This is a genomic window from Proteiniclasticum sp. (assembly GCF_003514505.1).
Taxonomy (GTDB): Bacteria; Bacillota; Clostridia; order Clostridiales; family Clostridiaceae; genus Proteiniclasticum.
The window spans coordinates 1-53,293 of the sequence record NZ_DOPX01000004.1 but is presented as its reverse complement, the minus strand read 5'-3'; the positions used below and the strand labels follow the sequence as shown (position 1 = coordinate 53,293).

Genomic DNA, 53,293 nt, shown 5'->3' with positions numbered 1-53,293 from the left:
GGCAAGGCGGATGAACCGCTCCAGGGTGTCGTTGTCATAATGGCGGTAGCCTACGAGGTTCTGACCACGCAGCAGCATGGACAGCTTGGTGTTCTTGGCTGCCTTTCGGATTTCCCTTAGGATCTCCCAGGGGTTTTCAGAAAGAAAGCGCAGAGATGCGTCAAAAGTGGCGCCACCCCACACTTCCATGGCATTGTATCCCACTTTGTCCAGGGCTTCCACCAGGGCGATGATGTCTTCTTTGGCCATTCTCGTGGCCAGAAGGCTCTGATTTCCATCCCGGACTGTTAAGTCATTCAATAAGACTTTCGTCATGTATAATTCCTCCTACAAGATTTAGATGATAGGATTTCTGCCTGTAAAAATGTTTTTCATAGGCAGACAAAATAACTGTAATCAATACAAGTATAAACGATTACCAGGTGCCTCACAATAAAAGATAAGCGAAAAAACACCGAAAAAACATAGAGAAAACGAGAGTTGAAAATAATAACAAAAGGAATAATAAAGGTGCACGACTGTCTTCTTGTCGTGCACCTTTTCAGAGAATCGGGTGTTAAATGAATGGTTTAATTACTTAACTGTTACATCAGGAAGGAGAAAGCAAAGCTTCCAAGAATCAGAATGATGGCTCCACCAAGACGGCTGGAAAGCTGAGCGTATGCCATGAGCTCCATTCTGTCTGCAGCACCAAGTACTGCGATGCCTCCTGAACCACCTCTGTTGGCCATACAAAGACCAGCGGTGATGGCAGCATCGATTGGATAGAATCCAACAAAATATCCCACAATTGCTGAACCAAGGATGGCGCCGATGACGATCAGAAGTGCGATAACTGCGTTCTGAAGGGTTAATGCTGCTACAAATTCACCAAGATCCATATCAGCACCCACACCAACCATAACAACGATGGTCAATGCTGTGGTGATGAAGGACTGAAGCTTCTTTGCGCCAAGTCTGATACTCTTTGGTACTACACCTGTAGCAGCAAGAATCACCACGAAGATGATCATGTAGGCCAGCTGATGGATGGGAGCACCGAAAATGGTTGGCAGAATCTTTGAGGACATTACTCGCCCGAAGGTGAAGGCTGATACTCCAAGGAAGAGTCCTGCACCGATATCATTCATACTTACCTTTTCGTTGGAATCATCTTTTACTACGAAATTAGAATTTCTAAGAAGGGTCTTCTTGTCTCCAGTCCATTCCGGCTTCTTTTCACCAAGGCTGTTCAGCATAGCTGCAGTCATGATGGCGAAAATATTAGCGATGGTCAAAATAACAATGGCAAAAGCATAGTAGGAGTCACTGCTTCCGCCGGTAACATCGGCGTAGATCTGGGATAATGGAATGGCACCAGCACCATTACCTCCACCCATGACTGGAAGCACATACTGAAGAAGAATCAAGATTGGGTTTACTCCAAATAGAAGACCACCAAGGATTCCTAGGAGTGCTGCGCCGACCACACCACCAAGAATTGCAGGCACATAACCGGCAAAGCTCTTGAGAAGAATGTCTCTGTCAAGGGAAAGCACAGAACCTGTGATCAGTACAATGATGAAGAAAGTCAGGAAGTTTGTGTCATCCATGAAAATGGCAATGGATTCAGTGTACTTCGCTGGGATTACATTATATTGCACAAGTGCCGCTGTGCCAAAGAAAGTAAGGACAAGTCCACCACCGACATATTTGTTCCAGATTGGAATCCTCTTTCCGATTTCATAAAGCGGAACTGCGATGGCCAGCATCAGGGCAAGTGTTCCTGCCATATCGGTAGAGAGCACTTCAAGGTATGCAGCAAGATATACAACTAAAATGGCTGCAGTGGCAAACCACCATGGCATGCCGTAAAGCTTCAGTGCTTTCTTGGCGTTTGTTGAGTTTGTCATGTTGTTCATTCCTCCAATAATAAATTAATAATAATAATGATGAATATATTATTTCAGACAGGATCCATCCTACGGGGAGTTATGAAGTCTGAATCCTGACATAAAATCAAATGGATGATAGGGTCACAGGTTTTGGTTTTCTTATGACATCGATGAGCGTTCCATCTCTATATTCTACAAGAGCCACCACCTGATCAAGAAACTCGATCTCTTCGGGTTTACCTACAAGGGCGTAGGCTTCATCCCGGAGCTCTTCTATGGTCATGAGCGGAAGTCCTGAGTCTTTGAGAGCATCCAGAAGATCCTGACGCATCGGATTGATGGCCACACCTACTTCGGTAACCACAATATCGACACTCTCACCTGGAGTTGTCACAGTGATGACAGAGTCTTTGATGGTTGGAATTCTACTTCTGACAAGCGGAGCCACAATGATGGAGCACTTGGCTCCGGCTGCGGTATCCACGTGACCTCCAGGAGCACCTCTTACTACGCCGTCTGAGCCTGTGATGACGTTGACGTTGAAATCTGTGTCCACCTCTAAAGCGCCCAGTATGACAAAATCCAGTTGATTGACAAAGGCACCCTTGTTCATGGGGTTTGCATATTGGGAAGTGGAGATCTCAAAATGCCTTGGATGATCATGGACAGAAGCGATGGATGTAAGGTCAAAGTCCTGAGCATCCACGATGGTCTTGATGAGACCCTCTTCCAGAAGGTCGATCATGGGTTTTGTGATTCCCCCAATGGCAAAGCCCATTTTGATGTTTTTCTCCAGCATGTAAGGCTTCAGAAATCTTGTGACTGCCAGGGATGGTCCGCCACCGCCTGTCTGGAAGGAGAAATTGTCTTTGAAATAAGGGGTGCTTACCAGCGCCTTTGTGGCATATTCTGCAATGAGCAGTTCTCTAGGGTCTGTTGTGAACCGAAGAAGAGCATTGGCGATTTTTTTAGGGTTTCCGATTTCCGGAACCACAACCACATGATCCACATCAATGTGTTCAATGCTTGGTGGATAATTGGGGAAGGGCACCAAGGTATCGGTGATGACAACCACTTTATCAGCATACTTTGCATCCACCATGGAATAGGAGAGAACACCACAATCGGATTTTCCGCCTTTTCCTCGAGCATTTCCGAAAGCATCTGAGGTTGGAGCACCGATGAATGCCACATCGATATGGATATCTCCGGTTTCGATGGCTCTGACACGGCCGCCATGACTTCTGATGAAGGCTGGATTTTTCAGCTTGCCGCTGGAGATGGCATCTCCAATCTCGCCTCGGACTCCACTGGAGGAAATCCCGGTGATGGTGCCGTCTTCAATATACTTTACAATAGGTGCGTGGGCAGTACCGAGAGAACTGGCACATATGGTGATATCCCGGATTCCCAGCTGATGAATGGCATCCATGACCATGTTGACAACATAGTCCCCATCTCTGAAGTGGTGGTGGAAAGATACAGTCATTCCGTCCTTAAGACCAGACTGTTTGATGGCTTCTTCCAAGGAAGAAGCCAGTTTGCCTTCACTAGGCTTCATGTAAGACCTTACCGTCGGACTTGCTTTCTTATAGGTATATCCATCTCGGTAGTGCTGCCCCTGAAAAACCTCTTTCCCATCCTTCAGAAACTGTTCTGGAATATCACGGCCTACTAAATTCTTCATACCAAATCCCCCCTGTAGACTCCCGATGCTTTTGCCAGATGAAGAACTCTACGTGCACCTTCCACCATGGCGATGTCAATCATTTGACCGTCCACAATGAAGACGCCTACGCCTTCTTTGGCCAGTTCCTCTACACCGAGAATTGTTTTTTCTGCCATTTCGATTTCACTTTGTGTGGGTGTGAAAACCTCATGGATGATGGAGATCTGCTTTGGACTGATGACGGATTTTCCGTCGAAGCCCATATTCTTGATGAGCTCTGTATCTCTTCGGAGTCCATCCAAGTCTTCCACATCTGTATGCACGGTATCAAAACACATGACATCAGCGGCTCTTGCTGCCAGAATCAGATGACTTCTTGCTGCAAGCATTTCAAAGCCTTCAGCAGTCCGTTTGGCGTGCATGGTTCTCATGAAATCTCCAGCACCAATGGATATGCCGAGAATCCGGTCTGAACTCGCAGCCAGTTCATAGGCATTCAGAACACCCAGCGGGGTTTCGATGGCTGCCATGAGCAGGGTGGAGCCAAGTTCCTTGTGAAACTCCAGTTCGGCTTTTCTTACTTCTTCTTCTACACGGAGTACATCCTCTTTCTTTTCGCATTTTGGAATTCGGATGCCATCGCATCCTCCAGCTACGGAAGCACGGACGTCTTCTTTCCAGTGCTTCGAATCAAATCCATTGATTCGAACAAGTCTCTCAACACCTTTATAATCTGCATACTTCAGAGTGTTGTAGAGCTGGATTCTTGCAGAGTCTTTCTGATTTTCCGACACCGCATCCTCCAGATCAAAGATGATGGAATCTGGTTTGTAGACATAAGGATCTTTCACAAGGCTTGCCCGATGGGCATTAAGAAACATCATGGTTCTGCGGAGCCGTTTCTTTTTATCAAAACTCACATCATCACCTCCCAAGGTAAATCCTCAAACTGATCTATGGCCCTAAATACTGCGGTTTGAACTCTTGAGCGGATGGTAAGGTCCAAAGCACCTTTATCGATGGCGATGATTTTGGCATCAGCCACCTGAAGTGACTTCAGTGTATCGAGTATGGTTTTTCTGATCTGATTGCCGTACTGTCCAAGGACACTGCTTTCGAGAACCAGTTCTATGCCTGGTTCCTCTTTTGGAGAAATCATAATCTGAATATCACTGGATTCTACAGTACCCGCCATGGCGGAATGGTTCAGTTTCAAACATATCACCCCTTCAATCTGATGAAAAATATCTTAACGTTTTCACTCAGTATAATTTAAAGTTATTGTCTTAACAATACGTTTATAATTAAAGAACAGTAAAAAAACAGCACCTTAATGCGACTATTACAATGAAGAAGTACTGTTATTACGAATGTGTTAATGTGGAAATTTGCGTTGCGTGAGCGGATGTGGAGGGAATAGTCAAAGGAGATCGTGAAACAAAGAACAGAGAAAAAACACATGATTTGAAAATCTTATCGTATAATGAACATGTAATCGATACGATAAGATAGTCAGAAAACATGATGCGCAGAATGTTTGGGAGAGGTGGCCATGAACTACACAGTACAAAGAATGTGGATTAAACGAAGCCCCACTGCAAGAGAAGCATGGGAGAAGATGCTGAAAGATGCAGGGATTCGAGGAGAAGAGCAGGTAGAATATACCGTTGGTGTATACGATGGAGATAAACTCGTTGCCACGGGATCCCGGTTCAAAAATGTCTTGAAGTGTATTGCGGTCTGCAAAAAATACACAGGTGGTGAAGTGGTGAGCTTATTGATCTCCCATCTCATGAGTGAGGTCTTTGATGCCGGATTCACCTCCTGCTATGTGTACACAAAGCCTGAATCCGTTCAGTCCTTCGGCTATTTAGGCTTCAAGGAGATTGAACGGGTTGGAGAGGATCTGGTCTTTCTTGAAAAGGCAGTCTTCGGATTTGACGACTTTTTGAAGAAGCTGGAGAAGACAAAGGTTCCAGGCGAGAGGATTTCAGGAATCGTCATGAATGCCAATCCATTCACAAAGGGGCACCTCTACCTCATAGAGACAGCAGCAAAAGAAAGCGATGTCCTTCATGTTTTCGTCCTCACAGAAGACTTGTCCGCATTTCCTTCGGCTGTCAGAATGGACCTTGTGAAAAAAGGAACAGCGCATCTGTCTAATGTCATCGTGCATGAAACAGGAGATTATATGGTGTCTGCAAAGACATTTCCATCGTATTTCCTGAAAGAAGACCGGGATGTGACTGAGATTCAGGCCAGTCTGGATGCGAAGATCTTTAAGAACCACATTGCGAAGACGCTGGGGATTACCACCAGATTTGTAGGGGAAGAGCCATTGTCTTTTGCCACCAACATATACAATGGTGCACTGCAGAAAGTCTTTGGTGATGATTTGAGCCTTGTGGTGATCAGAAGAAAAGAGTCAGAGGGAGAAGTCATCAGTGCATCCAGAGTCAGAAAATACATGAAAGAGGACCGTATGGAGGAACTGAAGAATCTGGTTCCCGATACAACCTATGCATTTCTTCAGTCGGAGGAAGGCAAGATTATCCAAAAGAAACTTAAGGAAGAGGAGATGTAGAAGTCCATGGGGAATTTTAAGATTGAGAAACAGGCCATAGCTGGTACGCTGGAATCATCAGATCTTCAGATCATCATTGATGAAAATGAAGGAAGAGGAATTGAAATCGAGCTTAAGAGCAGCGTCGCCAATCAGTATGGCAGAAGAATCCGGGAAGTACTAACAGAAACACTGAAAAATATGGGCATAAAGGATGCCAAGCTTCTCGTAACAGATAAAGGAGCTTTAGATTGCACCATCATCGCTAGAACCATTGCTGTGGTGCATAGAGCTTCTGGAAAGACCGAAGAAATAGATTGGGAGGAGCTGGAAACATGGAACGTTTAAGAAGAACCATGATGTTTGTTCCTGCAAGCAACGCAGGAATGTTGAGAGATGCATATATTTATGGAGCGGACTCCATCATGTTTGATCTGGAAGATTCCATATCACTGAAGGAGAAGGATACGGCCCGTTTTCTTGTGTATCAGGCAGTGAAGACCATAGATTATGGAAACGTAGAGACCGTAGTGCGTATCAACAGTCTGGACCAGGGAGGAAGAAATGATATCCATGCCATGGTCCGCGCAGGGATTGATGTGATCCGTCTGCCTAAAACAGAGACAGCAGAAGATGTGCTGGATGTGGAAGAAGTGATTCTTGAGGCAGAAAGACAGTGTGGAAGGGAAGAAGGATCCACCCGTATGATGGCAGCCATTGAAGGACCTGTAGGTGTTCTCAATGCCCTCAGTATCGCAAAGTCCAGCAAACGTCTCATCGGTATCGCTTTGGGCGCTGAGGACTATGTGACCTCCATGAAGACCAGAAGATACGCTGAAAGAGACAGTGAGGAAATATTCTTCGCCAGATCTATGATTGTACATGCTGCGAGAGCGGTTGGTATTGCTGCACTGGACACTGTTTTCTCCAATGTGGATGATGTGGATACCCTGAGAAAAGAGACGGAGTTCATCAAGCAGCTTGGTTTTGACGGAAAGTCCGTGATTAATCCAAGGCAGATTCCTGTGGTAAACAGTGTGTTCACGCCTACAGAAAAAGAGATACAGAATGCCATTGCGGTAATGAATGCCATCGAAGAGGCTGAGTCAAAAGGGTCAGGTGTTATTGCGCTCAATGGTAAAATGATCGATAAGCCGATTGTGGAGAGGGCAGAAAGAGTACTTCTGCTTGCTGAAGCTGCAGGTATATACAGGAAAGGGGAATAAAGATGGCAAAGAATCAACTAGGAAGAGAGATTCCTGAAACCTATCTGAACTCCTTTGGGCTTTTTGAAGGCCAATGGGCAGTTCATCATGAATATAAAAGATCCAGCGGTCTGGTAAGTTCCGTAAAGCCTGGTGAGTCCAAGCTTTTGGGTTCAATTCGTGAAGCCATTGAAAAGACAGGATTGAAAGACGGAATGACTGTATCTTTTCACCATCACTTCAGAGAAGGAGATAAGGTCCTTAACATGGTCATGGACGAGATTGCGGCCATGGGCATCAAAAATCTTACCTTAGCTTCCAGCTCCATTGCAAACGTTCATGAACCACTTATAGAGCACATTAAGAATGGGGTTGTTACCAGTATTACCTCATCAGGTCTCCGGGATAAGCTTGGTGCAGCAATCTCCAAGGGACTTATGGAAAATCCTGTAATCATCCGTACCCATGGTGGAAGAGCCAGAGCCATTGAAAAAGATGAGATTCATATCGATGTGGCATTTTTAGGGGCTCCCAGCGCAGACTGCTATGGAAACGCCAACGGCTCCCATGGGAAAGCCAATTGCGGTTCTTTAGGATATGCCAAGGTGGATGCAGAGTTTGCAGACAAGGTGGTCATCATCACAGATAATCTTGTGCCTTATCCCAATACCCCCATCAGTATTCCACAGAATCATGTAGACTATGTGGTGGAAGTGGAATCCATTGGAGATCCCAATGGCATCGCCAAGGGTGCAACAAGAATCACCACAAATCCGAAAGAATTGCTGATCGCTGAAAATGCAAATAAGGTGATCACATCTTCACCTTATTATAAAGATGGTTTTTCTTTCCAGTCGGGAACCGGCGGTTCCACACTTGCTGTTGCAAGATTCCTGCAGGAATCCATGCGTAAGGACAACATCAAGGCATCCTTCGCACTGGGCGGTCTTACTGGACATCTGTGCAGCATGCTGGAAGAGGGGCTCATCGAAAAAATCATTGATACACAATGCTTCGACCGTGGAGCCATAGAGTCCATGAAGAAGAATGAGAACCATTATGAAATCAGTGCTTCTTTCTATGCAAATCCAGCCAATAAAGGTGCAGCGGTGAACCAGCTGGATGTGGTGGTTCTGTCTGCACTTGAAATTGATACAAACTTCAATGTCAACGTCATGACCGGATCCGATGGAATCATCAGAGGTGCATCAGGCGGACACAGCGACGCTTCTGCTGGAGCGAAGATGAGTATGGTGCTGACACCGCTCATCCGCGGAAGAATTCCAACCATCGTGGAAGAAGTGAACACCATCATTACTCCTGGCGAGAGCATTGACGTGGTGGTGACAGAAATCGGAATCGCCGTCAATCCAAGAAGACAGGATCTTATGGAAGCCTTCAAAGATGTGAAGATTCCAAAGTTCACCTTGGAAGAGCTGAAGGAAAAAGCCTATCAGATTGTTGGAAGACCTGATCCTATTGAGTACGAGGATAGGGTGGTTGCTCTCATTGAATACAGAGATGGCAGCATCATTGATGTAGTAAGAAAAGTAAAAGAATAGGAGGAGATGCTATGGCCAAAACACGCTTTTCAGAAGGAGAGAGACCGACTCTGGAAGAAGTGCTTCACACCAGGGAGATGCGGGCAAACTATCAGTATAAGCTTGCATCAGCCCATGGTGGCCATGGCATTCTTTCCTTTAAGCTGAATATTCCGGGTCCAGTGAAAAACAATGAACATATTGAGGAAATCTTCACCATCGGTGTAGAGGCGATAAAAAGTGTCCTGGAACATACAGTTCGGACCGTGATCTTTGAAAAAGAGATTCATTTGTCTACAGGTCCAGAGCTGTTTCTGGTGATAAGAGGTCCAGTGGAGGAGCTGAAAAAAGCAGCCATAAGGATCGAAGAGGAAAACCCTCTAGGCAGAATGTTTGATATAGACATTCTGTTGTTTCAGGATGGAACCATAAGAACATTGCAGAGAGAGGAATTTGGGTATCCAGAAAGAAGATGCCTCCTTTGTGGAAACTCTTCCAAAGCCTGTGGACGGAACAGGACACATCCAGTGGAAGAGCTGTTGGATAAAATGGAAGAAATGACTGCAGCCTATTCTCCATTCAAAGAGGATCAGAAATATCGTATCATGAGCACTGAATGCCTGTAAAAATGACAACCAGGATTCTCTATGGTAAAATTGAATCAGTTCAAATAAATGAAAACCTGGGAGGATTGATTTTAATGAAATGGGTAACCATGGATTTTGAGTATGGATTTAAAGGGACACTGAAGGCCAAGAGAGGCACAGTGCCAATTGGAATCGAGGAAGGCACCATAGAGCCTTATGATATGGTGTTCGGCGCCTTGGGCTCCTGCCTTTACTCCACATTCCTGGATATCGCCGTGAAGAAAAAGATCGTTTATGAAGGCGTGTCCATGAAGGTGTCTGGAGAGAAGAGAACGGAAGTGCCAACGACCCTGAAGACTGTACATGTGGATGTGGTTGTAAAGAATCCTGAAAAAGAAAAGGGGCTGGATCAGGCCATGAGACTGGCTACAGAGTACTGCTCTGTGTATCAGACACTATCTAATGTGGCAGAAATGAGCTACACTCTTTCTTTTGAATATACAGACAAAGAATAAATCTTTAAACGAAAAACCTCATGCTGATATGTCAGTATGGGGTTTTTTCGATCTCTTCTCCAAATATATTGCGCAAAACCTAATTATCCGGTATAATAAATTTTATAAAATCTAATTTGACAAAAACATGGAGAGGATAAGATGAAAGAGACATGTCATGGAACCTTTCGGGAAGATGTACTTCATAAAAAGGGACTGGTTCTTGTGGATTTCTGGGCTCCATGGTGTGCCCCATGCCGTATGATTACACCGGTGCTGGAGGAAGTGGCTTCTGATTTTTCCGGGAAACTGGATGTTCTGAAGCTGAATGTGGATGAAAGCCCGGAACTTGCGAAGTTTTATAAGATTCAAAGTATACCGGCCCTGATTCTGTTTAAGGATGGAATTCCACAAGAAGGAGCCATTGGTCTTCGAGACCGCAGCTATTTTGAAGGACTGCTTGAAAAATACTTATAAAAAATGAGTCTGACATGAATTCCAATGTCAGGCTCATTTTTATTGCTATAATCCTGTGCTTCCATAACCGCCGCCCCGGTTCGTTCCTTTTGTTGTCACATCCTCGATCTCTTCAAATTCCCCTTTGATGACCTCGTTGAAGACCACTTGAGCGATTTTCATCCCTTTCTCGATGTAGATGGTGCCATAGGGATGATGGTTCTCATCTAAAATGAGGAAGGGAGATAAGTTCAGAAGTTGTGGCGTTTCATAATGTTCTCCTTTGTAGGCTGTGAAAACTGCTTCTTTATCCACGGGGAACAGAATCTCATACTCTTCTTTTATCGTATTCATTAGACTTGGATCTCTGAGCATTTCATAAGGAAGTGCAGAAAGATTATAGGAGTTCTCCAGAATAATACCTACTTCATCCCGGTAGCCTGCATCCACGGTGCCCGGGCTGTTAGGAATCCTCAGAGAAGTTTTCAGGGATAGACCGCTTCTGGGGCGAACTTGCATTTCTAAGTGGTCTGGCAGAGCCACTTTGATTTTAAGAGGCAGCACTTTTGTTTCACCTGGACAAAGCACGAAATCCTCCGAAGCAAAGACATCGGCTCCAGCATCATTATGATTGGCATAAACAGGTACTTTTCCGTGATTCATCAGTTCCAGGAAGATTGTTTCTTTTTTCATGGGAGTCTCCTTTTCTTGTGCGTTTCCATCGAACCTGTCGTATACTGTTCTTAGAGGAAAAGCAGAACTATCTTTCTTCATTATAAAGTAGTTTCCTGATTTATTGAAGTGAGGTGTCAGTGTGGAAAGAGAAGAACTTCTAAAATTGCCGGAGTTTGAGCGGGCTTTAGCACTTGCTGCGATCCATCACAGCGGTGTACTGGATAAAGGGGGAGAACCCTATATTCTTCATGTGCTCCGAGTGATGCTCCACATGAAAACAGAGGAGGAAAGAATCACTGCGCTTCTCCACGATCTTCTGGAAGACACGGCACTCACAGCGGAAGACCTTCTGGAGAGTGGTTTTTCATCTGCTATTGTGGACAGCGTCCTGCTTTTGACAAGAAGCGAAGAAGAAAACTATGAGGAGTATATCAGAAGGGTGGCAGAAGACCCCCTTTCCCGGAGGGTCAAACTCTCTGATTTGAAGGACAATCAAAATAGGGAGAGACTAGCTGAGCCTATCAGAGCGGAAGATCGAAGAAGACTGGAGAAATACAGGGCAGCAGAGGTGTATCTGAAGGCCTATGAGCATGAGGAGGAGACGAAAAATGAAAGATAAGATTGTATTCGGTATGATTGGGTGTGGAGATGTAACTGAAAGAAAAAGCGGGCCAGCGTTCAGGAAACTGCCCCAGACCGAGATGAAGTGGGTCATGAGGCGGGATGAGAAGAAACTGGAAGACTACGCCAAAAGACATGAAATCCCGTATTTTTCTACAGAGGTCCTGGACATGCTTCGCGACCCGGATGTGGATGCGGTTTATATTGCTACGCCGCCCCATATGCATAAGTATTACACAGTGCTTGCGGCAGAGCATAAAAAAGATGTCTATGTGGAAAAGCCCATGGCGCTGAACAGTGATGAGTGCAGAGAAATGAGAAAAGCATGTGAAGAGCATGGAGTGAAGCTTTATGTAGCGTACTACAGAAGAGCGCAGAAAAAGTTTCTTCAGATCAAAAGTCTGATGGAGAAAGGTGCCATCGGAGAAGTCCGCTCCTTCACGTATCAGTACCTGTGTCCGGTACCACAATTTGATCCAAACAGGCCGTGGCTGTTCCAGGAGGATACTTCAGGTGGTGGGATTCTTTATGATGTGGGCTCTCACATGATTGATTTTTTTCTGTTTCTTTTTGGTGAACCATCTATGGTTTCGGGAAAATCAGGAAATCTTTCTCAGGCATTGTCTGTAGAGGATGTAACCACAGGATTCTTCTTATTTGAGAACGGCATTCAAGGAACCATGAACATCACTGCAAGCTGCGGGATACGAGAAGATCTTCTAACCATAGCTGGAAGTAAAGGAGCCTTACGGTTTTCCATCATGGACCAGGCACCAGTATCATTAATCACAGATCACGGCACTGAAATCTTCGAATTTGAAGAGCCGGAACATTCCCAGATGGAGATGATTTCAATGATTTCTGATGCAATGCTTGGAAAAACAAATGTTGAGGACAGCGGATGGAACGGTCTGGAAACCCAGGAGATTCTGGAAGCATTCAAGTTTGGAAAAGAAGTGTTTTTTAGAAACAAGGATTAATAGGGCAAAAATAAAGACTTCTGCAATGAAATTGCAGAAGTCATGTCCATTCTTTAAAGCAATTTGAGGTTACCCTCGGGATTCCTTTTGTCCGTGTATTGGTTATCAAAAGCTCAGTGAGAATCATACTGAACTTCCTATGAATAGTATAACAAAGTTTTTTATCCTAGAACAGTAGGGTTTAAAAATTATTTTCCCTGATAAATCCACAGATCACTGTGGATTTTGTTTTCGTGGGTGAGAAAATAATTCTTTGAGGAGGTATAGCTTAAGTGTGTGAACACAAGGTTCTCAATGACCTGGGATTTCTTCTGGTTCTGATCCATAAAGTAGCGGCTTGCATGATAGTGTTCGCCATCGTATTCTACGGTGAGTACATACTGGTTCTGAATAAGATCATAGATGACAATGGTAATCTGATCTTCCCGTTTTAAGTCCACGTTCTTCAGGAACATGTCAAAACGCTCATGATTATGGCTGTTGGTGCCTTCCAGGACAATATAGCCTCTTTTCAGCGCATCTTCCCGATGAATATACCCTTCTTTATGTCCGCAGGCAGTCATGAAATTGAGAAAGAACAGTAAGCATACGAGCAAATACGGTCTTTTCATGGGAATCTCCTAATCCTTATTCTTTATAACAGTTCCTCAATATCCTTTTCAATGGCCAGAGGACTGGTGGTAGGTGGGTATCTTCTGAGGACCTTTCCGTTTCTGTCCACCAGAAATTTAGTGAAGTTCCATTTGACAGAGTCGCCTAAAAGTCCTTTGGTTTCTTTCCTTAAATGGACAAAAAGTGGATGAGCGGATTTTCCGTTCACATCAATCTTTGAAAACATGGGAAAAGTGACCCCGTAATTCAGCTCACAAAAATTCTTGATGCCCTCTTCACTTCCAGGGTCCTGCTGATTGAACTGATTGCAGGGAAAGCCCAGGACGGAGAACTTCTGGTCTTTGTGTTTTTCATAGATGGTTTCCAGATCTTTGAACTGCGGTGTAAAGCCACATTTGCTGGCAGTGTTTACAATAAGAAGCACTTCTCCTTCGAAGTTCTTCAGTGGAGTCTCCACACCGTCAATGTCTTTTGCGGTAAAGTCATAGATATTCATGATACACCTCATACTGTGTTAGTTATTATTCTTAGAATAAGCGAAAAATTCAGCCTTGTCAAATATTATTGCATACAAGACAATGGAGAAAAGAGCCTGTTTCCAGGCTCTTTTCTAAGAGAGCTGATCCGTATTACAAAAGCTTTCGTATATCTTTTTCAATATCCAGAGGATCCACCTGTGGAGCATACCGCTTGAGGACTGTTCCGTTTCTGTCCACCAGGAATTTTGTGAAATTCCACTTCACAGCATCACCCAGGAGACCTTTGGTCTCTTTTCTCAAGTGTTTGAATAATGGATGGGCAGCCTCTCCGTTCACATCGATTTTATCAAACATGGTGAAAGAAACACCGTAGTTCAGTTCACAGAAGTTCTTGATGCCTTCTGCACTTTCAAGTTCCTGATCATTGAACTGTCCGCATGGAAATCCAAGGACCTCAAATCCTTCACCATTCATCCTCTCATAAAGGGTTTCAAGACCTTGAAACTGTGGAGTGAAGCCACACTTGCTGGCGGTGTTGACAACGAGCAGCACCTTACCTTCAAACTCTTTTAGTTCTCTTTCCTGACCGTCGATATCCCTAGCGTTAAAATCATAAATGCTCATTTTTTACACTCCTTGGTTATATATTTAACTAGTTATATAGTAATGGCAAAATTTAATTTTGTCAAATTAAATAGGTAAAAATGAAAAACAGCATAAAAAAAGAGAACCCCGAAGGATTCTCCTGTGAACATATGTAGGAGTTACTTGCCGAGGAACTGTCTTGTCACATCCACAAGTCTCTTTGCCTGATGCCGTACAGCACCTTCCACATCGTTCTTGATTTCTCCATCGATGATGGAAGCCGATACACCGTATGGATTTCCACCTGCTGCATAAATGCTTGGATCTGTGTATCCAGGTGCGACAATGATTGCACCAAAATGCATTGCAGAGGTGTAAATGGAGCGGATGGTTTCTTCTACGCCGCCGTTGGCATTCATCGCGGAGGACATGGCAGTGATGGTCTTGTTCACAAGTAGACCCTGGGACCAAACACCGCCGAGGGTATCCAGATACTGCTTGAACTGAGAGGCGACATTTCCATACCTGGTTGGTGTGGAGAAGATGATGGCATCTGCATCTACCATATCCTGAGGTGTTGCTACAGGAATGAGATCCTTGGTTTCATCGTAATGCTTTTTCCAAAGAGGGTTGGAGGCGATGGCGGATTCTGGAGCCAGCTCCTGTACTCTCAGCACCTTCACTTCGGCACCTGCTTTTTCAGCTGCATCCTTTGCCCACTGGACCATCTGGTAATTTCCTCCTGTAGCGCTGTAATAAATAATGGCTACTTTAACTTTACTCATGTTTCAAACTTCCTTTCTTTTCACTGTAATGTGTCGATGCCTTAGTTATATCATTAGCTTGTGTACAATTAATTAAGAAAGTGTGTACCGGAGGTTAATATTGTACTAGTTAGTAGTATTTACGAATTATTCATAAAATCAATGACATCTTTCAGGTGCAAAGCCTGGGAAAAGTGGTTGACTTGAACACCTGTGAGTGATATTATTGAAAGGTCATAACGAATGTGGCCCCTTGGTCAAGCGGTCAAGACGCTAGCCTCTCACGCTGGAATCAGGGGTTCGATTCCCCTAGGGGTCACCATTACAAGTACATCCTTGAAATCTACGGATAGTTCTCTGAAAGAGCTTCCCAACTGGATTTCAACGGATGTATTTTTTTATGGAGTTTTCCAGAAGGTTATAGACAGAGCTTTCTGAGAAACGGTTGAGTCCGGAGCCTTAAGGGCAGAAAATAAAACGACTGGGGCATTAAAAAAGCTCCAGTCGTTTTATGATGGAATCTCAAGACCGATCCTTGATCATTTCCTCCATTCTTTTGAAAAGATTTTCGTAGACCTCTTTTTTATTGGTTTCATTGAGCATTTCATGACGTCCGCCCTCGTAGAGCGTAAGGGTAACCTCTTTCACTTTAGCTTCCAGGAGCCGCTCATAGGTTTCCTGAACGCCTTTACCATAAGCACCTACAGGATCCTCCTTTCCGCTGAAAAGGTGGTAGGGGACATCCTTGGGAACGGTGTCTGCCCAGTTTTCATGGGTGACATCCTTCATAATAGTCAGAAATCCCTTGAAGGCATTTAAGGTAAAAACAAAATTGCATTTGGGATCTTTTCTGTAGGCATCGCGTATTTTCTTGTCTCTGGAGAGCCAAGAGAACTCATCATTCTCCTCTTTAAAGTTCTTGTTGAATCCTTGAAAGAAAATGGAGTTATACAGGCTGCTTCTATGGGTGTCTCCTTTGATAGCAGCAATGGACTTTGCCAAGGTGATTCCGGGTCCGATTCCTTTGTTTGTACCACCAGTACCACTGATAAAGATTCCGCTGAGGCTTCTTCCATATTTCATGAGATATTTGCGCAGCATAAAGGAGCCCATGCTGTGGCCAAGAATAAAGTGCGGAAGGTGGCTGTATCTTTCCGCAAGAAGATCAGAGACATTTTTCAGATCTTTTACCAAAGTAAGATCATACGGATCCTTTGAGAAATAACCAAGATCCTCCATGGTACGGATGCTGTTTCCATGACCGGCATGGTCGTGGCCTGCCACAAGAACCCCTTTACTGGTCATGTAGCGGATGAAGGGCTCGTAGCGCTCCAGATACTCGCACATGCCGTGGGTGATCTGAAGCATATAACGAGGTTTGGTTTTTGGCGTGTAGATATAAATGTGGACATTGTAAAGATGATTGGTGCTGGGGATGGTCTCAACTGTTTTTTGGTAACTCATACAATCACACTCCACCTGTTTATTACATCTATTATATGAACTGTACCAGGCAGAAAGCAAATGATTTTGAAAATTCGTTCTTCTAAGTCGAGGTGCTGTGATAGAATGAGAATAGAATGATTTCAGAACGGGGGCACTCATATGAAAAAAACAGTGATTATTTTATGTATTTTAACTCTTTCCTTGGGGCTATTCGCCTGCAAGAAAGAAGAGGCACCGGAAGTTCCGGCGGAAACGCCTGTGGAAACTCCAGCTGAAGAAGAACCTGTGGAGGAGCCTGTGGAAACTCCAATAGAAGAGCCAGCGGGGACACTTTCCCATCATTACGAAGAAGTAGTGCCTGGGCTTTCCCCTTTAACTGGACTTCCCTATGAGGGGGACGGAAAAGTCATCATGGTGCAGATGGAAAACACCAAAGCGGCACGGCCCCACAGCGGACTGTCTGAAGCTGGCATCATTTACGAAATGGAAGTGGAAAGCACCATCACAAGGCTGACGGCATTTTTTCATGGAACGTATCCTGAAAAGGCGGGTCCAGTGAGAAGTGCACGGAAACAGCATATGTTCCTTTGGAGCGAGTGGAACTATCTCTACATTTATTACGGTGGTTCCAAGAATCTGGAAGGCCAGGATATAGACACCTGGAGACAGGATCTGGGCATCACAGCCAAGAGGCTGGATGGAACCATCACGTCCGTGGGATTCTCCAGATCCACCGACAGGGTTGCACCGCACAATGCTTATACCAATCTGGAACTGGTCATGGCAGAAGCCTATGACTTTGAGCCCAAGGACAGGACCCTTGCCTACCTTGACAAGGAGGTGGAAGGAGGTCAGCCGGCTTCAAAAATATCTCTCTCCTATCGGGCAGACAATAAGATCACCTATGAGCTTCGAGAAGAGGAAGGGGTATATGACCGCTTCATCAATGGAGAACCTATGATGGACAAAGAAAACAATACTCAGATCTCCGTGAAGAATATCATTGTACAGCATGTGGAACACTACCATGTGAAGGATACAGTGTATACCAATATGGAAATGATCGGAACGGGAGCTGCAGAGTATTTCATTGGCGGCACCATGAAAAAAGGAACATGGGTCCGGGAGAATGAATCGTCCATGACAAAGTATTATGATGAAGAGGGAAATGAGATGGCATTCCAGCCAGGGAAGACCTTTATTCAGATTATGCGTCCGGAGTCAGAAGTGAATGTTGAAGGATAAGTTATAAATCAGCAGAAAGAACCCCCGGAGCATCCATGAAGGATCTCTCCGAGGGTTCTTTCTGGCAATATAGAAGGATTTTTATAAGTCGTTTGTGTTGAAGGTGTCGCCATGCTCCAAATCTCCGTACTGGAAACCCAGCCTGAACCACTTCATGCGCTGTGCGGAGGTGCCATGGGTAAAGCTGTCAGGTACCACATAACCTTGGGCTTTTTTCTGCAGCGTGTCATCTCCGATGGCATTGGCGGCATTGATGGCCTCTTCAATATCGCCTTCCTCCAGATACCCTCTGCCGTGGACATAGTTTGCAAAGACGCCAGCAAGATAATCCGCCTGAAGCTCCAGTCTTACTAGATTCTCATTATACTCAGCTTCACTGACCCGGCCACGCAGCTGCTGTACCTGCTGGGAGATGCCAAGGAGTGTCTGGACATGATGCCCCACTTCGTGGGCTACCACATAGGCCATGGCGAAGTCTCCCGGAGCGCCGAAGCGCTGGCTGAGTTCTTTATAAAAACTCAAGTCGATATAAATCTTCTTGTCTGCTGGACAGTAGAAAGGGCCTGTGGAAGAACCAGCTACGCCGCAGGCAGACTCCACCCGGTCGTTAAAGAGAACAAGAGTGGGTTTTTCGTATTCCCTGTTATACTCTCTGAAAAGGCTTGTCCAGACATCCTCTGTGTCTGCCAGAACCACGGATACAAAATCAGCCAGGTCTTCTTCCTCCTGGGAAGCTTCATAGGGGATATTCTCGGGAGAGGTGATCTGTGGGGAAAGCATGGAACCAAGATCTCCACCGAGCAGGGCAAAGACAAGAAGAAGGATGAGCCCGATGCCGCCGCCCATAATACTTTTACCGCCTAATCCCCCCATGGGGGCGCTTCTTCCGCGGCGGTCCTCAATATTGGAACTTTGTCGCCTGTTTCTCCATTTCATAAAAAACACTCCTCGTAAAACCTGTGAAAGGTTGTAATTTCTTCCTTCTATTATATCATCTGTGGGGTTCCTTACGGTTTTAAGGAATCATATGCAAAGTAAATTTACTATGAATGGGACTGGCCATCCCTTTACAATTTGAAGGAAATCATTCAGGATGGAGTAGAAATCCAAAGTTTCTGTTAAGAATCATGGAGTAGGATGAAGAGGAGAACCTTATGTCTAAGTGGTCTGAAATATCAAAAAGATTAAGGAATTGATAAATCATCAGGAAGACTTGACAAAAGAAAAAAGAAACACCTGTACTTATCCACAGAGATTGTGGAAAAATAACAATTATTGTGGATAACATCCAAGTTGATTCTGAATGTTTCCCGGTTGCTTTACACATTATCCACAGGAATGTGGATAAAAGCCTACACAATTTGTGGATACTTTTCTTGGGTGGGAAAGCATATCCACAAGAAGATTTCAAGGAGAATACATTATGAAATTCATAAAACAAACTGTTCCAGCTGTTTTTGTGAAACGGCCAAACCGCTTCCAGGGATATGTGGAATATGAAGGAGAAACCATCATGGTGCATGTGCCAAACACAGGACGGGTGAAGGAAATCCTCATTCCAGGCACAAGAGTGATCCTTCGGAAAGAAGACAATCCAAACCGAAAAACTGCCTATAGTCTCATTGCAGCCTATAAAGGAGAAGCTCTCATCAACATTGATTCCCAGATACCCAATAAGGTCGTGGAAGAAGCACTTCTTGCTGGAAAGATTCCTGAACTGACAGAGTACACTGATGTGAAGCGTGAGAAATTCTACGGTAAGAGCAGATTTGATTTCCTCCTGGAAAGCCCTGAGGGGAAAAAGTACTATCTGGAGGTGAAGGGCGTCACATTAGAGACGGAAGCTGTGGCGAGTTTTCCGGATGCGCCTACGGAAAGAGGGACCCGTCATGTGGAGGAGCTGATTTCTGTCAAAAAGGAAGGGCACGGGGCTGGGGTTCTCTTTGTGCTTCAAATGGATGGCATGAAGGGATTCACACCAGCGTATGAACAGGATCCTTTATTTTCAGCCATGCTTTACCGGGCTAAAATGGAAGGCGTGGATCTTTTTGCCTATGACTGCAAAATTACAGAAAGCTCCTTGGAGCTGTCAAAATCTGTCCCTGTTGTGTTCAGGGAAGAAGCCGATCTGTTCTAAAAATGTTAAGAACTGAGAAGATCATTCCGATGATATAATGATGAAAATATCTTAAAGCAAAAAGGAGGCCGTACAATGGATAAAAGAACTGCCCCGGTGATTACCACAAACCTTCGGGGTCATATGATAGAAGTACCGGAAGTGATTAGAAAGGCTACGGGTATTGTGATTCTTGGAAAGAGAATCAAGTCTCTTATTTTTTCCACCGATGTTGCCGTCATTAAGAACACCAATGCAGATGCAGTGATGAGTGTTTACCCCTTTACTCCGCAGCCCATCATCACCCAAAGCCTTATCAATGCTTCTGATGTGCCGGTGTTCTGTGGTGTTGGAGGTGGGACAACTACTGGAAAGAGAGTGATCAATCTTGCTCTGGATGCGGAGTTCAAAGGAGCCATCGGTGTGGTTCTGAACAGCCCGACGAAAAATGAGATTCTCAGCGGAGTCCGGGATGTCATCGATATTCCCATTGTCATCACGGTGATCTCAGAAGAAGATGACATTGATGCGAGAATTGCAGCTGGTGCCACCATTCTCAATGTTTCTGGTGCAAAAAACACTGCAAGGATTGTGCGGAAGATCCGGGAGAAGTATCCGGAATTCCCCATCATAGCCACGGGAGGGCCTACGGAGGAGAGCATCCTGGAGACCATTGAGGCAGGAGCCAATGCCATCACCTATACACCACCCTCCAACACGGAAATCATGAAGAAACTGATGGACAAATATCGGGGAGAGAATATTCTATGAGAGAAAATTTAGCAGAAAACTGCAAACACTGTCCGGAGTACGCGGAAAGCTGTGATGGGAATGATCCCTCCTGTCTATGCTACAGGTGCCCGAGAAATCTGGGGCAATGCATAACAGTTAAGTACTGCAGGGAAACAGAATCTGTGCTGGAACTGGCGCCACCGATGGACAGAGAGCGTGAACTTATGATAGAAAGATACTATAAGCTAAAAAATATGGAATAGAATGGAGGACAAAGGATTGGAAAACTACAAAGAATCATTCAAAAGGTTTCTGGAAATCCAGGAAGAAATGAAAAACATCGGAGATGCTCAAGGGGTTCTTTACTGGGACATGGCAACCATTATGCCTTCCAAAGGCGTGGAAAGACGCTCTGAGGTTGTGGGATACTTAAGCCAGCTCATGTACAAGCTGGAGACCGGAAAAGAGTATCAGGATCTGGTATTTGGTCTTTATGAGCATCTGGAAGAAATGAACGACAAAGAAAAAGCCATGGTGAAGGCGGCCAAGAAGTCACTGGATTTCATGAAGAAAATTCCAGAAGAAGAATATCTTGAATACAGCAAGCTTGTGGCTTCAGGAGAAACCTACTGGGCAGAAGCTAGAGAGAAAAATGATTATGAGTCCTTCAAGCCTATTCTGGAGAGGATTGTTTATTTCAACAAGAAAATCGCAGGATACATCGGTTATGAGAAAACTCCTTATGATGCTCTCTTGGATATGTATGAGCCTGGTGCAACAGTGGAAGAAATAGATGGGGTATTCAAGGAGCTTCGGGATGGTCTCCTGGTTCTCTTGAAGAAGATCGGAGAAAGTGCGGTGGAAATTGACAGCAGTATCCTGAAGGGCGAATATGCCATAGAGCCGCAGAAGAAATATAATACAGAGCTTGCGAAGAGACTGGGTTATGATTTTGAAAGAGGTGCCATTGCAGAAAGCGCACATCCATTTTCCACAAACTTCGGCAACAAGGATGTACGAATCACAACAGCTTACAGCAAAGAAGACCCTGTGACAGCCATGTACTCCACCATCCATGAAACAGGGCATGCCATCTATGAGCAGAACATTCCGGATGACATCACCAAAACCAACATCGGTGGCGGTGTGTCCATGGGAATCCATGAATCCCAATCCAGATACTACGAGAACATTCTAGGCAGAGGAAAAGAGTTCATTGAGACAGAATATCCCAATATGGTGTCAGCCTTCGAAGGACTGAAAAATTACAGCCCAGAGGATGTCTATAAAGCCATCAATAAGGTAGAGCCATCTCTCATCAGAATCGATGCGGACGAACTTACCTACAGTCTCCATATCATCATCCGTTACGAGATTGAAAAAATGCTGATCAATGGAGAGGTGAATTTCGATGAGCTTCCCCAAATCTGGGCAGATAAGTATACAGAGTATCTAGGGGTAACACCAGAATCCTATGCCAAGGGAGTTCTTCAGGATGTTCACTGGTCTGGCGGAATGATTGGGTATTTCCCAAGTTATGCCCTCGGAAATCTTTACGGTGCACAGATGCTCTACAAAGGCATGCTGAGAGATCTGCCTAACTACTATGAGCTCATCCGTGAAGGCAAGGTTTCTGAAATCACGAAATGGCTGGCAGATCATGTCCATAGCCACGGTGGAACCTACGAACCCAAGGTGCTTATTGAGAAAATCACGGGAGAGCCCCTGACCGCCAAGTATTTCCTCCAGTATCTGGAAGAGAAGTACAGCAAGATCTACGGATTCTAAGGATCCTTTTGTGAAATATGAAAATCCCAGGAAAGCAGTTCTGTGAAGAACTGTGCCTGGGATTTTTTCAGTTATAGATTTTTAAGAACATAGGTGAGGATCGATACGGTGTTTTCCACGGCCAGGTCTTTGAACTTCTCATAATCCATGCTTGCACCGGTATTGGCGTTGTCTGAAATGGCCCGGATGACAGTGAACGGAATGTGATTCAGATCAGCTGCCTGGGCGATGGCAGCGCCTTCCATCTCGCAGGCGGCAGCGTCAAAGGTTTCCAGAAGATCTTCGATCTTTTCCTTGCTGGAGATGAACTGATCCCCACTGACGATGATGCCTTCATGGGTGGTATAGTCTTCATTTTTTCTGGAGCCTTCCAGTGCCAGTGCGGTAAGCTTCTCATCAGACTGGAAGAGTGAACTTTCAAACCTCGGAATTTCGCCACGCTTCAGGCCGAATGCGGTGACATCCATATCATGCTGAAGTAGAGCTTTTGCCACCACCACATCCATGGGCTGGATATTCTCCTTGACGCCTCCGGCTACGCCTACATTGATGAGGTGGGTCACCTGGTAGTCATCCGCGAGGATTTGGGCACAAACCGCTGCGTTGACTTTACCGATGCCTGAAATCACCATGACAACGTCTTTCTCTTCCAAAGTGCCTTCGATGAACTCCATTCTTGCTTTGGTCCTGGTTTCCTTGATGGACATGATTTTTTTAAGAGGAGCCAGTTCTTCCTCCATGGCACAAATAATCCCTATTTTCATCTAGATATAATCTCCTTGTACTCTATTTGCATCTAATTATAAGAGATTAGGGGAAGAGATGTAAAGGAAGTGTTTTTGGAAAAGACTTGAAATAGGGAGAGATTTCCGATATATTTACATGTGTTTTATGAAAGGAATGGATGAAGATGCAGCATGAGTTAAGAAGAACAGAGATGCTCCTGGGAGCAGAAAATATGGAAAAACTACACAGGTCCAAGGTGGTGCTTCTAGGACTTGGTGGCGTAGGAGGAACCTGCTTTGAAGCCTTGGTAAGGGGTGGAGTGGGAAAGATTGTGGTGGTGGATGATGATGTGTTCACTCTTTCCAATCTGAACCGGCAGCTTTTGTCCACGTACGATCACATCGGGAAGCATAAGGTGGATGCTGCCTTGGAAAGAGCAGAAAGCATCAACCGGCAGTGTGAAGTGATTGGGGTGAAAGCTTTCATAGGCAGTGAGAATCTTTCGGAGATCATCACAGAGGACACGGATTATGTCATTGACGCCATAGATACAGTAACCAGCAAGCTTCAGGTCATTGCCTACTGTAAGGAAAAGAACATAAAAATCATCAGTTCCATGGGAACGGGCAATAAGCTGGATCCTTCCAAACTATTCGTGACGGACATCAAGAAGACCACCATGTGCCCTTTGGCCAAAGTGATGCGAAGAGAGCTGAAAAACCGTGGGATTCTTCACCTGAAAGTGGTGGCATCCACGGAGAAACCGCTGGTGCCCATGGCCATAGAAGGAGAAGCCGTGGAAGGGGCTGTAAGCAGCCTTAAAAAAAGAAGCACTCCGGGGAGTACTTCCTTTGTTCCGCCTGCGGCGGGGATTCTTCTTGCTTCTGAAGTCATGAGAGAGCTTATGGGGCTTCTCGATTAAGGCATACGGAACTGGTTGATTTCTCCAATATAGTCGTAGCCGAATTCTCCAAGTCTGTTCATCAGAGCGCTCTGATCCAGATGATAATGGTCGCAGAAGGCTGCGAGAGAATCGAAGTCGTTGCGAAGCTTTGTGTTGATGGTGCTGAGCAGAATAAAGGGGTCCATCTCCATGATGTTTTCCTGGGTGAAAGCCGTTTCCATACTCATGTTTCTTCCTCCTCATATTAGGCACGTAGTATATGTTACTCATATTATAAGAGAAAACCATGAGAAAATGTAAGTTATTAACAAAGGTTTGATGAATATTATAAGTTTGTTAATTAATTGCCGATATTATCTATGGATTAACAACAAAATGCAACATCTGTACGAGTCCACGGGATGAGGGTACCACCTTCTTTCTGTGGACTTTATACGTGGTAGAAGGTAGAATTGATGGTAGATACGTTTACATATTGGACAAGGGATATGTTTGAGTAGATTTTGAGGCATAAAGGAGTTGAGGGTGCTGTTTTTTGCAGCCGAGCGATGAAGACATTTAGTTCGTACAAGATCAAAGATCTGGTCCTGAAAAATAGAGTGGTGATGCCGCCCATGTGTATGAATATGGCAGAAGACGGACATCCAACTGACTTTCATTATATTCACTACGGCAATGCGGCGCTGGGAGAGATTGGACTCATCATCGTGGAAGCTACAGGAGTCACGCCTGAGGGCAGGATTCTAGAGAGGGATCTGGGCATCTGGAAGGATGATCAGATTCCAGGACATAGAAAAATTGTGGAGCTCTCTAAAAAATACGGGTCCCACATTGGTGTTCAGCTGGGCCATGCAGGAAGAAAATGTGGTATTTCTTCACTCACCACCTTGGCACCATCCGCCATTGCGTTCAATGAAGACTATAAGCTGCCAAAGGAGATGGATCTGGAAGACATCAAAAGAATCGTGGAAGCCTTTAAAGCGGCTGCTGTGAGAAGTCTTGAAGCGGGGTATGAACTCATTGAGCTTCATGGAGCTCATGGGTATCTTATCCATGAGTTTCTGAGCCCGCTTTCCAATCATAGAACCGATGCTTATGGCGGATCTACGGAAAGCCGTGTCCGATTTCTGAAGGAAGTGACAAAAGCAGTGAAATCTGTACTTCCGGAGAATTTTCCGCTGATTCTTCGAGTGTCTGCTGCAGACTATGTGGAAGGTGGTATAGACATTGAAGAGATGGTGAGAATCATTCATCTCGTGAAAGAGGATTTTGATATGATCCACGTAAGTTCTGGGGGGCTTCATGTGGACCAGAAAATTAATGTTTATCCTGGCTACCAGGTGAAGTTCTCTGAGATTCTGAAAAAAGAATGTGGAGTTCAGACCATAACCGTAGGGATGATCACAGAAGTGGATCAGGTAGAGGAGATTCTTCAGAATGATCGGGCAGACCTTGTGGCTCTTGGCCGGGTGCTTTTGCGGGATCCTTTTGTGCTGATCAAAGAAGGAAGAGGTCACGTGACACCGCTCTTTGCCTATAAAAGAGGGTTTCATGTGGATTGGGCTCACCGTAAATAGAGACAGAAATTAAGAAAGAACCTGATCGTTTTGGATGATCAGGTTCTTTCTTATGGTGCTGTTAGGGTGTCATAGGGAAAAAGTCCTTCACACTTCCCAAAGTGAGTTGCTGTGCTTCCACTGCTTTTTTCACTTCCGGGTTCACAAGTATGGAAAGCTCCTTCACCCGATGAATCTGGTAACTGCTGTTTTCAAGAATCACGTCATCTAGATAGGCCGGATGACACATGATTTCGAGAACCTCAGATTCAAGTTCTATATGGTTTTCCCGAAATCTTCGGAAATACTCTTCTGAAACGGTCTCTTTATAGAAATCCGTCAGCCCATAAAATGTCTGAATCCTCTCTTTATGGATAAAATCCAGATCCTCTCCCGAAACATAGGATGGGACCAGCCGTATGGGGAGGTTATACTCTTTTGCCAAGACGGTGGTAACCTTCAGCACATCCGGATGGAGATGCATATGATGATGTCCGTCCAAATGAGTGGGCTCAATTCCGTAAGATCTGATTTTTTCAATTTGAGCTGTCCACTCCAGATACACCTCTTCCGCCTTGACAGGAAGAGGGCGGTCCATGGGAAACCTTATGAACTTGCCATGTTCATCCACAAGACTTGGGATCCGGTCCAAAGGGGAGAGTGGTCGCAGTGCATCTAAAGTAAGATGCACGCCGATGCTGAGATCGGGGCACTCTTTCGCAAGAGCCATGCCGTGGGAAAGAGCAGGTCCTCCAGCCATGGCGGTGGTGGAGGTGAGAATGCCCTCTTTGTGAGCTTTTATGATACCAAGGTTCTGTCCTTCAGAGAAACCGAAATCATCTCCGTTGATGATAATTCTCATGGCCTTTTCCTCAAGGCTTCAATGGTTTCTTTAAAAGCAGGAAGATGCTTCTCATGGGCCAGAAGAAGATCATCCAGGACCTTTCTGCCAAGATGCTCGCTTTGAACCAGAGGGTTTGTAACCATGGCCACATAGGCATCCTCGTATTTTCCGCTTAAGGCTGCTTTAACAGTGAGCCTTTCGAAGGATTTCAGCTGCTGCACAATTCCTTCCGCTGCTGCTGGCAGGAGTCCTGTTGCAAGAGGCACTGGACCATCCTTTGTAATGATAGAAGATACTTCCACGGCGGCATCAAAGGGCAGTGAAGCGATGGCGCCTTTATTTCTGGTGTTGACCACCTGAATGTCCCGTTTGTCATTGGCGATGGAAGAGATGAGGTTCACCGCTGCATCGCTGTAGAATGCACCACCTCTTAACTCCAGTTCTTTTGGTTTATCGGCAAGATCTTCATCCTGATATTTTCTGAAAAGATCCTCTTCCACAGCCATCACTTGGGATGCACGGGTTTCGCCTGTCTTAAAGTCCTCCAGCATATGGCTCAGCATCTGATCTTTCTGGAAATAATATCTGTGGTAAGCGCAGGGAATGGCATCAAGTCCCCTCAAAAATTCTGGAGACCAGGGAAGATCCATGATATTTTTCATGTTGAGAGATTCCGATTCTGTTGCCATTTTTTCCAGAACATCTCTTTTTACGGAGACACCATCCAGAAACACATCTAAACCAAAGACCATGTGGTTGAGACCTGCCATATGAACGCGGACTCTGGATTTTTCTGCCTCCAGGATCTTGGATACGCCAACTTCCATGCCATACGGCAGATTACATACTCCAATGAATCGTTCCCAGGAGGTATGGTTTAGGACAGCTTCGGTCACAAGTCCCGCAGGATTTGTGAAGTTCACGACAAATGCGTTGGGGCAGAGCTCTTCACAGTCCTTCAGGATCTCAAAGATCACGGGGATGGTTCTCAGTGCTTTGAACATACCGCCTGCACCGTTGGTTTCCTGCCCGATGAGCCCGTGGGATAGGGGAATGGATTCGTCAAGGGATCTGGCATGCAGGCCTCCCACACGGAACTGTGTGGTGACAAAATCTGCATCTTTCAACGCTTCGCGTCTGTTCAGGGTACTGTGGATCTCCATGGGGATGCCAGCTTTTTTCACCATTCTCTCAGCCAGCTTTGTGATGATATTCAGTTTCTCTTTACCCTCTTCAATGTCCACAAGCCAGAGTTCTCTTACGGGAAGCTCTGCATAACGCTTGATGAATCCTTCGATGAGCTCTGGTGTATAGCTGGATCCGCCACCAATGGTGACTATTTTATAGGTTTTCATATTCTACCTCCATTTCGATTTTTTTCTTTACTCAGATTATACTAAATTATTGGTACAAATTATAGTGGTTCCCACAAGTATTTTTCATGGGAAATCTTGATGGTTTTTCCGAATGTTCAAATAAGCGCTATGAAACCATAAAGAAACGGTCAAAAATAAAGTGATTTTTATGTTGAAAATGAATCATATAGGGAGAAATGAGATAAAAAAGATAATAGAAATCAAAAATTTCTATTTACATTGCTAAAGTACTTCGTTATAATCATATCATAAAGTTGTACCAATGAATTTATTGGTGCTGATTTTTTTAAGAAGGTTGTAATCGTTTATAGCCAAAAAAAGGGGGATCTTATGAAAATACTTCTCGTATGTTCTGCAGGAATGTCCACCAGTCTGCTGGTGACAAAAATGGAAAAAGCAGCGAAAGAAAAAGGGATCGATGTTGAAATCTTTGCGCTTTCTGCTGGTGAAGGTAAAAAAATACTCAAAGATGTGGATCTTGTCCTTCTGGGACCTCAGGTCCGCTTTATGAAAAATGAATTTGTGAAACTTGCCACTGTTCCGGTAGACGTGATTGATATGCTGGCCTACGGAAGAATGGAAGGCGAGAAAGTTCTTAATAATGCCCTGGCGCTCTTAGCGCAGAAATAATGGTCTTAAACCCCAAACATAAGTCGACAATGGGCGGGGAAAAGATATTAAGTCAGTAGTTCAAAGGAGGTCAAAATGAATCGTTTTATTAATTTCCTTGAAGAAAAATTTGTCCCCGTGGCTGCAAAAATTGGCGGACAGAAACATCTGGTTGCCATCAGAGACTCATTCGCAGCGCTGATGCCTCTTATTCTTGTAGGTGCATTCGCGGTACTTCTAAACAATGTATTCTTTGTGCCTTGGTCTCTTCTCGCCAACTATATTGGTGCTGAAAGCGCATTTATCGTATGGGCCAATGAAAATCTGGCTCCACTGTTCTCTCTCATGGAAAGTGGAACTTTCGGAATCATCGCGTTAGGTCTTACCTTCTCCATGGGGTATAACCGTGCAGTCAATGAAGAGAAAGACTCACTATCCACCGGACTTATTTCTGTTGCATCGTTCGTTCTTTTAGGGGCACTTTCAAGAAACAATGAAGCAGTTGCATCCTGGGTTACAAACTTCCTGGGCGCACAGGGAATCTTCATTGCACTGATTGTAGGTCTTATCACTCCAGAAATATACTTTGCCATCGTGAGAAAGAACTGGGTCATCAAAATGCCTGATACCGTTCCTCCAGCTGTAGCAAAAGGATTTTCTGCAGTTATTCCAGGATTTATCGCAGTATTTTTCTGGGCACTTGTGGCGTACTTCTTTAATGTAGCTTCAGGACTCAACATCTTTGCATGGTTTGAAGTGAATATCGCAGCAGGTCTTTCTGTGCTAGGACAGAACATCTTCTCGATTCTTATCATCTCCACGCTGATTCCACTGCTCTGGTTCTTTGGTCTTCATGGCGCAAATATGCTGGAAGCCATCATGAGTCCTGTGTATGGAACTCTAGGTCTTGAAAACATCGACAAGTTCTCCAATGGTATCCGTGCCATCGGAACTGGTGCAGATGAACTTGCAGTATGGGTAAGAGGTTCCTGGGATGCTTATGTGTTCATGGGCGGTTCTGGAGCAACTCTTCCACTGATCGTCGCAATCCTCATCTTCTCCAAAGTAAAGCAGCAGAAAGAAGTGGCTAAACTTGGATTCCCACCTGGAGTCTTTATGATCAATGAGCCTGTGCTCTTTGGTATGCCAATCGTTCTGAATCCAGTGTACTTCATCCCATTTGTCATTGTACAGCCAATTCTGACCTTAGTCGCGTTCTATGCCACAAAGATTGGTTTCGCAGGTCCGATTGTAAACTCAGTACCATGGACAACACCACCAATCCTGAACGCATTCCTTGCGACCAACGGATCCTTTGGAGCAGTTGTTGTCTCCGTTGTGAACCTTGTCATCGCTTTCCTTGTGTACATGCCATTTGTTATGATTGCAAACCGTTATGAAGCACAAAGAGAAGAACTGGAAAAAACCGCATAAGTAGAACTGAAACTGATGGAATAGTCCCAAGGAGCTTGTCCTGGGACTATTCTTCCTAAATTGAGGGTGAAACAGATGGAACAGGGAATTTTAATCTATAAAAACATACATGAAGTTTACAGCGTGGTAGAAGACAATTTGAGAAAAGCGCTGAAACTGAAAGGACCGCTCCTTCATCAGGAGTCGATCTATCATATGCCGTCTCTGAAAGGGGAACGTAAAGTGCGCCAGGTCATTACAGAGGTGGAAGAGAACAGGCTGCTTTCCTTTGTGTCGTTTCTTGGGCAAGACCAGGTGAAGACCACTTACAGTTTCCGCGATGAGGGGGATGGATTCACCTATGTCCAGCTGAAAGAGGAAGCCACCAGTGACAGTCTGCTGAGAAAGTACAACTATCTGCTGTTCAGTCTGCCTGTGCTAAGCAGTGGTGCAAAAAAGAAACTGCAGAGGAAACTTCAATCATTAAAACAGATGTTGGAAGGTGAGAAAAAATGATTATTGTGAATATGCCCCTGAAAAGGGATTTTGTGAAAGACCTGCTCCATGAGAAAACCATAGACGGGATTACCTATGAATATGTGAAAACAGAACAGATGAAAATGTATTTCAACACCAGTGAGGAGTCAGAAAGAGCCGCTTCTGTCGCCAAAGCTGCCATTAAAAAATCAGAGCTGGGACCAGCGCTGTTCTTTATGGTAGAATATGTCAAATAGATTCCCAGAGAATTTTCTCTTTGGCAGCGCCTCCGCGGCATATCAGGTAGAAGGTGCTTACCAGGAAGATGGGAAAGGACTCTCCATTTGGGATGAGTGGGTGAAACTGCCTGGAAAAACCTTCCAGGGAACCAATGGAGATGTGGCTACAGATCACTATCACAGAGTAGAAGAAGATATTGCGCTTATGAAGGAAATGGGGTTGAAAGCATACCGCTTTTCCATCTCCTGGACAAGAATCCTTCCGGAAGGGCGTGGAAGAATTGAAAGAAAAGGACTGGAGTTTTACCATAAGCTCATTGATGGGCTGTTGGAAAATGGTATTGAGCCAGTTGTTACCATATATCATTGGGATCTTCCCTTGGCTTTACAGAAAGAGTATGGCGGATGGGAAGACCGGAAGATTGTGGAGGACTTTAAAGCCTTTGCAAAGATTCTGTTTGATGAGTTCCATAAGAAAGTGAAGTACTGGATTGTGCTCAATGAACCTAATATTTTCACGCAGCTGGGCTACGTTATGGCACTTCATCCACCGGGAATGAAAGACATGGGGATGTATCTGAAAACTTATCACCATACAGCCCTGGTTCATGCCTATGTGGTGAAGCTCTTTAAAGAAAAGGGTTATGAAGGAAAGATCGGCTCTTCCATAGCGTATACTCCGGGGTATGCAAAAACAAATGATGAAAAAGATGTGGAAGCTCAACGAAGATATTATGAGACCGTGAACCACTACATCATGGACATCTATTTTAAAGGAAAGTACCCTTCCTGGGGATATGCCTATTTTAAAGAAAAAGGTCTAGCGCCAGAAATCCTTCCTGAGGATGAGAAAGTGCTTGTGGAAAGTGCGAAGATGACGGACTTCATCGGAATCAACTATTATCAGAGTGCTACTTTGGCTTATAATGGAGAAGACGGTATTGGTCTGTCTGACTTTAATGTTTCCGGAGAAAAAGGAAACTTCCGGGAATCTGGCATTCCTGGTCTCTATCGACAGGTTTACAATGAAAAGCTCAAATACACCGATTGGGACTGGGCCATTGATCCTGATGGACTCAGATATGCTCTGGTGGAGATTTCAGAGCGCTTCGGGAAACCCATCCTCATTTCTGAGAATGGTATGGGTGCCTTTGATGAGGTTTCAGAAGGAAAAGTTCAGGACGGGTATCGCATTGATTATATCAGGGAACACATCAAAGCCTGCTATGATGCCATAGAAGAAGGGGTGGACCTTATGGGATACTGCACCTGGTCCTTCACGGATCTACTCAGCTGGCTCAACGGATACCAGAAGAGGTACGGGTTTGTGTTTGTGGACTTTGAAAAGGAAGATCTTCCAAGAATCAGGAAAGACTCTTTCTATTTCTATCAGGAAGTCATAAAAACAAATGGAGAAAACTGTTTAAAAAAATAAGGAGTTAGAATATGGAAGGTATAGAACTGGTCTGTTTTGAAATGATTGCTGCCAATGGGTCTGCCAGATCCTATTTTATGGAAGCCATCGAGGCGGCGAAAGAAGGGGATTTTGAGGAAGCGGAAAAGCTCATGGAAGAAGGAGAGAAGATGCTGGCTGAGGGGCACCATGCCCATGGAGGTCTGCTTACACAGGAAGCTTCCGGTGATAAAGTAAAAGTGGATCTTCTTCTGGTCCATGCTGAAGATCAGATGATGTCAGCGGAGACTTTCAGAATCATGGCGAAGGAAATCATTGACATTCATAAGAAGCTGAGATAGTAAGAAGTGGAAATACATTGTCACCGGAATGCGTGATGGATATAATGAAGGTAGAGGAAACGGAAGCGGATGGGAGGATTACACTTGGATGTGAAGTATAAGGTGATCTGTGAGGAGATTGCGAAAAATATCAGGGAAGGACTATATCAGGATACAAAAAAGCTGCCTACGGAGGAAGAACTCATTGAGCAGTTTGAGGTATCCAGAAATACCATCCGAAAAGCCATAGATCTTCTTACCAGAAAAGGTCTTGTGATTCCTATCCAAGGGAGCGGCGTCTTCTTACGAAGTGTGTCCATGGATGGAGCCATCAATCTGGAAGACTTCCATGGCCTTACACAAGGATTTGGGGAAAATCATGTCACCACAAAAGTGAACAGCTTTAAGCTCATTGAAGCGGATGAGAAGCTCGCTCAGGTGATGCAGTGCGAAAAAGGAACACCGGTGTATTTCATTGAAAGACTGAGAAGCGTGGCTGGAGTGCCTTATGTTGTGGAGTATTCCTACTATAACCGGGAACTTATTCCTTACCTCAGCGAGGAAATCGTGAAAGGCTCCATCTACAAGTATATCCGGGAAGAACTGAAAAAATCCATTGGGTTTGTAGACCGGGTCATCACGGCAGGGATTCTCAATGAGCATGATGCCAGGGAACTGGGACTGACACCTGGTGAGCCATCTCTCATCTCCACCAACCGGGCATTTTTAAAAAGTGGCGTGATTTTTGATTACTCCATAGATATTCATAACTATAAAGAAACTAAATTCTTAAAGCTGTCCAATTATCTATAAAACCTAAAATACCAGAGTCTGTTCATGAAACAGCCCCTGGTATTTTTTTTGATCGATTCTGTAACCATAACCAATTACTACATACGAAGATCCCGTTTCTGAAAGAAGTGAAAAGCGGCAAAAAGGAGTGCTCCAAGAAGAAGGAAAAGGAGCAGGATATAGAGAAGCGGTAAAGAAGTCTCCTCCAGAAGCTCCTTCACCGGGAAATAGCGAAAAGGTGTCCATGGCCGGAGAAAGGCTGGGGAGTCCCATAGGTCATAAAAGAGGCCTAAGGTAAAGGTGCTTAAGGTGATGCCCATGGAGAGTCCAGTGGATTTCTTCTCTTCTTTGAGACTTGCCGCAAAAAAGAATCCAAGGGCAAAATAAAGAAGCATCAGAAGCCACAGAGTAAAGCTCTCTTTGAGGAGCACCAGATGGGAAATTTCCTCATTGGCATAGATAGTGAAACTGAGAAGGGTTGTTCCATGAAGAAGCAGGACAAAAAGGCTCAGAAGAAAGATTCCCGCAAGTGCTTTATACAGCAGAATGGAGCTTCTCTTCAGGGGCTTCACCAGAAGAAACTCTCCAGTTTTTAACAGTTCTTCCTTTGATGCCAGCCTGTTTCCTAAGGTTACAGCATAGAGGATTCCACCGAGCACCACATAGAAATAGATGATGCCATGAAACTCCAAGGCATTTGAAATACTGAGTCCGTTCATACCGAAGAGCACAAGAAGAATTTTTGGCATAGCTTCGAGAAATACGGTGAAATCCTGTCCTGTGTCTTTCATGATGGGATAAGCCATCATGGACAGAAACACAGTCAAAGCGAGGCCTGCAGTCCAGTAGAAGAAGGAAAGACGTTCAAATTTCAGCTCTTTTTTTAATAGATTCATCAGTCGTACCCCCCCTATCCTGCGGAAAGCGCTTTGCGCTTCAGAGCGGCGAAAGAAAGCAGCAGAAGAAGAGATGTCAGACCCAAAGAGAGAAGGAGAAACTCAGTGTTATAGGATGAACTTCTCATGATCTCGGAGACATCAAAATATCGAAAGGGCGCAAAAAAACGGAGATAATCTTTTTGAAGCACCTGGCTGATCATGGAGAGAATGTAGAAGGAAGAGACAACACCAATGGCGCTGGAACTGAAAAAGCGCACTTTTCGTTTCATGATACCTATTAAAAGACCCAGGCTGTAGAACAGCAGCTGCAGGAAAAACGCAGAGAACAAGATGAGAGAGGTGATGCCGGGCTCTTTATTCTCTGCATAGAGATACTCCATGAAAAGGGCTGCTAAAAGGAGAGAAAGCGTCAGGAAAAGCATCAGAAGGAATGCAGCAAGACTTTTCTCCAGGAGAACACGGGATCTTTTCACGGGTTTTGTAAAAAGAAATTCCGACGTGTTTCTTGAAATCTCCTTGCCGATGGCGGTAAGGCCAAGACGCATGCTGTAGATTCCAAGGGCGAGCAGGATGTATCCGTAGACATAGCCAAGATAGCCGTGGAAACTGAGAAGCGTATCCAGTTCTATGGCAAAAGCCTCCAAAATTTCTTTGGGATAGACAGCCAGTATTTTTTCATAGGCTTCTTTTTCTCTCAGAATAGAAGGGTACATAAAGAGAAAAAGCAGGAGGGTTACGGTGAGGGAAACGGCCCACAGGAGAAAGGCTTTCTTCTCTGTTTTTAGAGTCCAACGAAATAGAGGCACTTACATCTCCTCCTTTTCATAGTAGTGAAGAAAAATCTCTTCCAGACTGGGTTCTTCAATGAGAAGGTTCTGAAGATCAAGAGCCTGCAGCTGAGCTAAAATCTCCTTCAGGTTTCCTTTATACATGAACTTCAGCTCCTGCTCTTTCTCTGTAAGATCTTTCACTCCAGGAAGATGCATGAAAAGCTCTCTTACCGAATCCTTGGTTTCCACTGTGATCTTCTTGTAGTTTTCTTCCCGAAGGGATTTCATGGTGCTTACTTTCAGGATCTTCCCTTCTTTGATGATGGCCACCCGGTGGCAGAGCCTCTGCACCTCACTGAGAATATGGGAAGAGAAGAAGATGGTTTTCCCTTTTCTGTTTTCTTCCTGAAGCAGCGAAAAGAACTTCTGCTGAATGAGAGGGTCCAGTCCTCCTGTGGGCTCATCAAGAATGATCAGCTCCGGATCATGGAGCAGTCCTTGGACAATGCCCACTTTTTTTCGGTTTCCATAGGAAAGATCCTCGATTCTCTTTGAAAGATCCAGCTCAAGCAGCGAGGACAGGTCCGTTATTTTTTTGCTGCAGTCTTTCTTATAGAAGGAAGCTGAGTAGTATAAGAGCTCCTTTACTGTCATGCCTTCATAATAGGCAACCTCGGATGGAAGATACCCCACCTTCTCAGCGATCTTCTCGGCATTTTTTTGGATGTCCATCCCAAAGAGGCTGATTTCACCTGCTGTGGGGTAGATGAGGCTCAGCATCGTTCGGATGGTGGTGGATTTTCCAGTGCCATTGGGTCCGATAAATCCGAAAATTTCCCCTTGATTTACCGTTAGGGAGACATCTTCCACCCCTCTTTGCTTCCCGTAGTATTTTTTCAGTCCTGTGATTTTGATGATTTCCATGACCGTCGCTCCTTTGCTTGAAATAGATAGAGGCTGTAAAATGGACAAAAGCAAAGAACCTGCATCGCTTCATAAGGTGCAAGACTTTGCTTCTTTTGTTTATTCAGGTATATAGGGTCCGCTTTGACTATAGGAGTCTTTCAGCTCAAAGAGAATGGCATGCAGTGATTTTTTGTTTTTGTATCTCATGACAAGATTCATGATGGTATCGTTCCCCAGCTTCGTCTGTCCATAGATATAGAGCTTTTCCACCAGCTGGGCAAGATACTCATAGTCTCTTTTTCCATTGGCGCTGCTGGCGGAGTCTTCGATGAACTCAGACAGGATCCGGGAGGCTTCCAGATTATATTCAGGACTGAGAAAATCATAATGCTCCGGTATGAACTCTTTGTTTTCTTCAATATAAGCCAGCAGTCTTCTTTTGTCCTTTTCTTCCAGAATGATTCTTTTGTAGACACCCTTGAGGTTTTTCTTCACCTCTTCGTCTTCGATGATTTTCTCATAAATACCATGCCACTCCATGGGGCTGATGGCTCTTTTGAGATCGGTATAAGCTCTATATTCTCCCAAGGTAAGCAGTTTTTTTGTGACCTCAACATACTCTTCCTGATTGTGGAGAAGCTTCAGAATACTTGCTTCCATATAGAGCCAGCGGATGAGTTCATCCCAGTTCCGTCCAGCCTTTTCAATTCCGTCCCGGACAATGAGAAGGGCTTCGTGGAGTTTTCCTCGTCCTAAATAAGACTCCGCATCCATGAAACGGAACTCTGGAACAGAGGGGTTTTCACGCCTCAGCTCCTTGGCTTCTTCCGCTTTACCGATCATCATCAGGAGTTCATATTCAAGGTAAAGGAGATTGTTCTTGTCATAAGGCAGCACGGTATCTTTTTCATAGACCAGAAGAAGTGTTTCATAATAGTGGTCAAAGTCTTTTTCTGTGGTGATGTAATCCTTCATAATCCGTAAGAGAGTGGTGATGTTACTGAGGTCCTTCAGTGAAACGCAGATGGAGCGAAGGGATTCAAAGATCATCTGGGATTCGCGCACCGTGTACTTTTTTTCGGCAAGGGGAAAAAGGGCCTCCTGATAGACCTTGATGTAGTGGCTGTTAAAAAGAAAGCTCTCCATCCCGACGCTGGGTAAACTGACCATTTCAAAAAGAAGAAGATATAGAAGTGTGGCTCTCAGATAGTTTCTTTCCTTTGCTTCGTGTCTCGCTTCTTCATGGGCAGAGAGGAGTCTGTTGAAATATCTGGAAAAGCTCTCCTTGCTGCTGGTGGGTTTCAGGCTGTGATAAAGAGAAAGCAGTTCTTCTCTTGTCTCTCTGATAAACTCCTCATCGGTGGAGCTTAAAAAACTCTTTCTGATGATGACAGGAATGTCTTTATAATAACTTCTTAAAGAGAGAATAAATTCTATGAGTTCTTCCTTATCGGCACCATCAAGAATCTCCTTCAGATTGCTTTTGGTGTTTTTCAGGGTTGCTTTAGGTGTTTTATCCACAGTGACTTCTTTTATGGGTTTTTCTGCCCATTTCATGAGCAGGGCAAGAAGATGCGGGCAGAGGATCTCTTCGCGATTGCAGCTGCAGCTGTAGCTTTTCACTTCCTGATCTTCCAGAAGGATTTTCTGAATATAGTCCATACCGTCTTCTGTACGAGCCTGAAGAAGGTTTTTCCGGTAGGTGATCTTTCCGATACTGTTTTCTTTCAGAAGTTTTTTCGCTTTGATTTTGGTCAGCTCTGGGGCATCACTGATTAGTTTTGTCATCTTCAATAAAATCACCTCCAGGTATCGTTCTTCAGTTCATCGGAAAAGGAGTGAATCCTTTCAGAAACTGCAGAATGAGAAGATACATCAGTCCTAATAGCAGGGCGTTAAAAAGCAGCATCACGATGAATTTTTCTTTGTTCTTTCCGGTAGATAATCCATATAAATAGAGGCTGTCCTCCATAGCCAGGGTGAAGATCAGAATATAAAGCACATAATAGGTTCTGAAATAGACAGAGCTGATGAACGGCAGGAATATCCAGGGGAGAAGGTAGCTGAGATAAAACCGGTTGAAAAGACGGATGCCGTTTTTCTCCTTCTGATAGATCCTGTTGAGGGTATAGGGTTCCTTGGATCCGATATGGATCATGGCAAGAAAAAGAATGACCATGAGGGTCACAAGAAGCCCAAGAGTATAAACCATCATGTGAAATCACCGAATCCTTTTCCGGTACCATAGGTATACTGGTCCAGATAATAATTGAATGCAGGATATATTTGAAGTGCCTTTATCAGTGCAGAAGCTTCTTTTTCGGCCTTTTCGTTTCGGGTGCCTTTTTTCATGGCGCGGATCATGAGATTCTTCGGGGTTTCTAGAGGAGAGATGTACTCCACAATGGAGACCTCGTATCCATGGGACTCCAGAAGCAGTCCTCTGAGACCGTCGGTGAGGGTATCTGCCAGTCTTGCTTTCAAGATCCCGTGCTTCATAATACCTTCAAATGGAGCATAAGAGTATGTTTTCAGCATTTCTTTATGGCAGCAGGGCACTGCCACGATGAAATCCGCCTCTTTATATACCCCATAGGAGAGGGCCATATCGGTGGCGGTGTCACAGGCGTGAAGAGAAAGAACCACATCGATTTTTCTGGAATCTTTAAAGTCTTTCACATCCATGGCGTGGAACTCCATGTTGCGGTATCCCAGCTCTTTCTGAATCTTTCTGGAGGTCTCGATGACTTCTTCAGAAATGTCAATACCGATGAAATGGCATTTCATGCGGAGCACTTCTGTCAGGTAGTAGTTCAGCACAAAGCTGAGATAGCTCTTTCCGCAGCCCACATCCATAATATGGATGGTTTCCTGCTTTTTCAGAGTTTCAAAATTTTTGCTGAGAAGCTCCACATAGTGGTCAATCTGATTGTACTTTCTGATCTTGTCATTTTTGACTTTTCCATCCTTGGACATGATGCCAATGGCTTTCAGAAGAGGGGCCGCTTCTTTTGATTTTATGAGATAGTCTCTGGTGAGAAGTGTGGAGGTTTCCTTTTCTTCTTTAGAAGTCTCGTATTTCAGTGCTTCTGTGTTCATGGAAACGCCTTTAGCGCTGGCTTCTATGAGGAGCTTCGTTCCTCGTTCCTTATACGTCAAAATCAGGCTGTCATAGTGCACAGCCTCTTTTTTTATGTCCTCCAGAACATCCTGAAAAGGCAGAAGCCTTGTGACTCCATTGTAGTTATAGGAGAGGGTATCCTCTTCGTTGAGCAGTCCGATCCCTTTAAAAGACTTTAAACCCGCTTTGAACCGTACATCAATTTCTATGAAAATCTCTCTGTTCTCGTTGAATCTGCTGTTGAGACCCAGAAAAAAGAAAGCCATCTTATCCAGAGTTGTTTTATTCATTTTTTACACCTCACTGTTTCTGAAGAGCAGGGCTTTGGGAATTATTTTACCTGCCGCTTCTATTATATTATATCCCAATGGCTTATAATAATGTATATATTCGGGCGAAAACTCCCGATAGATTGTGAAAATGAGGTACGTTTGATGAAAGAGACGAAAGTGAACAAGCTGGGGGTTTTCCTCTTATTCACCCTGATGTTCCTGGCTCCGTTTATAGAAAATACAAGAGGGATTTTCATCCCCATCTTCAAGGAGGATTTTTCGGTGTCCAATACCGCCATTTCTTCCATGATCACGGGAGTTTCCCTGGCAGGTATGGCGGTCACCTTCATAGGGGGAGCGCTCATTGAGAAACTTGGACAGAAGAAGACGGTGCTTCTTGGGATCCTCTGCCTTATTCTTGGTATGGTGGTTCAAGCACTCTCCAACAGTTATTTCATGTTCTTTGTAGGATTCATCCCAATCATTGCGGGACTGAACATATACAGTGTAGCGTCCAACACCATGGTGCCTATGATCTTTGTGGGGTCTTCCACTTTGGCCATGAACCTCTTCCATTTTATGTATGGGGCAGGCTCTACGGTCTCACAAAACGCCATCGGTGTTCTTCTTGATTATGGCATAACTTGGAGAACCATCTATCTGTTCATTGCCGCGCTTTATGTGGTTGTCCTGTTGGCATTTAAGTTTACCCGGTTTCCGGACAAACAGCGGGTCCCTGTAAAAGAAGGGGAGGTCTCAGTCTTTAAGAATCCCATGCTGTATGTTTTTGGTGCAGCACTCGGGTTTTATGTGTTTGCGGAGCAGGGCATGTCCTTATGGCTCCCCAATTATCTGAAAGAAGCCTTTGGGCTGAGAGAGAGCATTGGTGCTAGATACCTAGGCGCCTTCTTCCTTCTTTTTGCTGTGGGAAGGCTGTTCGGAGGATTTATAGTCCAGAAAACAGGAGTCATGCGTACGGTGATTTTCACAGAAATCGCCGCACTCGTTCTGCTTTTTATCGGAGTGTTCTTTGGAAACTCCTATCTTTTTGTCATCAGTGTTTCAGGGCTGTTCTTCTCCATCGTGTTTCCCTCCACCATGTCCCTGGTGTCCAAGATTTTCAAAGAGAGACCTGGCATGGCTACGGGGTTCATCATGACGATGGTGGCATTTATCTTGAACAGCATGAACCTTGTGATGGGAATTCTCATGGATGAGATCGGTCCAAGGCTCACCATCTTCCTGCTGCCCCTTTCCATGGGGATATCGCTGTGTCTTATGATCTTCATCAGAATAAAGACAAAAAGCGATGAATCAGCACTGCAATAGAAAATCTTATAGAACGGAGACAGAAGTGAATGGAAAAAATGAAACTTACCATGGAAGAGATTAAAGATACTGAGGGGAAAGAATATATTTTAAGAGATACGGATCGGATCACCATCGGAAGGTTTACCCTTCTAGAGAGAAATCTTGGACAGAAGAATATGATGATCCGTCTGAGATTTTATAAAAAAGACCGGATTCTACTGCGGGAGGCCCTAAAGATCATGACCAGGAGCTTTCTGAAAGATGGCAGTATTTATAAGGTGAATGTTCTGGTGGCGGACGAAGTGTCCACACTTCCTTTTACAGAACTTGGCTACACCTTAGAAGGGATTCTTGTTGGAAACCGCTATGAGAATTCACTCATCAGCAATGAGTATATTTTTGGGACAGACCAGACACGGTTCAACCAGCTGAAAGAGTTCAAGCTGCTGGCGCTGGACGGAGAAAGGGTTCATTTGAGCCTTGCTTCTCCTGAAAAAGCGCAGGATTATCTTCAGTATTATATGGAAAACAGAGAATTTCTAAGGCCTTATGAACCCCAGAGAAGTCCGGAGTTCTATACCTTGGAGGGACAAAGAAAGTCTTTGGAGGAAAGCTTCAAGCAGTATATGAACGGACAGGCCATCAATTTCGGTGTGTATCTTGAAGGGAAGCTCATCGGCAAGGTGCAGCTCTCCAATCTGGTATACGGAGGCCTGAGAAGTGCACATCTTGGTTACGCGCTCCACCGGGACTTTGAAGGCAAAGGCCTCATGCAGGATGCACTCCAGGCTGTCATCCACTATGCTGAAGAAGAGCTGATGCTTCACCGGCTGGAAGCCTCTACACTCCTCTTTAACGAACGGTCACAAAAGGTCTTGAAGAAACTTGGATTCACCTATGTTGGGAAGAATGAGAAATATCTTTATATCAATGGCAAATGGCAAGACCATTATACCTTTTCACTGATTCTAAATGGATAACGCGTTAGGGGGAACTCATATGACAAAAGAAGAAAGAAGCTGGATCCTGCAGGATTTCGGTAACTCAGCCTATTCCATCACCATCACCACAGCAATTTTACCTATATTTTTTAAAGGTGTTGCTGCCAGTCAGCTGGCTGACGCCACCTCCACGGCCTATTGGGGCTATGCCAATTCGCTTGCCACGCTCCTTATTGCGCTTCTGGCTCCTCTTCTGGGCACCATTGCAGATTTTAAAGGGGTGAAGAAGAAGCTTTTTGCCGCATTCACACTGACTGCAATCATCTCCTCAGCGCTTCTTGCCACCGTGGGAGAAGGGCAGTGGATTTACGCTCTTGTGATCTACATCATCACTGCCGTGGCATTTAATGGTTCCAGCATCTACTATGATGCCTTTCTTACGGATGTCACCACGGATGACCGTATGGATGACATCTCTTCTAAAGGATTCGGATTTGGTTATCTGGGTGGCACCATTCCTTTTGTGCTTTCCCTGGGGCTGATTCTAAGTGCTGAAAATCTGGGTCTCACGGTGACCTTCGCCACTCAGATGGCTTTTCTCATCACTGCACTCTGGTGGATGGTCTTCACAATCCCCATGCTGAAGAATGTGAAGCAGAAATACTATATTGAAGGAGAACCTTCCAAAATCAAAGAAAGCTTTTCTATGCTCTGGAAAACTCTACTGGAGATCACAAAGAACAAAATGGTTCTGTATTTTATGATTGCTTATTTCTTCTATATTGATGGGGTGCATACCGTCATCACCATGGCCACTGCCTATGGGGTGGATGTGGGGGTGGATTCTGACAGGCTTCTCATCATCCTTGTAGCCATTCAGCTGGTGGCATTCCCCTTTGCGATTCTATATGGCAAACTGGCTAAGATTTTTGGTGCAAGAAAAATGATTATGGCGGGAATCATCACCTACACAGTGATTTCCATCTATGGTTTCTTTTTAAAGACAGAGCTGGATTTCTGGATCCTTGCCATGCTGGTGGCCAGTGCTCAGGGTGGGATTCAGGCTCTTTCAAGATCCTATTTTGGAAAGCTCATTCCAAAGAATAAATCCGCAGAGTACTTCTCAATCTTCAATATATTCGGTAAGGTCTCCTCGATTTTTGGACCTCTTCTCATGGGCATCGTCATCAGCATCACAGGTGAGACCAGACACGGAATTTTGAGTCTGATCATCCTCTTCATTCTTGGCGCGTACTTCTTCCTGAAGATCAAGGATGAGAAAGTGGAGGAAATTGCCTAGGATTTTCTCTTGAATTCTAAGCACATTCTCTATATACTTATTGAAGTATTGAAAGAGATTAGAAAAGAAATATTTAGATACACCTCAGAAAAGCCGCCCTGCCCTTCTGGTGCGGAAGCGGATAAAACTGAGAGTTTATGGAGGTTAATATGAATTATAACGGAATTATTATTTTTGGAGAAATGGGTTCAGGAAAGGATACCCTTGCGGACTTCATTATTGAAATGGAACCGAAGACCAAGAAGTATGGTCTTGGAGACATCATTAGAAACATGAAACCCATCGTTTCTATTTCCCCAGAATGGTCCGGCAATGAAAGAGGATTTTTCCAGCTGATGGCAGACAAGCTTAGGGAAATTGATATGAACATTCTCAATAAGTATGCTTTAGCCAAGATGATCACCGAGAATGCGGAGCTTCACAAGGTGACTCAGGAGAATAAATGGGAAGATCTTTATGAGAATCTGAGAAGAGTCAATGAGAACATTCTTCCAATGATCGTTGGCGGCCGTACTAAAGATGATTTTGATTTCTGGAAGAAAGCTGGTTTTCTCATTGTAGGCATCACAGCAACCAAGGAAAACAGGTTCCATAGACTGGCCATCCGTGACGGAGAAGAAGTTGCAAAAAACAGCAATCCAAACCACAATACAGAAAAGGAAGTGGCATTGCTTGTGGATAAAGCAGACTTCATCGCCAATAACGATGGAAGCCTGGAGGATCTTATGGAAAAAGCAAAGGAAGTTCTTGAGTTCTTCCATAACAAAGAAGCATAGAAATGAAAAAGCCCTCTGTTTTTACGCAGGGAGCTTTTTTTTGCTTATTTCATTACAAACTTCAGAAGAAAGAAAGCTGCTCTTCTTTGCTTGCGCGCTCAATGAGAAGATTCAGGTTCTTTTGGTTTAAGATCTCCTTGATCTCATTGGGAGAAGCCTTTGGATCCAGAAACCTTTGGATATCTTTCTTGTCGAGAATAAAAGGGGTTCTTTCATGGATCTTTTTCATTTCACCTTCTGAAGCGGTGGTGATGATGGAGAAGTGTTCAGTTATGGAGCCACTGCTGTCTGGAAACTTTTCCTTCACGGCCCCCATGAAAAAGAGGGGGTCTTCGGTCCTGATAAGATGCTTGATTTTCTCTTTTCCCTGCCACTCATAAAACAGCGTCGCGGGAACCAAGCAGCGCTCTGTCAAGGCTGCCTTTTTGAAGAAGGGCTTTTCAAAAAGAGTTTCCTGTCTGGCGTTGAATACCAGTTTTTTGCCCAATGGAAATCCCCACAGATTTTTATGAAGGCCATCCTTGTCCACCGTAAGAGAAAGGCTTCCAGGATGAAAATCCTTTTTCTCCTGCACAAAGGAGGACAAATGGTCTTCCTGATACCGCTCCTTCACTTCTCCGATGACATCCAGGAGGTTGATGATATCCTCCATGGTGAGTTCCAGCTGAAACCGTCCGCACATAATGTCCTCCTTAAGGGGTGAGTATTGTCTTATAGATCCTAATCAGGTCTTCCCGAGACACTTTCTCTGGATGATTTTTCAGCTTTTTCTCGTTGGACAGAAGACCGTTCACATAACGCCTGATTTCCTCCTGAGTAAGTGTCAGAGGTTTCATGGGAAGAATTTCTTGAAGTATACCAGACAGCTCTTCCACCGAGGAAACGTTGATGAGAGAAAGCATCCTTTTCAGTTTCTCTCTTTTTTTGAAGACTTTCAGGTATCCAGGATAAAGAATTCCATTGGCAATGCCATGGGGGATGTGCTTCTCGTAGGTGAGTGGGTATCCCATACCATGAGGGAGACTGGTGCCGGTGTGAGAAATGACCATACCTCCTATGGTGGATGCAAGGAGAAGCTTTTCCCGCATGTCAATGTTGCAGTCCATATGTTTTAAGGGTTCAATACATTCGCCAAATAAGCGCAGGCCTTTTTCAGCCAAGGTATCTGTAAATAGATTTGCTCTAGTATTGAGGTATCCTTCGGCCAGATGTGAGAAAGCATCCACCGCAGTACATACTGTGAGTTCATAGGTCATATTCAGCGTGTATCGGGCATCCAAAAAGGCCAGGACAGGATAAACCTGTTGTCCGATGTTCTTATTCACACCTTCTTCCGGCATGGCCAAGATGGAATAAGGATTGGTCTCTGAACCTGTACCAGCAGTGGTGGGCACTGCGACAATGGGAATACCTTTAAGGTTTTTTCGTGAAAGAAGCTCTTCTTTTGAAATATCATGTTTGAACAGGATGGAGAAGGCTTTTGCCGCATCAATGGCAGAACCGCCTCCAACGGCAAGGATGAAGTCAATGCCTTTTTCTTTATTTTCACGATAGGCTTTTTCGACGGTGTAAAGGGTAGGCGTTTCTTCGATTTTATCAAAAATCACATACTTGATGTTTTCGTTCTCCAAGGCCAGAATGCTGTCTTCCAGTGAACCGTTGAGCTTTGAGGAAGTCTCCCCGGTGACGATCAGGCACTTTTTACCAAATTCACGGAGTCTTACGCTGTTCTTTACGAGACAGCTTCTACCGGCAATGATGGAAGTGGGCATATGGAATGTAAATTCGAACAATAAGATTACCTCCTAAATTATGTTCAGATCCAGATCCCGAACTCTTTGAAATTCAGTGAAAATAGAGTAAAGAGGACCTGATTTTGATTGGATGGGAGTGTGGCAACATCAAGAAATTATAATTCTTCTATTGACAGAAAACGGTAGAATAAGTATAATAATCTTTGTCAGTAAACAAGGTTGATTAGCTCAGCTGGTAGAGCATGCGACTCTTAATCGTAGGGCCCAGGGTTCGAACCCCTGATCGACCACCATTAAATCCGGTGTATACACCGGATTTTTTATTCTCATTCTGTCCTGTTTTCTAGAAAATTCATTGAGAAATCAATGAAATAATTTATTAAAAAACATTGACAGAGCATCCTATACCCGATATAATAATTTTTGTTGTTTATATGGTTGATTAGCTCAGCTGGTAGAGCATGCGACTCTTAATCGTAGGGCCCAGGGTTCGAACCCCTGATCGACCACCATTTGAATCCGGTAGATATACCGGATTTTTTTATTGTTTTTTTGAGGCAAGTGCATCCGCATGAGCCTCTTCTTTTATTATAAGGGAGAACTTTGAATATTGTCTTAACGTTTTCAATCTCCTGTAAAGAATTTTGCAGGAATGGAGAAAAGCGATGGAGATGTTTCTTTTCTAGGATGTGGAAGCACTCTGATGTATAATGAAGAAAACAGAAGCATTGGAGTGAAAAACGATGAGAGATGAAAGACTTGAAAAATTAGCGGAACTTCTGGTGAAGTACTCCACGAAGGTGACACCAGGTGACTTTGTGTACATACGCTGTGATGAAGTGGCAACACCTTGGGCAAAGGCTGTGGCAAGGGAAGCGGTGAAAGCAGGAGGTCATGTGGAGGTAGTCCTGACTTCTGATGAAATTCAGGAAGTGATCTTGAAAGAGTCCACGGAAGAGCAGCTGCGGGAAGGGAATCTTCTCAATGAGACGCTTCTTGCCAAAGCCGATGTCTGGCTGACTGCATGGGGATCAAGAAACCCGAAGTTTGGGACCAATATTCATCCGGATCAGGTGAAATTTTCCTCTATTGGGGCGAAAGGGTGGAGAAAGCTATATTCAGAACGCATGGGAGATGGATCCCTAAGGTGGTGCGGCACCCAGTTTCCGGCCATGGGAGATGCCCAGGAAGCAGGTATGAGTCTGGAGGAGTATGAGGATTTTGTCTACGGTGCAGGACTTTTATATGAAAAGGATCCTGTGGCGGAGTGGACAAAGATCTCCAAAGAGCAGGACCGATGGATTGCCTATCTTAACACTAAGAAGGAAATCAGAATTGTTTCTGAAGAGACCGATGTCACGGCGAGTGTCGATGGCAGAGTCTGGATCAACTGTGATGGACAGGTGAATTTTCCGGATGGAGAGATCTTTACCTCGCCCGTGGAAGATTCTGTGAATGGACATGTTTATTTTGAGTTCCCGCTGATTTATGCAGGAAAAGAAATCCAAGGAATTAGGCTGGTGATTGAGAAAGGCAGAATTATCAAAGCTTCTGCTGAAAAAGGAGAAGAGCTTCTCATGACCATCCTTGATACAGATGAAGGTGCGAGAACCTTTGGAGAGCTTGCCATCGGAACCAATTATGGCATTAAGAACATCACAAAGAATATCCTCTTTGATGAGAAAATCGGCGGAACTTTCCATATGGCCATTGGAGACTCTTTCCCGGAAGCTGGAGGACAGAACAGAAGTGTCATTCACTGGGATATGATTGGGGAGCTTCGTAAAACGGGGCGAATTTATGCCGATGGAGAACTCTTCCACGAAAATGGACAATTCATAAAGGAAGTGCTGGAACGTTTCGAGAAGAGTCTATAAATAAGCTGAACAAAAGAAAGGAGGAGTTTACGTGATTAAAGAGCTGAATGCAAAATCTGTTCAGGGGGAAATCACTGTACCGCCGTCAAAGTCCTATGCCCATAGAGCGCTGATCGCCTTGGCGCTTTCTGGAGGGAAAGGTGTTGTCCGTCCTGTGGATCTATCCATGGACATTATGGCGACACTGAAATGCCTGGAAGATCTGGGGGTGGATTTCTTTATTCGTGAAAAGGAAGTGCACATGGATGCTAGAGGATTTGGCAACAGACGGGACCGTGTGCTGAAACCGGAAGAGTCTGGATCAACCCTTCGCTTTTTTATTCCCATCACCCTGCTTTTTGATGAAGTATATGAGTTCAGAGGAAGCACTAATCTTATGAAGAGGCCACTGACTGTGTATGAAGAGCTTTTTCAGGACTTGGATGTGACTCTTTACCGGGACAGTATGGAAAGCCTGGTGGTGAAAGGAAAGCTACTACCGGGGCATTTTTCCATGAGAGGGGATGTGAGCTCTCAGTTCATTTCCGGGATGCTCTTTGTTCTGCCGCTGCTGGATGGTGACAGCACCCTGACGATCACAGGAAACCTGGAAAGTGCAGGGTATGTATCCATGACCCTCCGTGTTATGGAAGATTTTGGGGTGTTTGTGGAGAGGGAAGGAAATACCTTCTTCGTGAAAGGAAATCAGGCCTATAAAGCAAGAGATTATGAAGTTGAGGGAGACTACTCACAAGGAGCTTTCTTTATGGCGGCGGCAGCTCTTGCAGGTGAGGTGGATATAAAGGGACTTTCCCATGATTCTGTTCAAGGGGATCGGGAAATCGTAAGAATTCTTGAGAAAATGGGAGTTGACGCACTTCCTACAGAAAACGGATACAAGGTGAAAAAATCTGATCTTCAGGGTATTGATGTGGAAATTTCCGACATTCCGGATCTGACGCCCGTTTTAGGAGTGCTTTTAGCACTTTCAAAGGGAGGCGGAAAGCTTAAAAACTGCAGAAGGCTCCGTTATAAGGAGTCCAACCGCATCGAGTCGACCATTGAGCTGATCCGTTCCTTGGGTGGCCATGCAGAGCTGGATGATGAAGATATCGTAATAGAAGGCGGCGAGATGCTTCGTGGAGGCACCGTTGACGCCTATCATGATCATCGTATTGTCATGGCCAGTGCGGTAGCTTCCTTAAGGTGCAAACAGTCAGTAAAAATCTTAGGGTATGAAGCAGTAAACAAATCGTATCCGGAGTTTTTCAGTGATTTCTCTACGCTGACCAAAACGGAAGAGGCGAAATAGGTAAAAAGCATATGAGAGAGCAGCTATAGATTAGTGGAAAAGATTAGTTGAAATTTACTCTTGCTGTATGGGATTCCATGTGCTATACTTCTTTAGAAGAAATCTTTAACAAGGTCCAGAGAGGCCAAGAAGATGGTAAGCATGAATCAAAGAATACGTAGGCTTATTATACCTCTTGTCTGTTTGGACAAGAGGTTTTTTTATGCAATTATATTTTATTAATGGGTACAGGGATACCCAATAAGGAGGAAAACATGACAACAATTACAGCAAAAAACAAACTGGAAGTTGAAACGGAACAGAAATTTTTCGAGGTGACTTCAGGAAAAGACATCATACTTGCTCTCCAGCATCTCATTGCGATGTTTGGTGCGACAGTACTGGTTCCAATGCTGACAGGGATGAATCCATCTATAGCGCTTCTAACAGCGGGTATCGGTACACTGATATTCCATTTTGTCACAGGTGGAACAGTTCCGGTATTTCTAGGGTCTTCCTTTGCGTTCATCGCGGTGATCAATAGCGTGAAAGAAGCAAATGGTGGGGATTATGCTTATGCCCAAGGTGGAATTATAGTGGCAGGTCTTCTGTATGTGCTGGCTTCCTTCATTATGAAAAAAGTGAAGTATGAGAGTCTGAAAAAGATTCTTCCTTCCTATGTTGTTGGACCTATGATTATGGTCATCGGACTTACTCTGCTGCCCACTGCATATGGCATGGCACAAGGAAATCTGATTATTGCAGCTGTCACTCTTCTTACAGCTCTTGCACTGAACCTCTTTGGAAAAGGCATGCTGAAGCAGCTTTCCATCATCATCGCGGTAGCGGTAGGATATATTGTTTCCCTGGCTTTATCCCAAGTGGACATTTCCATCATTACAAGTGCACAGTTATTCCAGGTACCAACCTTTACCTTTCCTAAGTTCAACCTGGATGCAGTTTTAACCATCGCACCTGTGGTTCTTGCAGTATTTATGGAGCATGTAGGGGATATTACAACAAATGGTCAAGTAGTAGGAAAAGATTTCATCAAAAATCCTGGATTACATAAGACACTTCTGGGTGACGGCTTGGCAACAGCGTTTGCAGCACTCATTGGTGGACCAGCGAACACAACCTATGGCGAAAACACAGGTGTGTTGGCCATCACAAAGAACTATAATCCTGCAATCCTGAGACTGGCTGCAGTATTTGCCATCGTTCTGGCTTTCGTTGGAAAGCTTGGAGGAACTCTTAGAAGTATTCCAACCCCAGTCATGGGTGGAATCAGCGTCATTTTGTTCTCCATGATTGCTCTGATTGGTGTGAAGACTTTGAAATCAGCTTTCGAACAGAAAGAAGTGAAAGTAGAGGCTAGAACAGTGATTACAGCTTTGGCTATCGTGGTTATCGGTCTGGCACCAACTTATCTTCCATCCGAAATGGCTTCCTTCTTCTCCATCCGACTGACAGAGAACATCGCCTTAAGCGGTCTGAGTCTGGCAGCCGTCGTTGGAATCATACTGAACAGTCTGTTCAGTCTTGTGAAGAGAGCATAATAGATAGATACTGGCTCGGCGCTTTCCTTTGAAAGCACCGAGTTTTATTTTTTTGTGAAAATCATACTGATATGAAGCGATATACCGCGAACTTTGGTATAATCAGTAAAAACGGTAGAGTGGGTGGAAAAATGAAATTGAGTCGTCTTTTGGAAGATTATCCTTTCACGATAGATGAAGGAGAGGATCTTCTGGACTTAGAGATCACATCGGTGACCAATGATTCAAGAAAAATAGAACAGGGTGGATTGTTTGTTGCCATCAAAGGGTATTTGATGGATGGTCACGATTATATCGGTAAAGCGTCAGAAAAAGGCGCAGCAGCAGCTGTTGTCAGTGAGTTCCGAAAGGATGTTAAGATTCCTCAGATCAGGGTAGAGAATCCAAGAGAGGCTCTCTCAAGACTTTCTGCGAAGCTTTTGGGATATCCCACCAAAAATCTTAAGGTCATTGGTATCACAGCGACCAACGGGAAAACCACGACAAGCTATATGTTGGACCACATTTATCTTGAAGCAGGATACAAGACTGGTCTTATCGGCAGTGTTATGATAAAAAGCGGTGACGAATTTGTGCATTCAGAGCTGACTACACCAGAGAGCAGTGATCTTCAGAAGATTTTTCTGAAGATGGCAGAGGATCGGGTGGAGAAAGCTGTAATGGAAGTGTCATCCTCTGCATTGGAGCTTTACCGAGTCAATGATGTGGATTTTGATATTGTTGCGTTCAATAATTTCAGCAGAGAACATATCGATCAGCATGGTAGTCTTGAAAAGTATTATGAAGCAAAGTCGTCCTTAATACGTAAGGCAAAAAGTTCTGCGGTGGCTGTTCTCAACATGGATGATGAGAACACGATTTCTATGAAGGAACATACCAAAGCGAGAGTCATCACTTTCTCCACAAAAGATCCATCAGCTACACTCTTCTGTAAAAATCTTGATTTGTCATCCGGTAGAGGAAGGTTCACATTAGTTGTCCAAGAGGGATTTGAAGGGCTGAACAGGTGGGTACCACAAGGAGAATATCCGGTGTCGCTGAAAGTTCCAGGGTTCCACTCTGTGGTGAATGCTCTTTCAGCCATGGCCATAGCCATGGCTGATGGAGTGGATGCCAAAGTGTGTGTGAAGGCTATGGAAACATTTGGTGGTGTGGAGAGAAGATTCCAGTATATTTATGATGGTGATTTTATCATCATTGATGATCACTTTGCCAATACCAGCAACATCGATATGACTTTGGAAAGTCTTGTGAAACTTGAGTATGAGAAACTGCATCTGGTCTATGCGATCCGGGGGAATAGAGGTCCTGTTGTCAACCGTGAAAATCTGGAGACGCTTCTGAAGTGGAAAGAAAAGCTTCATATGGATGAAATCATTGGGACAAAAAGCGTAGAATTTGTGACGGATAAGGATCGGGTGACGAAAGAAGAAATCAGAACCTATGAAAGTATGCTGGAGCATTCTGGTCTGGAGGTTCATCTATATGAAGAGCTTAGACCGGCTATTGAGTATGCCATTGATAAAGCGGAGAAAGGGGATGTGATTCTTCTGGCTGGTTCTCAAGGGATGGATCACGGCGCAAGGATTGCATTGGAATATATTTATCGTAAAGGAATAGAAGAGGATAGAGAGAGCCTGTTTTCCGTGCTGAGAGACCGGGTTTCTGATATGTCCTGACAGAGGAGTTGAAGGGGAAGCGGCAAGCTTCTTTAGAGTATGAGAGATAAGATATTAGGAATCATAGGGGGCATGGGGCCAGAAGCCAGTGCTCAGATTTATATGAAGATGATCAAAGCGACTAAAGTGAAGAGGGATCAGGATCATTTCAGGATTATCATTGACAGCAACCCCAAAATACCGGATCGCACGCGCGCGATTCTTGGGTTGGGAGAAAGTCCAGTGCCTGAAATCATCAAGACGGCCAATAATTTACTGAAGATGGGGGTTGAGCTTGCTTGCATACCTTGTATCACGTCACATTATTTTTATAAAGAGATTGTTGAGGGGACGGAGCTTAAGATACTCCATGCATTGGAGGAGCTAAACATATATATCCATAAAAACTATCCGGGAGTCAAAAAAGTGGGAGTCCTGGCAACCACTGGGACAAAGTCCACAAGAATCTTCAATCAGTTTCTCCAAAATGTGGAAATCGTGTATCCGGATGAGGATGTGCAGGAACAGCTTGTGATGGAGGCGATCTATGGCGAGGGTACTGGTATTAAATCCGGTGTTACCACTGGCAGACCAGTGGAACTTCTGGAAAAAGCAGGAGAACATGTGATTTCCAAAGGGGCGGAGATTGTTATTCTAGGATGTACAGAAATTGGTCTGGTGCTCAGGAAGAATTCTCTATCAAGACCGAGTATTGACCCCATGGATGTCATTGCAGAAACGATGATAGAAAAAGGACAGGAATGAGAAAACCCCACTGGTTCTACGAATAGAATCGGTGGGGTTCTCTCTGTTAAGCCCAAGGGGATGTTTCGATCTCTTCTCCGCCCAGTTCCTGGTTTAGGAATCTAGCAACTGTGAATAGGTAATCGGAGAGTCTGTTCAAGAATTTATAACACTGTGGAAACGGATCCACATTCTCCTCTAACAGATAGCGTACAAATTGTCTTTCGCATCTTCTGGATACGGAGCGTACTACGTGAGCATAAGTAGCTTCTTTTGCGCCTGAGAAAAGGATGAATTTGGTCTGAGGTGGCATAAGAGCTGTAAGTTCGTCGATTTTCGCTTCCAGCAGTGCTGGATGTGTTTCGTTGAATCTAACAATGGTAAATCCTGAAGAGATCTCTGTTCCTAAGTTATACAGTCCGTTTTGTATGAAACGGATGAATTCCATCAGCTCCTGCTTTTTCTCGAAGTCCTTTCCTTCTTCTATAAGAGAGTTCAGATATCCAAGTGAAGCATTCACTTCATCGATCTGTCCATTCAGTTCTATTAATGAAGATGATTTGGGGATTCTTTTTCCACCGAGGGTTCCAGTGGTACCTTGATCCCCTGTTTTTGTTACTATTCCCATAATTACCTCCAACAAGTTTTATTAACTCTATTATAATGAACTGGAGAGGGCTTGTGTCGAAAACAATGTAAAATAAATGAGAATAATCATGAAGTGTGCTACTTGTTTCTTTGGTGATTTGTTGTATAATTACAAGTACTTCAAAGTATTCTTTAGGTTGGTTTCGACAGATGGAGGGTGCTTTGCGGTGATGAACAAGGTGAGTTTTGAAAAAACAGCGTAAAATATCAGTGAGCAACTCAATTGAGTTCCAAGGAGTATCGACAGAGCTTCATAAAATATGAACATTTTCGCAAAAAAATCAAAAAAACCTGTTGACACTAATTTGCCTGAATGATATTATATAGAAGTCGCCTGATGAAAGCGACAAAAACAAGTAAACACAGTTCTTTGAAAATTAAACAG

General features: G+C 44.4%; 56 protein-coding genes, 3 tRNA genes and 1 pseudogene. 35 read left to right on the top strand and 25 right to left on the bottom strand.

The features are described from left to right. From DEF30_RS00625 to citD (DEF30_RS00605), 5 genes and pseudogenes are all read right to left on the bottom strand, one after another. Window positions 1–315 (bottom strand): annotated as a pseudogene (locus tag DEF30_RS00625) (oxaloacetate decarboxylase subunit alpha); the annotation flags it as partial. Window positions 316–584: 269 nt separating this feature from the next. Next, window positions 585–1,892 carry a 2-hydroxycarboxylate transporter family protein gene (locus DEF30_RS00620; protein ID WP_294095197.1) on the bottom strand — a complete coding sequence of 436 codons (1,308 nt, stop codon included), beginning with the start codon at window positions 1,890–1,892 and terminating at the stop codon, window positions 585–587. 106 nt (window positions 1,893–1,998) lie between these two features. Next, the gene (citF, locus tag DEF30_RS00615; RefSeq protein ID WP_294095196.1) at window positions 1,999–3,561 is read right to left on the bottom strand and encodes a citrate lyase subunit alpha; all 1,563 of its coding nucleotides are present in this window, start codon (window positions 3,559–3,561) and stop codon (window positions 1,999–2,001) included. Then, window positions 3,558–4,463: an aldolase/citrate lyase family protein gene (locus tag DEF30_RS00610; RefSeq protein WP_294095191.1), complete on the bottom strand. Its 906-nt coding sequence runs from the start codon at window positions 4,461–4,463 to the stop codon at window positions 3,558–3,560. The genes citF (DEF30_RS00615) and DEF30_RS00610 overlap by 4 nt, the downstream gene beginning before the upstream one ends. Beyond that, entirely contained in the window at window positions 4,460–4,759 is a 300-nt protein-coding gene (gene citD / locus DEF30_RS00605; RefSeq protein ID WP_031577442.1) for a citrate lyase acyl carrier protein, read from the bottom strand. Before citD (DEF30_RS00605) ends, DEF30_RS00610 begins: the two co-directional genes overlap by 4 nt. Before the next feature lie 336 nt (window positions 4,760–5,095). Here citD (DEF30_RS00605) and citC point away from each other — a divergent pair, with 336 nt between their 5' ends. The 7 genes from citC (at window position 5,096) to trxA (ending at window position 10,410) form a co-directional block, all read left to right on the top strand. Further along, the gene (gene citC, locus DEF30_RS00600) at window positions 5,096–6,127 is read left to right on the top strand and encodes a [citrate (pro-3S)-lyase] ligase (protein WP_294095186.1); all 1,032 of its coding nucleotides are present in this window, start codon (window positions 5,096–5,098) and stop codon (window positions 6,125–6,127) included. 6 nt (window positions 6,128–6,133) lie between these two features. Then, window positions 6,134–6,454: a citrate lyase acyl carrier protein gene (gene citD / locus DEF30_RS00595; RefSeq protein ID WP_031577440.1), complete on the top strand. Its 321-nt coding sequence runs from the start codon at window positions 6,134–6,136 to the stop codon at window positions 6,452–6,454. Further along, the gene (gene citE, locus DEF30_RS00590) at window positions 6,442–7,332 is read left to right on the top strand and encodes a citrate (pro-3S)-lyase subunit beta (protein WP_031577439.1); all 891 of its coding nucleotides are present in this window, start codon (window positions 6,442–6,444) and stop codon (window positions 7,330–7,332) included. The genes citD (DEF30_RS00595) and citE overlap by 13 nt, the downstream gene beginning before the upstream one ends. 2 nt (window positions 7,333–7,334) lie before the next feature. Continuing rightward, window positions 7,335–8,873, top strand: coding sequence for a citrate lyase subunit alpha (gene citF / locus DEF30_RS00585; RefSeq protein WP_294095167.1), 1,539 nt, complete (start codon window positions 7,335–7,337; stop codon window positions 8,871–8,873). Between the two features lie 11 nt (window positions 8,874–8,884). Next, the gene (citX, locus tag DEF30_RS00580) at window positions 8,885–9,478 is read left to right on the top strand and encodes a citrate lyase holo-[acyl-carrier protein] synthase (RefSeq protein ID WP_294095164.1); all 594 of its coding nucleotides are present in this window, start codon (window positions 8,885–8,887) and stop codon (window positions 9,476–9,478) included. 74 nt (window positions 9,479–9,552) lie between these two features. Beyond that, on the top strand, window positions 9,553–9,954 hold the full coding sequence (locus tag DEF30_RS00575; protein WP_294095162.1) for an OsmC family protein: 402 nt from the start codon (window positions 9,553–9,555) through the stop codon (window positions 9,952–9,954). Between the two features lie 141 nt (window positions 9,955–10,095). Beyond that, a complete protein-coding gene (trxA, locus tag DEF30_RS00570; RefSeq protein WP_074912805.1) occupies window positions 10,096–10,410 on the top strand; it encodes a thioredoxin in 315 nt (104 codons plus the stop codon). 45 nt (window positions 10,411–10,455) lie between these two features. On the opposite strand, the gene DEF30_RS00565 is transcribed toward trxA, so the two are convergent. Beyond that, the gene (locus tag DEF30_RS00565) at window positions 10,456–11,082 is read right to left on the bottom strand and encodes an aminotransferase (protein ID WP_294095152.1); all 627 of its coding nucleotides are present in this window, start codon (window positions 11,080–11,082) and stop codon (window positions 10,456–10,458) included. 121 nt (window positions 11,083–11,203) lie between these two features. Between DEF30_RS00565 and DEF30_RS00560 the strand changes: the two genes are divergently transcribed. Both DEF30_RS00560 and DEF30_RS00555 read left to right on the top strand, forming a co-directional pair. Further along, complete coding sequence (locus tag DEF30_RS00560) at window positions 11,204–11,683, top strand: HD domain-containing protein (RefSeq protein WP_294095149.1); 480 nt, start codon at window positions 11,204–11,206, stop codon at window positions 11,681–11,683. After that, window positions 11,673–12,665 carry a Gfo/Idh/MocA family oxidoreductase gene (locus DEF30_RS00555; protein ID WP_294095146.1) on the top strand — a complete coding sequence of 331 codons (993 nt, stop codon included), beginning with the start codon at window positions 11,673–11,675 and terminating at the stop codon, window positions 12,663–12,665. Before DEF30_RS00560 ends, DEF30_RS00555 begins: the two co-directional genes overlap by 11 nt. 188 nt (window positions 12,666–12,853) lie before the next feature. Here DEF30_RS00555 and DEF30_RS00550 read toward each other — a convergent pair whose 3' ends face one another. The 4 genes from DEF30_RS00550 to wrbA all read right to left on the bottom strand — a co-directional run bounded on the left by DEF30_RS00550 (window position 12,854) and on the right by wrbA (window position 15,126). Next, window positions 12,854–13,276 carry a hypothetical protein gene (locus tag DEF30_RS00550; protein ID WP_294095144.1) on the bottom strand — a complete coding sequence of 141 codons (423 nt, stop codon included), beginning with the start codon at window positions 13,274–13,276 and terminating at the stop codon, window positions 12,854–12,856. Between the two features lie 23 nt (window positions 13,277–13,299). Beyond that, entirely contained in the window at window positions 13,300–13,773 is a 474-nt protein-coding gene (locus DEF30_RS00545) for a glutathione peroxidase (protein WP_074912801.1), read from the bottom strand. A gap of 133 nt (window positions 13,774–13,906) precedes the next feature. Next, window positions 13,907–14,380: a glutathione peroxidase gene (locus DEF30_RS00540; protein WP_294095140.1), complete on the bottom strand. Its 474-nt coding sequence runs from the start codon at window positions 14,378–14,380 to the stop codon at window positions 13,907–13,909. Window positions 14,381–14,520: 140 nt separating this feature from the next. Continuing rightward, the gene (wrbA, locus tag DEF30_RS00535; RefSeq protein WP_294095134.1) at window positions 14,521–15,126 is read right to left on the bottom strand and encodes an NAD(P)H:quinone oxidoreductase type IV; all 606 of its coding nucleotides are present in this window, start codon (window positions 15,124–15,126) and stop codon (window positions 14,521–14,523) included. 226 nt (window positions 15,127–15,352) lie between these two features. On the opposite strand from wrbA, the gene DEF30_RS00530 reads away from it, so the two are divergent. Continuing rightward, a tRNA-Glu gene (locus DEF30_RS00530) sits at window positions 15,353–15,427 on the top strand. A gap of 200 nt (window positions 15,428–15,627) precedes the next feature. Here the strand turns inward: DEF30_RS00530 and DEF30_RS00525 are convergent. Continuing rightward, window positions 15,628–16,569 (bottom strand): alpha/beta fold hydrolase, encoded by a 942-nt coding sequence (locus DEF30_RS00525; RefSeq protein WP_294095132.1) that lies wholly within the window; start codon window positions 16,567–16,569, stop codon window positions 15,628–15,630. 141 nt (window positions 16,570–16,710) lie between these two features. On the opposite strand from DEF30_RS00525, the gene DEF30_RS00520 reads away from it, so the two are divergent. Further along, complete coding sequence (locus DEF30_RS00520; RefSeq protein WP_294095129.1) at window positions 16,711–17,796, top strand: DUF3048 domain-containing protein; 1,086 nt, start codon at window positions 16,711–16,713, stop codon at window positions 17,794–17,796. An 81-nt stretch (window positions 17,797–17,877) separates the two neighbouring features. On the opposite strand, the gene DEF30_RS00515 is transcribed toward DEF30_RS00520, so the two are convergent. After that, on the bottom strand, window positions 17,878–18,732 hold the full coding sequence (locus tag DEF30_RS00515) for a neutral zinc metallopeptidase (protein ID WP_294095126.1): 855 nt from the start codon (window positions 18,730–18,732) through the stop codon (window positions 17,878–17,880). Between the two features lie 487 nt (window positions 18,733–19,219). On the opposite strand from DEF30_RS00515, the gene sfsA reads away from it, so the two are divergent. From sfsA to DEF30_RS00495, 4 genes are all read left to right on the top strand, one after another. After that, a complete protein-coding gene (gene sfsA / locus DEF30_RS00510; RefSeq protein WP_294095123.1) occupies window positions 19,220–19,933 on the top strand; it encodes a DNA/RNA nuclease SfsA in 714 nt (237 codons plus the stop codon). A 75-nt stretch (window positions 19,934–20,008) separates the two neighbouring features. Further along, complete coding sequence (locus DEF30_RS00505; protein WP_294095120.1) at window positions 20,009–20,683, top strand: hydrolase; 675 nt, start codon at window positions 20,009–20,011, stop codon at window positions 20,681–20,683. Continuing rightward, window positions 20,680–20,907 carry a hypothetical protein gene (locus DEF30_RS00500; protein ID WP_294095117.1) on the top strand — a complete coding sequence of 76 codons (228 nt, stop codon included), beginning with the start codon at window positions 20,680–20,682 and terminating at the stop codon, window positions 20,905–20,907. The genes DEF30_RS00505 and DEF30_RS00500 overlap by 4 nt, the downstream gene beginning before the upstream one ends. Window positions 20,908–20,923: 16 nt before the next feature. Beyond that, window positions 20,924–22,432 (top strand): carboxypeptidase M32, encoded by a 1,509-nt coding sequence (locus DEF30_RS00495; RefSeq protein WP_294095114.1) that lies wholly within the window; start codon window positions 20,924–20,926, stop codon window positions 22,430–22,432. Between the two features lie 71 nt (window positions 22,433–22,503). Here DEF30_RS00495 and DEF30_RS00490 read toward each other — a convergent pair whose 3' ends face one another. Beyond that, on the bottom strand, window positions 22,504–23,196 hold the full coding sequence (locus tag DEF30_RS00490; RefSeq protein WP_294095112.1) for a 5'-methylthioadenosine/adenosylhomocysteine nucleosidase: 693 nt from the start codon (window positions 23,194–23,196) through the stop codon (window positions 22,504–22,506). A 146-nt stretch (window positions 23,197–23,342) separates the two neighbouring features. Between DEF30_RS00490 and DEF30_RS00485 the strand changes: the two genes are divergently transcribed. Continuing rightward, window positions 23,343–24,080: a tRNA threonylcarbamoyladenosine dehydratase gene (locus DEF30_RS00485; RefSeq protein WP_294095110.1), complete on the top strand. Its 738-nt coding sequence runs from the start codon at window positions 23,343–23,345 to the stop codon at window positions 24,078–24,080. Here DEF30_RS00485 and DEF30_RS00480 read toward each other — a convergent pair. Next, entirely contained in the window at window positions 24,077–24,289 is a 213-nt protein-coding gene (locus DEF30_RS00480) for a DUF4250 domain-containing protein (protein ID WP_242943566.1), read from the bottom strand. The genes DEF30_RS00485 and DEF30_RS00480 overlap by 4 nt on opposite strands. Before the next feature lie 321 nt (window positions 24,290–24,610). Here DEF30_RS00480 and namA point away from each other — a divergent pair, with 321 nt between their 5' ends. Continuing rightward, a complete protein-coding gene (namA, locus tag DEF30_RS00475; RefSeq protein WP_294095095.1) occupies window positions 24,611–25,639 on the top strand; it encodes an NADPH dehydrogenase NamA in 1,029 nt (342 codons plus the stop codon). A 61-nt stretch (window positions 25,640–25,700) separates the two neighbouring features. Here namA and chbG read toward each other — a convergent pair whose 3' ends face one another. Beyond that, window positions 25,701–26,480 carry a chitin disaccharide deacetylase gene (gene chbG, locus DEF30_RS00470; protein ID WP_294095093.1) on the bottom strand — a complete coding sequence of 260 codons (780 nt, stop codon included), beginning with the start codon at window positions 26,478–26,480 and terminating at the stop codon, window positions 25,701–25,703. Next, a complete protein-coding gene (locus tag DEF30_RS00465; RefSeq protein ID WP_294095090.1) occupies window positions 26,477–27,817 on the bottom strand; it encodes a 6-phospho-beta-glucosidase in 1,341 nt (446 codons plus the stop codon). The genes chbG and DEF30_RS00465 overlap by 4 nt, the downstream gene beginning before the upstream one ends. 351 nt (window positions 27,818–28,168) lie before the next feature. Between DEF30_RS00465 and DEF30_RS00460 the strand changes: the two genes are divergently transcribed. The 7 genes from DEF30_RS00460 to DEF30_RS00430 all read left to right on the top strand — a co-directional run bounded on the left by DEF30_RS00460 (window position 28,169) and on the right by DEF30_RS00430 (window position 33,123). After that, on the top strand, window positions 28,169–28,468 hold the full coding sequence (locus tag DEF30_RS00460; protein WP_294095087.1) for a PTS sugar transporter subunit IIB: 300 nt from the start codon (window positions 28,169–28,171) through the stop codon (window positions 28,466–28,468). 75 nt (window positions 28,469–28,543) lie between these two features. Further along, window positions 28,544–29,881 (top strand): PTS transporter subunit EIIC, encoded by a 1,338-nt coding sequence (locus DEF30_RS00455; RefSeq protein WP_074912785.1) that lies wholly within the window; start codon window positions 28,544–28,546, stop codon window positions 29,879–29,881. Between the two features lie 75 nt (window positions 29,882–29,956). Continuing rightward, the gene (locus DEF30_RS00450) at window positions 29,957–30,376 is read left to right on the top strand and encodes a hypothetical protein (RefSeq protein WP_294095080.1); all 420 of its coding nucleotides are present in this window, start codon (window positions 29,957–29,959) and stop codon (window positions 30,374–30,376) included. Beyond that, complete coding sequence (locus DEF30_RS00445) at window positions 30,373–30,594, top strand: hypothetical protein (RefSeq protein WP_294095077.1); 222 nt, start codon at window positions 30,373–30,375, stop codon at window positions 30,592–30,594. The genes DEF30_RS00450 and DEF30_RS00445 overlap by 4 nt, the downstream gene beginning before the upstream one ends. Then, a complete protein-coding gene (locus tag DEF30_RS00440; protein ID WP_294095074.1) occupies window positions 30,584–32,011 on the top strand; it encodes a glycoside hydrolase family 1 protein in 1,428 nt (475 codons plus the stop codon). Before DEF30_RS00445 ends, DEF30_RS00440 begins: the two co-directional genes overlap by 11 nt. Window positions 32,012–32,022: 11 nt before the next feature. Then, on the top strand, window positions 32,023–32,331 hold the full coding sequence (locus DEF30_RS00435) for a PTS lactose/cellobiose transporter subunit IIA (protein ID WP_294095071.1): 309 nt from the start codon (window positions 32,023–32,025) through the stop codon (window positions 32,329–32,331). A 69-nt stretch (window positions 32,332–32,400) separates the two neighbouring features. Then, the gene (locus DEF30_RS00430; protein WP_294095069.1) at window positions 32,401–33,123 is read left to right on the top strand and encodes a GntR family transcriptional regulator; all 723 of its coding nucleotides are present in this window, start codon (window positions 32,401–32,403) and stop codon (window positions 33,121–33,123) included. A 77-nt stretch (window positions 33,124–33,200) separates the two neighbouring features. On the opposite strand, the gene DEF30_RS00425 is transcribed toward DEF30_RS00430, so the two are convergent. The 6 genes from DEF30_RS00425 to DEF30_RS00400 form a co-directional block, all read right to left on the bottom strand. Further along, window positions 33,201–33,998, bottom strand: a complete 798-nt coding sequence (locus DEF30_RS00425) for an ABC transporter permease subunit (RefSeq protein ID WP_294095067.1) — start codon at window positions 33,996–33,998, stop codon at window positions 33,201–33,203. A gap of 14 nt (window positions 33,999–34,012) precedes the next feature. Then, window positions 34,013–34,807 (bottom strand): ABC transporter permease subunit, encoded by a 795-nt coding sequence (locus DEF30_RS00420; protein ID WP_294095064.1) that lies wholly within the window; start codon window positions 34,805–34,807, stop codon window positions 34,013–34,015. Continuing rightward, window positions 34,808–35,695: an ABC transporter ATP-binding protein gene (locus tag DEF30_RS00415; protein ID WP_294095061.1), complete on the bottom strand. Its 888-nt coding sequence runs from the start codon at window positions 35,693–35,695 to the stop codon at window positions 34,808–34,810. It abuts the gene before it with no gap. 99 nt (window positions 35,696–35,794) lie between these two features. Further along, window positions 35,795–37,471 (bottom strand): hypothetical protein, encoded by a 1,677-nt coding sequence (locus tag DEF30_RS00410; RefSeq protein ID WP_294095058.1) that lies wholly within the window; start codon window positions 37,469–37,471, stop codon window positions 35,795–35,797. 25 nt (window positions 37,472–37,496) lie between these two features. After that, complete coding sequence (locus DEF30_RS00405) at window positions 37,497–37,892, bottom strand: hypothetical protein (RefSeq protein ID WP_294095051.1); 396 nt, start codon at window positions 37,890–37,892, stop codon at window positions 37,497–37,499. Then, window positions 37,889–39,088 carry an SAM-dependent methyltransferase gene (locus DEF30_RS00400; protein ID WP_294095048.1) on the bottom strand — a complete coding sequence of 400 codons (1,200 nt, stop codon included), beginning with the start codon at window positions 39,086–39,088 and terminating at the stop codon, window positions 37,889–37,891. Before DEF30_RS00400 ends, DEF30_RS00405 begins: the two co-directional genes overlap by 4 nt. Before the next feature lie 144 nt (window positions 39,089–39,232). Here DEF30_RS00400 and DEF30_RS00395 point away from each other — a divergent pair, with 144 nt between their 5' ends. The 4 genes from DEF30_RS00395 (at window position 39,233) to DEF30_RS00380 (ending at window position 43,398) form a co-directional block, all read left to right on the top strand. Then, window positions 39,233–40,399, top strand: coding sequence for an MFS transporter (locus tag DEF30_RS00395; protein WP_294095045.1), 1,167 nt, complete (start codon window positions 39,233–39,235; stop codon window positions 40,397–40,399). 29 nt (window positions 40,400–40,428) lie between these two features. Further along, entirely contained in the window at window positions 40,429–41,361 is a 933-nt protein-coding gene (locus DEF30_RS00390; protein WP_294095042.1) for a GNAT family protein, read from the top strand. A gap of 19 nt (window positions 41,362–41,380) precedes the next feature. Next, window positions 41,381–42,622 carry an MFS transporter gene (locus DEF30_RS00385; protein ID WP_294095039.1) on the top strand — a complete coding sequence of 414 codons (1,242 nt, stop codon included), beginning with the start codon at window positions 41,381–41,383 and terminating at the stop codon, window positions 42,620–42,622. A gap of 149 nt (window positions 42,623–42,771) precedes the next feature. Then, window positions 42,772–43,398 carry a hypothetical protein gene (locus DEF30_RS00380; protein WP_294095037.1) on the top strand — a complete coding sequence of 209 codons (627 nt, stop codon included), beginning with the start codon at window positions 42,772–42,774 and terminating at the stop codon, window positions 43,396–43,398. Between the two features lie 61 nt (window positions 43,399–43,459). On the opposite strand, the gene DEF30_RS00375 is transcribed toward DEF30_RS00380, so the two are convergent. Next, window positions 43,460–44,080 carry an SOS response-associated peptidase gene (locus tag DEF30_RS00375; protein ID WP_294095034.1) on the bottom strand — a complete coding sequence of 207 codons (621 nt, stop codon included), beginning with the start codon at window positions 44,078–44,080 and terminating at the stop codon, window positions 43,460–43,462. Between the two features lie 10 nt (window positions 44,081–44,090). Continuing rightward, window positions 44,091–45,191, bottom strand: a complete 1,101-nt coding sequence (locus DEF30_RS00370) for an iron-containing alcohol dehydrogenase family protein (RefSeq protein ID WP_294095031.1) — start codon at window positions 45,189–45,191, stop codon at window positions 44,091–44,093. Window positions 45,192–45,369: 178 nt separating this feature from the next. Between DEF30_RS00370 and DEF30_RS00365 the strand changes: the two genes are divergently transcribed. The 7 genes from DEF30_RS00365 (at window position 45,370) to DEF30_RS00335 (ending at window position 52,281) form a co-directional block, all read left to right on the top strand. Continuing rightward, window positions 45,370–45,445, top strand: a tRNA-Lys gene (locus DEF30_RS00365). Between the two features lie 143 nt (window positions 45,446–45,588). Next, window positions 45,589–45,664, top strand: a tRNA-Lys gene (locus tag DEF30_RS00360). A 231-nt stretch (window positions 45,665–45,895) separates the two neighbouring features. Beyond that, window positions 45,896–47,029 carry an aminopeptidase gene (locus DEF30_RS00355; RefSeq protein WP_294095029.1) on the top strand — a complete coding sequence of 378 codons (1,134 nt, stop codon included), beginning with the start codon at window positions 45,896–45,898 and terminating at the stop codon, window positions 47,027–47,029. 31 nt (window positions 47,030–47,060) lie between these two features. Continuing rightward, the gene (aroA, locus tag DEF30_RS00350; protein ID WP_294095026.1) at window positions 47,061–48,320 is read left to right on the top strand and encodes a 3-phosphoshikimate 1-carboxyvinyltransferase; all 1,260 of its coding nucleotides are present in this window, start codon (window positions 47,061–47,063) and stop codon (window positions 48,318–48,320) included. A 254-nt stretch (window positions 48,321–48,574) separates the two neighbouring features. Continuing rightward, window positions 48,575–49,858, top strand: coding sequence for a uracil-xanthine permease family protein (locus tag DEF30_RS00345; protein WP_074913379.1), 1,284 nt, complete (start codon window positions 48,575–48,577; stop codon window positions 49,856–49,858). A gap of 131 nt (window positions 49,859–49,989) precedes the next feature. Continuing rightward, window positions 49,990–51,537 (top strand): UDP-N-acetylmuramyl-tripeptide synthetase, encoded by a 1,548-nt coding sequence (murE, locus tag DEF30_RS00340; protein WP_294095015.1) that lies wholly within the window; start codon window positions 49,990–49,992, stop codon window positions 51,535–51,537. 39 nt (window positions 51,538–51,576) lie between these two features. Beyond that, window positions 51,577–52,281, top strand: a complete 705-nt coding sequence (locus DEF30_RS00335; RefSeq protein ID WP_294095012.1) for an amino acid racemase — start codon at window positions 51,577–51,579, stop codon at window positions 52,279–52,281. A 46-nt stretch (window positions 52,282–52,327) separates the two neighbouring features. Here DEF30_RS00335 and DEF30_RS00330 read toward each other — a convergent pair whose 3' ends face one another. Next, the gene (locus DEF30_RS00330) at window positions 52,328–52,888 is read right to left on the bottom strand and encodes a cob(I)yrinic acid a,c-diamide adenosyltransferase (protein WP_074913373.1); all 561 of its coding nucleotides are present in this window, start codon (window positions 52,886–52,888) and stop codon (window positions 52,328–52,330) included. Window positions 52,889–53,293: the final 405 nt, after the last annotated feature.

Excerpts from the sequence above, each read along its gene's own strand:
- DEF30_RS00400 (WP_294095048.1), bottom strand. The coding sequence starts at position 39,088 with ATGAATAAAACAACTCTGGATAAGATGGCTTTCTTTTTTCTGGGTCTC.
- DEF30_RS00385 (WP_294095039.1), top strand. The coding sequence starts at position 41,381 with ATGACAAAAGAAGAAAGAAGCTGGATCCTGCAGGATTTCGGTAACTCA.
- DEF30_RS00395 (WP_294095045.1), top strand. The coding sequence starts at position 39,233 with ATGAAAGAGACGAAAGTGAACAAGCTGGGGGTTTTCCTCTTATTCACC.
- DEF30_RS00335 (WP_294095012.1), top strand. The coding sequence starts at position 51,577 with ATGAGAGATAAGATATTAGGAATCATAGGGGGCATGGGGCCAGAAGCC.
- wrbA (WP_294095134.1), bottom strand. The coding sequence starts at position 15,126 with ATGAGTAAAGTTAAAGTAGCCATTATTTATTACAGCGCTACAGGAGGA.
- DEF30_RS00345 (WP_074913379.1), top strand. The coding sequence starts at position 48,575 with ATGACAACAATTACAGCAAAAAACAAACTGGAAGTTGAAACGGAACAG.
- DEF30_RS00575 (WP_294095162.1), top strand. The coding sequence starts at position 9,553 with ATGAAATGGGTAACCATGGATTTTGAGTATGGATTTAAAGGGACACTG.
- murE (WP_294095015.1), top strand. The coding sequence starts at position 49,990 with ATGAAATTGAGTCGTCTTTTGGAAGATTATCCTTTCACGATAGATGAA.
- DEF30_RS00540 (WP_294095140.1), bottom strand. The coding sequence starts at position 14,380 with ATGAGCATTTATGATTTTAACGCTAGGGATATCGACGGTCAGGAAAGA.
- citX (WP_294095164.1), top strand. The coding sequence starts at position 8,885 with ATGGCCAAAACACGCTTTTCAGAAGGAGAGAGACCGACTCTGGAAGAA.
- DEF30_RS00485 (WP_294095110.1), top strand. The coding sequence starts at position 23,343 with ATGCAGCATGAGTTAAGAAGAACAGAGATGCTCCTGGGAGCAGAAAAT.
- trxA (WP_074912805.1), top strand. The coding sequence starts at position 10,096 with ATGAAAGAGACATGTCATGGAACCTTTCGGGAAGATGTACTTCATAAA.
- DEF30_RS00330 (WP_074913373.1), bottom strand. The coding sequence starts at position 52,888 with ATGGGAATAGTAACAAAAACAGGGGATCAAGGTACCACTGGAACCCTC.
- DEF30_RS00490 (WP_294095112.1), bottom strand. The coding sequence starts at position 23,196 with ATGAAAATAGGGATTATTTGTGCCATGGAGGAAGAACTGGCTCCTCTT.
- DEF30_RS00440 (WP_294095074.1), top strand. The coding sequence starts at position 30,584 with ATGTCAAATAGATTCCCAGAGAATTTTCTCTTTGGCAGCGCCTCCGCG.
- citC (WP_294095186.1), top strand. The coding sequence starts at position 5,096 with ATGAACTACACAGTACAAAGAATGTGGATTAAACGAAGCCCCACTGCA.
- DEF30_RS00405 (WP_294095051.1), bottom strand. The coding sequence starts at position 37,892 with ATGATGGTTTATACTCTTGGGCTTCTTGTGACCCTCATGGTCATTCTT.
- DEF30_RS00500 (WP_294095117.1), top strand. The coding sequence starts at position 20,680 with ATGAGAGAAAATTTAGCAGAAAACTGCAAACACTGTCCGGAGTACGCG.
- DEF30_RS00465 (WP_294095090.1), bottom strand. The coding sequence starts at position 27,817 with ATGAAAACCTATAAAATAGTCACCATTGGTGGCGGATCCAGCTATACA.
- DEF30_RS00430 (WP_294095069.1), top strand. The coding sequence starts at position 32,401 with ATGGGAGGATTACACTTGGATGTGAAGTATAAGGTGATCTGTGAGGAG.
- DEF30_RS00460 (WP_294095087.1), top strand. The coding sequence starts at position 28,169 with ATGAAAATACTTCTCGTATGTTCTGCAGGAATGTCCACCAGTCTGCTG.
- citD (WP_031577440.1), top strand. The coding sequence starts at position 6,134 with ATGGGGAATTTTAAGATTGAGAAACAGGCCATAGCTGGTACGCTGGAA.
- DEF30_RS00620 (WP_294095197.1), bottom strand. The coding sequence starts at position 1,892 with ATGACAAACTCAACAAACGCCAAGAAAGCACTGAAGCTTTACGGCATG.
- DEF30_RS00515 (WP_294095126.1), bottom strand. The coding sequence starts at position 18,732 with ATGAAATGGAGAAACAGGCGACAAAGTTCCAATATTGAGGACCGCCGC.
- DEF30_RS00505 (WP_294095120.1), top strand. The coding sequence starts at position 20,009 with ATGGATAAAAGAACTGCCCCGGTGATTACCACAAACCTTCGGGGTCAT.
- DEF30_RS00480 (WP_242943566.1), bottom strand. The coding sequence starts at position 24,289 with ATGAGTATGGAAACGGCTTTCACCCAGGAAAACATCATGGAGATGGAC.
- DEF30_RS00455 (WP_074912785.1), top strand. The coding sequence starts at position 28,544 with ATGAATCGTTTTATTAATTTCCTTGAAGAAAAATTTGTCCCCGTGGCT.
- DEF30_RS00390 (WP_294095042.1), top strand. The coding sequence starts at position 40,429 with ATGGAAAAAATGAAACTTACCATGGAAGAGATTAAAGATACTGAGGGG.
- DEF30_RS00545 (WP_074912801.1), bottom strand. The coding sequence starts at position 13,773 with ATGAATATCTATGACTTTACCGCAAAAGACATTGACGGTGTGGAGACT.
- DEF30_RS00375 (WP_294095034.1), bottom strand. The coding sequence starts at position 44,080 with ATGTGCGGACGGTTTCAGCTGGAACTCACCATGGAGGATATCATCAAC.
- DEF30_RS00445 (WP_294095077.1), top strand. The coding sequence starts at position 30,373 with ATGATTATTGTGAATATGCCCCTGAAAAGGGATTTTGTGAAAGACCTG.
- chbG (WP_294095093.1), bottom strand. The coding sequence starts at position 26,480 with ATGAGAATTATCATCAACGGAGATGATTTCGGTTTCTCTGAAGGACAG.
- DEF30_RS00435 (WP_294095071.1), top strand. The coding sequence starts at position 32,023 with ATGGAAGGTATAGAACTGGTCTGTTTTGAAATGATTGCTGCCAATGGG.
- citF (WP_294095167.1), top strand. The coding sequence starts at position 7,335 with ATGGCAAAGAATCAACTAGGAAGAGAGATTCCTGAAACCTATCTGAAC.
- DEF30_RS00520 (WP_294095129.1), top strand. The coding sequence starts at position 16,711 with ATGAAAAAAACAGTGATTATTTTATGTATTTTAACTCTTTCCTTGGGG.
- DEF30_RS00555 (WP_294095146.1), top strand. The coding sequence starts at position 11,673 with ATGAAAGATAAGATTGTATTCGGTATGATTGGGTGTGGAGATGTAACT.
- DEF30_RS00565 (WP_294095152.1), bottom strand. The coding sequence starts at position 11,082 with ATGAAAAAAGAAACAATCTTCCTGGAACTGATGAATCACGGAAAAGTA.
- DEF30_RS00380 (WP_294095037.1), top strand. The coding sequence starts at position 42,772 with ATGAATTATAACGGAATTATTATTTTTGGAGAAATGGGTTCAGGAAAG.
- DEF30_RS00525 (WP_294095132.1), bottom strand. The coding sequence starts at position 16,569 with ATGAGTTACCAAAAAACAGTTGAGACCATCCCCAGCACCAATCATCTT.
- DEF30_RS00355 (WP_294095029.1), top strand. The coding sequence starts at position 45,896 with ATGAGAGATGAAAGACTTGAAAAATTAGCGGAACTTCTGGTGAAGTAC.
- citF (WP_294095196.1), bottom strand. The coding sequence starts at position 3,561 with ATGAAGAATTTAGTAGGCCGTGATATTCCAGAACAGTTTCTGAAGGAT.
- namA (WP_294095095.1), top strand. The coding sequence starts at position 24,611 with ATGAAGACATTTAGTTCGTACAAGATCAAAGATCTGGTCCTGAAAAAT.
- DEF30_RS00450 (WP_294095080.1), top strand. The coding sequence starts at position 29,957 with ATGGAACAGGGAATTTTAATCTATAAAAACATACATGAAGTTTACAGC.
- DEF30_RS00550 (WP_294095144.1), bottom strand. The coding sequence starts at position 13,276 with ATGAAAAGACCGTATTTGCTCGTATGCTTACTGTTCTTTCTCAATTTC.
- DEF30_RS00425 (WP_294095067.1), bottom strand. The coding sequence starts at position 33,998 with ATGAATCTATTAAAAAAAGAGCTGAAATTTGAACGTCTTTCCTTCTTC.
- DEF30_RS00415 (WP_294095061.1), bottom strand. The coding sequence starts at position 35,695 with ATGGAAATCATCAAAATCACAGGACTGAAAAAATACTACGGGAAGCAA.
- citE (WP_031577439.1), top strand. The coding sequence starts at position 6,442 with ATGGAACGTTTAAGAAGAACCATGATGTTTGTTCCTGCAAGCAACGCA.
- sfsA (WP_294095123.1), top strand. The coding sequence starts at position 19,220 with ATGAAATTCATAAAACAAACTGTTCCAGCTGTTTTTGTGAAACGGCCA.